This is a genomic window from Kordiimonas aestuarii (genome assembly GCF_025574465.1).
Lineage (GTDB): Bacteria > Pseudomonadota > Alphaproteobacteria > Sphingomonadales > Kordiimonadaceae > Kordiimonas > Kordiimonas aestuarii.
In genome coordinates, this window is the sequence record NZ_JAOBPP010000021.1 from 570,762 (window position 1) to 628,145 (window position 57,384).

General features: G+C 57.7%; 55 protein-coding genes and 1 pseudogene (2 of these 56 running past the window's edge). 34 read left to right on the forward strand and 22 right to left on the reverse strand.

Annotated elements, in window-relative coordinates:
- The 4 genes in view from metZ to OEU85_RS15270 are tightly spaced (at most 50 nt apart) and all read left to right on the forward strand, a layout consistent with a single transcriptional unit that may run on beyond the window.
- Positions 1-540, forward strand: the 3' end of a protein-coding gene (gene metZ, locus OEU85_RS15255) for an O-succinylhomoserine sulfhydrylase (protein WP_262692372.1). 669 nt of this gene lie to the left of the window's left edge; only the last 540 of its 1,209 coding nucleotides appear in the window; its start codon lies beyond the left edge, outside the window; it ends in the stop codon at positions 538-540.
- Positions 541-581: 41 nt separating this feature from the next.
- A complete protein-coding gene (gene apaG, locus OEU85_RS15260) occupies positions 582-1,007 on the forward strand; it encodes a Co2+/Mg2+ efflux protein ApaG (RefSeq protein ID WP_262692373.1) in 426 nt (141 codons plus the stop codon).
- Between the two features lie 10 nt (positions 1,008-1,017).
- On the forward strand, positions 1,018-2,466 hold the full coding sequence (locus OEU85_RS15265) for a TrkH family potassium uptake protein (protein ID WP_262692374.1): 1,449 nt from the start codon (positions 1,018-1,020) through the stop codon (positions 2,464-2,466).
- Between the two features lie 50 nt (positions 2,467-2,516).
- Positions 2,517-3,320, forward strand: coding sequence for a tetratricopeptide repeat protein (locus OEU85_RS15270; RefSeq protein ID WP_262692375.1), 804 nt, complete (start codon positions 2,517-2,519; stop codon positions 3,318-3,320).
- Positions 3,321-3,373: 53 nt separating this feature from the next.
- Here OEU85_RS15270 and OEU85_RS15275 read toward each other — a convergent pair whose 3' ends face one another.
- A complete protein-coding gene (locus tag OEU85_RS15275; protein WP_262692376.1) occupies positions 3,374-3,787 on the reverse strand; it encodes a tellurite resistance TerB family protein in 414 nt (137 codons plus the stop codon).
- 200 nt (positions 3,788-3,987) lie between these two features.
- On the opposite strand from OEU85_RS15275, the gene OEU85_RS15280 reads away from it, so the two are divergent.
- Positions 3,988-5,172: a cupin domain-containing protein gene (locus OEU85_RS15280; protein WP_262692377.1), complete on the forward strand. Its 1,185-nt coding sequence runs from the start codon at positions 3,988-3,990 to the stop codon at positions 5,170-5,172.
- 78 nt (positions 5,173-5,250) lie between these two features.
- On the opposite strand, the gene OEU85_RS15285 is transcribed toward OEU85_RS15280, so the two are convergent.
- Complete coding sequence (locus OEU85_RS15285) at positions 5,251-8,013, reverse strand: ATP-dependent DNA helicase (protein ID WP_262692378.1); 2,763 nt, start codon at positions 8,011-8,013, stop codon at positions 5,251-5,253.
- Positions 8,014-8,155: 142 nt separating this feature from the next.
- Between OEU85_RS15285 and OEU85_RS15290 the strand changes: the two genes are divergently transcribed.
- Entirely contained in the window at positions 8,156-9,739 is a 1,584-nt protein-coding gene (locus OEU85_RS15290) for a lysine--tRNA ligase (protein WP_262692379.1), read from the forward strand.
- 91 nt (positions 9,740-9,830) lie between these two features.
- Here OEU85_RS15290 and OEU85_RS15295 read toward each other — a convergent pair whose 3' ends face one another.
- The 5 genes from OEU85_RS15295 to hrcA form a co-directional block, all read right to left on the reverse strand.
- Positions 9,831-10,022: a helix-turn-helix transcriptional regulator gene (locus tag OEU85_RS15295; RefSeq protein WP_262692380.1), complete on the reverse strand. Its 192-nt coding sequence runs from the start codon at positions 10,020-10,022 to the stop codon at positions 9,831-9,833.
- A complete protein-coding gene (locus OEU85_RS15300; RefSeq protein WP_262692381.1) occupies positions 10,019-10,402 on the reverse strand; it encodes a hypothetical protein in 384 nt (127 codons plus the stop codon). Before OEU85_RS15300 ends, OEU85_RS15295 begins: the two co-directional genes overlap by 4 nt.
- A 125-nt stretch (positions 10,403-10,527) precedes the next feature.
- Positions 10,528-11,490, reverse strand: coding sequence for a hypothetical protein (locus OEU85_RS15305; protein WP_262692382.1), 963 nt, complete (start codon positions 11,488-11,490; stop codon positions 10,528-10,530).
- 144 nt (positions 11,491-11,634) lie between these two features.
- A complete protein-coding gene (gene grpE, locus OEU85_RS15310; RefSeq protein WP_262692383.1) occupies positions 11,635-12,228 on the reverse strand; it encodes a nucleotide exchange factor GrpE in 594 nt (197 codons plus the stop codon).
- Between the two features lie 38 nt (positions 12,229-12,266).
- Positions 12,267-13,301: a heat-inducible transcriptional repressor HrcA gene (hrcA, locus tag OEU85_RS15315; protein ID WP_262692384.1), complete on the reverse strand. Its 1,035-nt coding sequence runs from the start codon at positions 13,299-13,301 to the stop codon at positions 12,267-12,269.
- 223 nt (positions 13,302-13,524) lie between these two features.
- Here hrcA and rph point away from each other — a divergent pair, with 223 nt between their 5' ends.
- From rph to OEU85_RS15335, 4 genes and pseudogenes are all read left to right on the forward strand, one after another.
- Positions 13,525-14,241, forward strand: coding sequence for a ribonuclease PH (gene rph / locus OEU85_RS15320; protein WP_262692385.1), 717 nt, complete (start codon positions 13,525-13,527; stop codon positions 14,239-14,241).
- 78 nt (positions 14,242-14,319) lie between these two features.
- A pseudogene (gene rdgB, locus OEU85_RS15325) lies at positions 14,320-14,847 on the forward strand (RdgB/HAM1 family non-canonical purine NTP pyrophosphatase); the annotation flags it as partial.
- Positions 14,825-16,027 (forward strand): radical SAM family heme chaperone HemW, encoded by a 1,203-nt coding sequence (hemW, locus tag OEU85_RS15330; RefSeq protein WP_262692386.1) that lies wholly within the window; start codon positions 14,825-14,827, stop codon positions 16,025-16,027. The pseudogene rdgB and the gene hemW, both read left to right, overlap by 23 nt.
- Positions 16,028-16,113: 86 nt before the next feature.
- Entirely contained in the window at positions 16,114-17,736 is a 1,623-nt protein-coding gene (locus OEU85_RS15335) for a hypothetical protein (protein WP_262692387.1), read from the forward strand.
- A gap of 14 nt (positions 17,737-17,750) precedes the next feature.
- Here OEU85_RS15335 and OEU85_RS15340 read toward each other — a convergent pair whose 3' ends face one another.
- On the reverse strand, positions 17,751-19,043 hold the full coding sequence (locus OEU85_RS15340) for a penicillin-binding protein activator (RefSeq protein WP_262692388.1): 1,293 nt from the start codon (positions 19,041-19,043) through the stop codon (positions 17,751-17,753).
- A 261-nt stretch (positions 19,044-19,304) separates the two neighbouring features.
- On the opposite strand from OEU85_RS15340, the gene rsmI reads away from it, so the two are divergent.
- From rsmI to gshB, 3 genes are read left to right on the forward strand one after another with little or no spacing between them, the layout of a single operon-like run.
- On the forward strand, positions 19,305-20,171 hold the full coding sequence (gene rsmI, locus OEU85_RS15345) for a 16S rRNA (cytidine(1402)-2'-O)-methyltransferase (RefSeq protein ID WP_262692389.1): 867 nt from the start codon (positions 19,305-19,307) through the stop codon (positions 20,169-20,171).
- Between the two features lie 3 nt (positions 20,172-20,174).
- On the forward strand, positions 20,175-20,549 hold the full coding sequence (locus OEU85_RS15350; RefSeq protein WP_394805435.1) for a YraN family protein: 375 nt from the start codon (positions 20,175-20,177) through the stop codon (positions 20,547-20,549).
- A 29-nt stretch (positions 20,550-20,578) separates the two neighbouring features.
- On the forward strand, positions 20,579-21,529 hold the full coding sequence (gshB, locus tag OEU85_RS15355) for a glutathione synthase (protein ID WP_262692391.1): 951 nt from the start codon (positions 20,579-20,581) through the stop codon (positions 21,527-21,529).
- Positions 21,530-21,605: 76 nt separating this feature from the next.
- Here the strand turns inward: gshB and OEU85_RS15360 are convergent, their stop codons facing one another.
- The 5 genes from OEU85_RS15360 to mnmE form a co-directional block, all read right to left on the reverse strand.
- Positions 21,606-22,520, reverse strand: coding sequence for a ParB/RepB/Spo0J family partition protein (locus OEU85_RS15360; RefSeq protein WP_262692392.1), 915 nt, complete (start codon positions 22,518-22,520; stop codon positions 21,606-21,608).
- A gap of 42 nt (positions 22,521-22,562) precedes the next feature.
- Positions 22,563-23,369, reverse strand: coding sequence for a ParA family protein (locus OEU85_RS15365; protein WP_262692393.1), 807 nt, complete (start codon positions 23,367-23,369; stop codon positions 22,563-22,565).
- Between the two features lie 50 nt (positions 23,370-23,419).
- Positions 23,420-24,040 (reverse strand): 16S rRNA (guanine(527)-N(7))-methyltransferase RsmG, encoded by a 621-nt coding sequence (rsmG, locus tag OEU85_RS15370; protein WP_262692394.1) that lies wholly within the window; start codon positions 24,038-24,040, stop codon positions 23,420-23,422.
- 8 nt (positions 24,041-24,048) lie between these two features.
- Positions 24,049-25,920, reverse strand: a complete 1,872-nt coding sequence (gene mnmG, locus OEU85_RS15375; protein ID WP_262692395.1) for a tRNA uridine-5-carboxymethylaminomethyl(34) synthesis enzyme MnmG — start codon at positions 25,918-25,920, stop codon at positions 24,049-24,051.
- Positions 25,921-26,073: 153 nt separating this feature from the next.
- Positions 26,074-27,435, reverse strand: coding sequence for a tRNA uridine-5-carboxymethylaminomethyl(34) synthesis GTPase MnmE (mnmE, locus tag OEU85_RS15380; protein ID WP_262692396.1), 1,362 nt, complete (start codon positions 27,433-27,435; stop codon positions 26,074-26,076).
- A gap of 82 nt (positions 27,436-27,517) precedes the next feature.
- Here mnmE and OEU85_RS15385 point away from each other — a divergent pair, with 82 nt between their 5' ends.
- From OEU85_RS15385 to OEU85_RS15405, 5 genes are all read left to right on the forward strand, one after another.
- Positions 27,518-28,009, forward strand: coding sequence for a methylated-DNA--[protein]-cysteine S-methyltransferase (locus tag OEU85_RS15385; RefSeq protein ID WP_262692397.1), 492 nt, complete (start codon positions 27,518-27,520; stop codon positions 28,007-28,009).
- Between the two features lie 46 nt (positions 28,010-28,055).
- Complete coding sequence (locus tag OEU85_RS15390; RefSeq protein WP_262692399.1) at positions 28,056-28,760, forward strand: dienelactone hydrolase family protein; 705 nt, start codon at positions 28,056-28,058, stop codon at positions 28,758-28,760.
- Between the two features lie 3 nt (positions 28,761-28,763).
- Positions 28,764-29,738: a quinone oxidoreductase family protein gene (locus OEU85_RS15395; protein ID WP_262692400.1), complete on the forward strand. Its 975-nt coding sequence runs from the start codon at positions 28,764-28,766 to the stop codon at positions 29,736-29,738.
- The gene (locus tag OEU85_RS15400) at positions 29,738-30,433 is read left to right on the forward strand and encodes an alpha/beta fold hydrolase (RefSeq protein ID WP_262692401.1); all 696 of its coding nucleotides are present in this window, start codon (positions 29,738-29,740) and stop codon (positions 30,431-30,433) included. The genes OEU85_RS15395 and OEU85_RS15400 overlap by 1 nt, the downstream gene beginning before the upstream one ends.
- 188 nt (positions 30,434-30,621) lie before the next feature.
- Positions 30,622-30,945: a catalase gene (locus tag OEU85_RS15405; RefSeq protein ID WP_262692402.1), complete on the forward strand. Its 324-nt coding sequence runs from the start codon at positions 30,622-30,624 to the stop codon at positions 30,943-30,945.
- Between the two features lie 16 nt (positions 30,946-30,961).
- Here the strand turns inward: OEU85_RS15405 and OEU85_RS15410 are convergent, their stop codons facing one another.
- From OEU85_RS15410 to hemE, 4 genes are all read right to left on the reverse strand, one after another.
- Entirely contained in the window at positions 30,962-31,513 is a 552-nt protein-coding gene (locus tag OEU85_RS15410) for a cysteine hydrolase family protein (RefSeq protein ID WP_262692403.1), read from the reverse strand.
- A gap of 78 nt (positions 31,514-31,591) precedes the next feature.
- Positions 31,592-32,848: a transcription termination factor Rho gene (rho, locus tag OEU85_RS15415; protein ID WP_262692404.1), complete on the reverse strand. Its 1,257-nt coding sequence runs from the start codon at positions 32,846-32,848 to the stop codon at positions 31,592-31,594.
- 227 nt (positions 32,849-33,075) lie between these two features.
- A complete protein-coding gene (locus OEU85_RS15420) occupies positions 33,076-33,519 on the reverse strand; it encodes a CopD family protein (protein WP_262692405.1) in 444 nt (147 codons plus the stop codon).
- Between the two features lie 65 nt (positions 33,520-33,584).
- Entirely contained in the window at positions 33,585-34,616 is a 1,032-nt protein-coding gene (hemE, locus tag OEU85_RS15425) for a uroporphyrinogen decarboxylase (protein ID WP_262692406.1), read from the reverse strand.
- Between the two features lie 443 nt (positions 34,617-35,059).
- Here hemE and OEU85_RS15430 point away from each other — a divergent pair, with 443 nt between their 5' ends.
- The 6 genes from OEU85_RS15430 (at position 35,060) to OEU85_RS15455 (ending at position 39,127) form a co-directional block, all read left to right on the forward strand.
- Positions 35,060-35,941, forward strand: coding sequence for a pyruvate, water dikinase regulatory protein (locus OEU85_RS15430; protein ID WP_394805436.1), 882 nt, complete (start codon positions 35,060-35,062; stop codon positions 35,939-35,941).
- Entirely contained in the window at positions 35,934-36,530 is a 597-nt protein-coding gene (locus tag OEU85_RS15435; protein ID WP_262692408.1) for a Maf family protein, read from the forward strand. Before OEU85_RS15430 ends, OEU85_RS15435 begins: the two co-directional genes overlap by 8 nt.
- Positions 36,527-37,369, forward strand: coding sequence for a shikimate dehydrogenase (locus tag OEU85_RS15440; protein ID WP_262692409.1), 843 nt, complete (start codon positions 36,527-36,529; stop codon positions 37,367-37,369). Before OEU85_RS15435 ends, OEU85_RS15440 begins: the two co-directional genes overlap by 4 nt.
- Positions 37,366-37,956 carry a dephospho-CoA kinase gene (coaE, locus tag OEU85_RS15445; RefSeq protein WP_262692410.1) on the forward strand — a complete coding sequence of 197 codons (591 nt, stop codon included), beginning with the start codon at positions 37,366-37,368 and terminating at the stop codon, positions 37,954-37,956. The genes OEU85_RS15440 and coaE overlap by 4 nt, the downstream gene beginning before the upstream one ends.
- A 5-nt stretch (positions 37,957-37,961) precedes the next feature.
- Positions 37,962-38,630 (forward strand): DNA polymerase III subunit epsilon, encoded by a 669-nt coding sequence (gene dnaQ, locus OEU85_RS15450; protein ID WP_394805437.1) that lies wholly within the window; start codon positions 37,962-37,964, stop codon positions 38,628-38,630.
- Between the two features lie 116 nt (positions 38,631-38,746).
- A complete protein-coding gene (locus OEU85_RS15455; RefSeq protein WP_394805438.1) occupies positions 38,747-39,127 on the forward strand; it encodes a VOC family protein in 381 nt (126 codons plus the stop codon).
- 91 nt (positions 39,128-39,218) lie between these two features.
- Here OEU85_RS15455 and lepB (OEU85_RS15460) read toward each other — a convergent pair whose 3' ends face one another.
- Together lepB (OEU85_RS15460) and lepB (OEU85_RS15465) are read right to left on the reverse strand one after the other, a co-directional pair.
- Positions 39,219-39,914 (reverse strand): signal peptidase I, encoded by a 696-nt coding sequence (gene lepB, locus OEU85_RS15460; RefSeq protein WP_262692413.1) that lies wholly within the window; start codon positions 39,912-39,914, stop codon positions 39,219-39,221.
- Between the two features lie 10 nt (positions 39,915-39,924).
- Positions 39,925-40,734 carry a signal peptidase I gene (gene lepB / locus OEU85_RS15465; RefSeq protein WP_262692414.1) on the reverse strand — a complete coding sequence of 270 codons (810 nt, stop codon included), beginning with the start codon at positions 40,732-40,734 and terminating at the stop codon, positions 39,925-39,927.
- 378 nt (positions 40,735-41,112) lie between these two features.
- Between lepB (OEU85_RS15465) and dnaK the strand changes: the two genes are divergently transcribed.
- A complete protein-coding gene (gene dnaK, locus OEU85_RS15470) occupies positions 41,113-43,044 on the forward strand; it encodes a molecular chaperone DnaK (RefSeq protein WP_262692415.1) in 1,932 nt (643 codons plus the stop codon).
- Between the two features lie 139 nt (positions 43,045-43,183).
- Positions 43,184-44,332, forward strand: coding sequence for a molecular chaperone DnaJ (gene dnaJ, locus OEU85_RS15475; protein ID WP_262692416.1), 1,149 nt, complete (start codon positions 43,184-43,186; stop codon positions 44,330-44,332).
- Between the two features lie 50 nt (positions 44,333-44,382).
- On the opposite strand, the gene OEU85_RS15480 is transcribed toward dnaJ, so the two are convergent.
- On the reverse strand, positions 44,383-44,988 hold the full coding sequence (locus OEU85_RS15480) for a TetR/AcrR family transcriptional regulator (RefSeq protein ID WP_262692417.1): 606 nt from the start codon (positions 44,986-44,988) through the stop codon (positions 44,383-44,385).
- A gap of 220 nt (positions 44,989-45,208) precedes the next feature.
- Between OEU85_RS15480 and OEU85_RS15485 the strand changes: the two genes are divergently transcribed.
- The 6 genes from OEU85_RS15485 to OEU85_RS15510 all read left to right on the forward strand — a co-directional run bounded on the left by OEU85_RS15485 (position 45,209) and on the right by OEU85_RS15510 (position 52,650).
- Entirely contained in the window at positions 45,209-46,444 is a 1,236-nt protein-coding gene (locus tag OEU85_RS15485; RefSeq protein WP_262692418.1) for a parallel beta-helix domain-containing protein, read from the forward strand.
- Between the two features lie 69 nt (positions 46,445-46,513).
- Complete coding sequence (locus OEU85_RS15490; RefSeq protein ID WP_262692419.1) at positions 46,514-47,563, forward strand: SO2930 family diheme c-type cytochrome; 1,050 nt, start codon at positions 46,514-46,516, stop codon at positions 47,561-47,563.
- Between the two features lie 131 nt (positions 47,564-47,694).
- Positions 47,695-50,436 (forward strand): TonB-dependent receptor, encoded by a 2,742-nt coding sequence (locus OEU85_RS15495; protein ID WP_262692420.1) that lies wholly within the window; start codon positions 47,695-47,697, stop codon positions 50,434-50,436.
- A 132-nt stretch (positions 50,437-50,568) separates the two neighbouring features.
- Positions 50,569-51,351 (forward strand): 4-hydroxy-tetrahydrodipicolinate reductase, encoded by a 783-nt coding sequence (dapB, locus tag OEU85_RS15500; RefSeq protein ID WP_394805439.1) that lies wholly within the window; start codon positions 50,569-50,571, stop codon positions 51,349-51,351.
- A 24-nt stretch (positions 51,352-51,375) separates the two neighbouring features.
- Positions 51,376-51,789, forward strand: coding sequence for a DUF350 domain-containing protein (locus OEU85_RS15505; RefSeq protein WP_262692422.1), 414 nt, complete (start codon positions 51,376-51,378; stop codon positions 51,787-51,789).
- Between the two features lie 12 nt (positions 51,790-51,801).
- Positions 51,802-52,650 (forward strand): S1 family peptidase, encoded by an 849-nt coding sequence (locus OEU85_RS15510; protein WP_262692423.1) that lies wholly within the window; start codon positions 51,802-51,804, stop codon positions 52,648-52,650.
- A 15-nt stretch (positions 52,651-52,665) separates the two neighbouring features.
- Here OEU85_RS15510 and OEU85_RS15515 read toward each other — a convergent pair whose 3' ends face one another.
- Both OEU85_RS15515 and OEU85_RS15520 read right to left on the reverse strand, forming a co-directional pair.
- On the reverse strand, positions 52,666-53,217 hold the full coding sequence (locus OEU85_RS15515; protein ID WP_262692425.1) for a DUF2244 domain-containing protein: 552 nt from the start codon (positions 53,215-53,217) through the stop codon (positions 52,666-52,668).
- A gap of 12 nt (positions 53,218-53,229) precedes the next feature.
- The gene (locus OEU85_RS15520) at positions 53,230-54,468 is read right to left on the reverse strand and encodes a UbiH/UbiF/VisC/COQ6 family ubiquinone biosynthesis hydroxylase (protein ID WP_262692426.1); all 1,239 of its coding nucleotides are present in this window, start codon (positions 54,466-54,468) and stop codon (positions 53,230-53,232) included.
- 244 nt (positions 54,469-54,712) lie between these two features.
- On the opposite strand from OEU85_RS15520, the gene OEU85_RS15525 reads away from it, so the two are divergent.
- Both OEU85_RS15525 and OEU85_RS15530 read left to right on the forward strand, forming a co-directional pair.
- Complete coding sequence (locus OEU85_RS15525; protein WP_262692427.1) at positions 54,713-57,145, forward strand: DNA translocase FtsK; 2,433 nt, start codon at positions 54,713-54,715, stop codon at positions 57,143-57,145.
- A gap of 70 nt (positions 57,146-57,215) precedes the next feature.
- A protein-coding gene (locus OEU85_RS15530) for a LolA family protein (protein WP_262692428.1) crosses the window boundary here: on the forward strand, positions 57,216-57,384 show its 5' portion. Its footprint extends 533 nt past the window's final position; the window shows 169 of its 702 coding nt (coding positions 1-169); it begins with the start codon at positions 57,216-57,218; the stop codon falls past the right edge of the window.

A 57,384-nucleotide genomic window follows, 5' to 3' on the forward strand; every position in this document is an offset into this window, starting at 1 on the left:
CGCTGCCTTGGTGGGGTCGTCTTGTGTTCAAAAGAGTTCGACGAGGAACATCTCTATCCCTATTACCGCCACACCGGCTGCGCCATGTCGCCGTTTACCGCGTGGGTTATGCTAAAAGGGCTTGAGACCCTGAGCATCCGTGTGCACGCCATGTGCGACAACGCGGAAAAAGTCGCGGCCGCCATCGCGGAACGGGTGACAGACACTCGCCATCCCGCCCTTGCACGCTTTGAACAGCAGACCCTTGCCCTCAGCCAGATGGACCGTGGGGGCACCATGGTGGTGTTTGAGCTGCCGGGCGGGCGCGAACAGGCGTTCAAGTTCATGAACTCGCTGCAGATTGCCGATATTTCCAACAACCTCGGTGACAGCCGCTCGATCGCCACGCACCCCTGGAGCACCACACACAAGGCACTTTCGGAAGAGAGCCGACTTGAGCTTGGCATCACCCCCGGCCTTATTCGTTTTTCAGTAGGGCTTGAGGATGGCGGCGATCTCGTTCAGGATGTGCTGCAGGCGCTTGATAAAGCCGGGGTGTAGGGCGCTGGCACACCAAGCACCGGGAGGCATGTGAAAGCAATATGGTTGACGACGACCTGATTGACGGGGTTCTGACCTTCGAGGAAACGACCGAGGGCATCCATATCGCTGTGCAGAGCTATTATCTGGCCGAGCAAAGCAAGCCGGAGGCCCAGCAATTTGTCTGGGCCTACCGCATCCGCATCACCAATGAAGCAGGGCAGCCTGTGCAACTGCTCAACCGGCACTGGATGATCACCGATGCCAATGGTGGTCTGCAGGAAGTCAAGGGCGTTGGCGTGATTGGTGAGCAACCGGTCATCCGGCCCGGCGACACTTATATCTATACAAGCGGCACGCCGCTTTCGACACCGAGCGGGTTTATGCGCGGCTCCTACGAGATGCAGCGTGACGACGGTGTGATGTTCAACGCCCAGGTGCCCGCCTTCTCCCTCGACAGCCCGCACGTTTCCCTGCACATCAACTGAGGACCCGTCGGTGATCGATCTCAGGCCGGTTCTCTTTACCCTTGGTTCGCTGATTGTCTTGTTGGCGGCGGGCATGATTTTACCGATGATCGTTGACCTGATTGCCGGTAATGCCGACTGGCAGACCTTCGCCATCGCCATGTTCCTCACCGCGCTGATTGGCGGCATGCTGATGCTGTCGACCCGTGGCAGCGGAGACAACATGAATCTGAGGCAGGCGTTTTTGCTGACGACCCTGGCGTGGGCTGTCCTGCCTGCCTTCGCGGCGCTGCCGATCTCTTTTTCGGAGCTCGACCTCAGCTTCACAGACGGTTATTTCGAGGCCATGAGCGGCCTGACGACCACCGGCTCCACGGTCATTACCGGGCTTGATTATGCACCGCCCGGCATTCTTCTGTGGCGCGGGCTGCTGCAATGGTTTGGCGGGATCGGGATCGTGGTGATGGCGGTTGCGGTTCTGCCCATGCTACAAGTGGGCGGCATGCAGGTTTTCAAGGTTGAAAGCTTTGAAACAGTTGAGAAAATCCTGCCGCGTGCCGCACAGATTTCTGGCCTTATCTCAGGTGTCTACGTCGCCTTCACTGCGCTTTGCATGTTCTTCTATATGCTGACGGGGATGGAGTCGTTTGATGCGCTCGTGAATGCCATGACGACCATTTCCACCGGAGGTTTCTCAAATTCGGACAGCTCCTTTGGCAAATATGACCATCTGGGTACAGATACGGTTTGCCTGATCTTTATGATTCTCGGTTCAATGCCGTTTATCCTGTTCCTGCAGGTCCTGCGCGGCCGACCTATTGCCCTGTGGCGCGACGAACAAACCCGTGGCTTCCTGCTGCTTGTGCTTACCCTGTGTATCAGTGTCACCTTGTGGCTGATGATCTTCAAGAATTTTACCCTTGAAGAAGGCTTCCGGTACGGCAGCTTCAACATCATTTCAGTGCTGACAGGCACAGGCTACGCTTCCACGGATTACGGCCAGTGGGGCGCGTTTTCCGTAACCTTGTTTTTTGTCGTCATGTTCATTGGCGGCTGTGCCGGCTCGACCAGTTGTGGGATCAAGATTTTCCGTTTTCAGGTTTTGCTCAAGTCCATGCGCAGCTGGATCGAACGCATGGTACAGCCAAACGGTGTTTTTATCGCCCGCTATAACGGTCGCCCGATACCCGATGACGTGCGTGCGTCGGTCATGAGCTTCATGACCATTTTCCTGTGCATCTTCCTGAGCCTGTCGTTTGCCATTGCCCTCACCGGGGAAGACTGGATCACGTCGCTGTCAAGCGCAGGCACGGCGCTCGCCAATGTTGGCCCCGGGCTTGGTGACAAGGTGGGCCCCGCCGGTAACTTCGGCGGCCTGACCGACGTTGCAAAATGGCTGATGTCCTTTGGCATGCTGATCGGCCGACTTGAACTGTTTTCTGTTCTGGTGCTTTTTTCACCGGGCTTCTGGCGTGCCTGACAAATATCCGTTAGGCTGCCGTTCATCTTGAACATGTTATTCAGGAGCTTATGAAAACCGCCGCCTTCTTGATGCTCATACTAACCAGCTGGCAACCTGCCGAGACGCCGGGGTGGCCTGATTTTGTCAATGGCGCTTTTTCAAAGGCTCGGGACGTTGCCGCAGCCAGCAACACCGTGGACGGATTGGCCCTGGCCTGCCGCAGCGGGCTTGTTATCGGTGGTTTCAAACAAGATGGTGAACAGTCTGTGCTGTCGCTTCACCGCGCCCTTGCGGATTGTGAAGCTGCCCTCAAGCTTGACCCACACAATGTCGTCGCCAGCGTGAGTTATGCCCTTGCGTTGGGCTATGAAGGCAAACGCCTGAAAAAAGCATCCTACATCAACGCTTCCCGTGAACAGCTTGAACATGCGCTTGAACAGACCCCGGGCGACCCACTGATTATGGCTGCGCTCGGCGGTTGGCATTCTGCGGTCAGTAACGCTGGCTTTCTCGCCCGCATCGCGCTTGGGGGAAGCCGCAAAGATGCGGAGCAATATTTCCGTCAGGCCATCGCCCTTGATGATCGGTCCATCGGCATCCGGTTCGAATATGTACGCTTTCTGGCGCGCGGCGACCGCGAAGAAAGAGCGCAGGCCCTCAAGCAATTGAAGATCGTGTTGTCGCTCAGCCCCGAGGATGCGGCGGAAAAGATCATGCAGACCCGGTTGTCGGAGCTTTTGAAACCGCTGGAGCAGGATGACAAGAGCGAAGCGCGCGATACGGTCTTTCGCACGTCAGCCTTCCGCGATATCCGCGACTGGAGCGACCTTGAACCCTATCAGCTCATGCCGCTTGTAGACCCGCATTCCTGAAAACAAAAAAGGGCGCCGCATGGCACCCTTTTCAACCCGGCGTTCAAGCCTGATCAGCCAAATGTCTTTTGCCGTGCGGCCGCGCCACGTTCAATCGCTGCCGCCGTCAGCCGGTCGATGTCCAGCACATGGCGGATCATCTCAAGAAGCCGCAGCTCCTCCTGCGTCAGGCTGCCGTCGGACGCCGCCACTTCACACGCCAGCGCGTACACAAGGTCGCTATGGCTTTCCGGGATAGCTTCCTCAACAAGCCCCATCACGGCGTCAAGGCCTTCTTCACTTTGCAGCAGCTCAATGCAGCTGCTGGTGTCAGAGCGCAGCTTTTCCACGTTGTAATTGCGGAACGCCGGCAGGTAGCCAACGATGCCGGTCATGCGGTTAAGCTCGGTGTCCGTCATTTCCTCGTCAGACGCGGAAACGGTGACAAGGGTGTAGATAAGCGCAGTTTCAGGACTGATTGTCGACATATTTTTTCCTCTCGTAACTCGGCCATCACGTTAGGGCCAAACGAGCTTTCCCTCAAGCGCTTTAGGCGAAAATGTAAGCATCGATACCTGCTGTATCGCTTGCAACGCGCAGACGGCATCGGCTATTGTCCGCGCGGGGAAACCGTACAGATGCCAGGCACCCCACGAAAGACGTGAGGACAGGATTTGAGGGCCGCGACATGATTTTGCAAGAAGCACAGGATATCCTCGCGCGCATGCTGGCCCCGCTCGATTATGACCGTTTTTTCGACGACCATGTCAGCCGCAAACCATTGGCGCTGCTCGGAGGCGCGTCGCCGGAACGGGCAAAGATCCTTGGGGAAGATCCCAGGAAAGTTATCCTGCGCGACTTTGAAAAATATGCCCCCACGCTGACCTGCCATATCCGCGACGCGAAAACCATGCCGCCACAGCCGCGCGCTGTGGAAAGCCCGGCGGCATTTGCCAGGCTTATTGGTGAGTATCACGAACGCGATTATACCGTCCGCATCCCGGAGGTCACAAACCTGGCGCCGGGGCTGGATAAATTCACCCGTGCGCTTGAGTTTGTTTTTGGCAACCCGGCTGGCACCGTTATCTTCTGGAGCGAAAGTGAGGCCGAAGCCCCCGTTCACCATGACGAGATTGATGTCATCGTCATCCAGCTTGTTGGCACCAAAACATGGTATATCTCGGAAAAGGCGCCGAGCCACCCCAACCGCTGGAAAAGCCTAGGCGAGACCGACCCGGAGCTGGGGCCCTACAAGACCTATGACGTGACGCCGGGCGACCTTCTCTATGTCCCGCGCGGCACGCCGCACACCGTCAAGTCCACCAGCGAATCCATCCATCTTGCCATCGGCTTTGTGCCGGTGACGGTGCGCGAGGCAATCTCGGCAGCGCTGGACCATCTGTCCGATCTCGATGCGCCCTTGCGCGCCAATATTGGCAAACGCGCCGACAGCCTTGCGACCGGCAAGGATGATGGCACGGTACTCAGACAGCTTTGGACCGGTGTTGAAAAACTGCAGCAGCGTTGCAAATCGCCCGAGTTTATCCGCGACGCGCTTATCCATCGTCATGCCCGCATGATTCTGGACCTGCCGAAACAGCCAAAAACCGGCACGGGCAAAGCCGTCAGCACCGAAAGTCGGGTCAAACACCACCCGCTGTCCATCGCGCGGCTGAGTGTTACCCCCGATATCCTTGATTTCCGCCACCCGGGCGAGCAGATCCTGGTGCACCTGAGCGTTGAGGAATGTATGCGGTTTATCAAGGATACGGCTGAATTCCGTGTCGGTGACATACCAGGTGACGTAGGCGACGATATTCGCATTGCGCTGGTGCAGCGGCTGTTGAACAGTGGTTTTCTCGAGCTGGCCTGATAGGCCACCAATTGGCCTGCCCCGCTCGCCCGCCCAACGTAGACCATCTGAGCAACCTGTCTGTTTACTTTAGGGTGTCTACTGTCCGGGCGGAAAAAACTCACACACGGTTTTCACCGCTTCCGCGAGACCTACCCGCGCCACGTCTACACCCTCGGGCATGGCGTCCAGCAGGCGCGTCGGCGTCTGGCCGTCCAGCATGATGAAAAGCCCTTTGTCGGTCGCGCGCCGCACAAGCCTGCCATAGGCTTGTGCCAGCTTGAGGCGGGTCAGCATCTCGTCATAATGCCGCCCGCCAAACGCCGCCCGGCGTGCCCGGTGCAAGAGCGTCGGCCGTGGCCAGGGCACCCGGTCGAAGACAATCAGGCGCAAGCTCTCACCCGGCACGTCCACCCCGTCCCTGACCGCATCGGTCCCCAAGAGGCAGGCGTGCGCTTCGTCACGGAAAATATCCACCAGCGTGGCGGTGTCCACCGGGTCCACATGCTGGGCGTAAAGTGGGATGTCCATGTCCTCGAGCGGGCCGACGATATGTTCATAGGTCACCCGCAGGCGGCTGATCGCGGTGAAAAGGCCCAGCGCGCCGCCGCCAGAAGCCAGAAACAGCGACCGGTAGGCCGCCGCCACCTGGGCCGCATCGTGTTTGTTCACGTCACCCACAATCAGTACTTTGGTATTGGCCTTATAGTCAAAGGGTGACGGTACCGAGAGCCGCTTGGGCGGGATAAGAAGGTGCTGCGCGCCGGTGCGCATATCCGCCGAGGACCAGTCGCCCTCGTCAGCAGCTTTATCGCGGAGTGTGGCTGAAGTGATAACCACGCCGTGTGCGTGGTCCAGCACCACATCGGCAAAGGGCTTGGTGGGATCGATGAAATGACGGCATAGCGCCATGTCACGGTCCCGCCCGTCAAACCGGTCCACCTCGAGCCATTCGACAAATTCGTCCGACAGCGGGCCGCCGAAGCCCTCGGCCATCGCGGCCCATGTGGCAACCATGTCCGCGCGTTGCTTGACAGACCGCGCACTGGCCTCAAGCCTGCCGCGGGCGCTGCTGTCCAGCACATCCGCGTCTTCATCAAGCCGCCTCAGGAGCGCGTTTGCCAGCGCCTGCATGGGCAGCGCGAGGCCCTTGAGCGCTTCCGCCAACGCATGTGCGGCCTCGGTCAGGCCCTCGATCGGATCATTGGTAGTGGCCTCAAGCGAATGCGGGCCGCGCGCATCGGAGCGCGCGAGCACCTGCGCGCGCACGAGCATCAGGAACGTCTCATACCGGGTCATCGCCGCCGCGCCCGTCACCCGGCCGAGCCAGTTATCGCTTGGCAGGATACGCGCGGCTTCCAGCACGTCGTCGAGAAGGCGCTTGGCGTCCATGTCATCGGTGATCAACTCGTCAACGCGGGATTTGAGGCCGCGCGCACGGGTCGAGCCTCCGCTCTCCTTGCCCCTGAGCCAGCGCCTGAGCTCCGCCCCCTCAAGGCCTGACAGGTGAACGGAAAAGGCGCTGTCCGCCGCTTCGAACACATGGTGGCCCTCATCAAACACAAGACGTTTGGGCAGGTCCGGATCACCGGCCCGCGTGGCCGCCTGTGCCACCACCAGCGCATGGTTGGCGACCACAAGGTCAGCGTGCTTGGCTTTGCGGGCGGTTTTCTCGACAAAACATTTTCGAAAGTGCGCGCAGGCGGAATAGAGACATTCACCGCGCCGGTCCGTCAGACCCGCGATGCGGCCAATACCAAAATGGCCCCCCAGCCAGCTGGGGAAATCGCCGCCGATCATGTCGCCGTCACGGGTGAACCGCGCCCAGCGCACCACGAGGCCGATCAAAAGCCTGTCGCGCTCGCCGCCCGGCCCGGCTTGCGCGCGCATCATTACCGCGCGCAGGGTTTCCTCGATGTTCAGGAGGCAAGCGTAATTCTCCCGCCCCTTCCTGATCACGGCGCGTTTTGCCTTGATGCGCGGGTCCGGGTAAAGCCGGGACAGTTCCTGATCCAACTGGCGTTGCAGGTTTTTGGTATAGGTCGACAGCCACACCGCGCCGTCGTTTTTTTCCGCCCACACGCTGGCGGGCGCGATATAACCAAGGGTTTTGCCGGTGCCGGTACCCGCTTCCAGAAGCTGCAGGTTAGGACCTTCCTCAAATTCACGCGGGCGGAAGGCATGGGTGGCGGCGCCTGCAAAACGCGCCTGTCCTTCCCGGCTTTCCGCGCCCTCACCTAAAAGTTGGCTTAACCGACTTTTTGCCTCATCGGCATCAACGGCATCATCGCCTGCGGGCGGCGGCGGGCCGCCATCTTCCCATTCACTGAGCGCGGACCAGACAGCAAGACCATCTTCCCGGCTGTGGTCGGCATAGCTTTCGATCGCGCGCAGCGCAAGCGGGCCCCACGGCCAACCGGCGCGCGCCATCATCATCGCAACCTTCGCGCCGCCCGCGCGGTAGCTGTAGGTCTGCGCTTCCATGTCGGCGATCAGGCGTTTGGCGATTTCGCGCACACACAGGCAACGGTCCTCATCCGACTCCAGCGCCATATCGATATGGAGCGCGTCCCGAAGCCCCTGAACCGTGGGCAAACAGAAGCGCGCGGGCCTGACAAATGCGTATAGCTCCAGCGCGTCGAAGGCACGGATGGCGCCCAGGCGCAAGCGCCGCGCAGCAATCACCCGGTTGACCAGAAGGTGGGGTGACTTGCTGATGCGCTCCGCCGCTTCGGCGAGGGAAAGCACCTCAAAAGCGCCGTCTTCCGTCAAAAACTGCACATGCCTGACCCCCACGACCACCACGGGCAGGCGGTCAAGGTCGACACTCTCGGCTTCAGCACTGACAACAAGATCTTCCATGGGGCGGGAGCATATCGCCAGTGTTTCACAAAAAACAGGTGAATATGTTGCGTATCGCCAAAAGCAGTATATCTTGACGGAACCGCGCGCAGAGCCTAGCTTCCGCGCGTTTTTTAACCACTAATTTCGAAGGTGACCGACGATGACCGGTAATATTGATCTAGCCCTCTCCAGCAAAGCTTGGCCTTTCCAGGAAGCAGAGAAGCTTGTCAAACGGTACAAATCGGGCGCGCCCGAGAAGGGCTATGTGCTCTTTGAAACCGGCTACGGGCCGTCAGGCCTGCCGCATATCGGCACCTTTGGTGAGGTTTCCCGCACTACCATGGTGATGCGTGCGTTCCGCGAAATCTCTGACATCCCGACAAAGCTGATCTGTTTCTCCGACGATATGGACGGTCTGCGCAAAGTACCAAGCAATGTACCGAACCAGGAACTACTGGCGAAAGCCATCGGCAAGCCGCTGACTGCGGTGCCGGACCCCTTTGGCACGCACGCCAGCTTTGGCGCGCACAATAACGCACGCCTGCAGGCCTTCCTTGACCAGTTTGGTTTCAAATATGAGTTCTATTCCGCGACGGAATGTTACAAGTCCGGCCGGTTTGACAAAACGCTCGTCAAAATCTGCAGGAACTACGACAAGATCATCAATGTGATCCTGCCCACGCTGGGCGAAGAACGCCGCCAGACCTATTCACCCTTCCTGCCGCTGAGCCCCGAGACAGGCGAAGTGCTGCAGGTGCCGGTGCGCATCGAGGACCCGGAAGCGGGCCTGATCTCGTTTGAGGATGTTTCCGGCAAGCGCACCGAGACCTTGGTGACCGGCGGTAAGGTGAAGTGCCAGTGGAAAGTGGACTGGGCGATGCGCTGGGACGCGCTGGACGTGGACTATGAGATGGCGGGTTCCGACCTCATCGAGAGCGTCAAGCTCTCAAGCATCATTCGCCGCATCCTCGGTGGCCAGCCGCCTGAGGGCTTCAACTATGAGCTGTTCCTTGACCAGGACGGGCAGAAAATCTCCAAATCCAAGGGCAATGGCCTGACGATTGAGGAGTGGCTGGCGTATGCAAGCCCCGAAAGCCTGTCCTTATATATGTTCCAGTCGCCCAAAAAAGCCAAACGCTTGTATTTTGATGTGATCCCCAAAGCCGTGGACGAATATCACACCTTTGTTGAAAAGTTCCACACGCAGGAGCAGTTGGACCGCTACAAAAATCCGGCATGGCACATCCACGGCGGTGACGTGCCGAAGGCTGATCTGCCGGTTTCTTTCGCGCTGCTCCTCAACCTTGTGTCGGCCGCCAACGCTGATGACCGTGAAACCCTGTGGGGCTTTGTCGGCCGCTACGCCGAAGGTGCGACAGCCGAGACATACCCGGCGCTTGACAAGCTGATGGGCTATGCGATCCGCTACTATGAGGATTTTGTAAAGCCGAACAAATCCTACCGGCTGGCAGGGCCACAGGAACGCGCGGCTTTCGAGAGCCTGAAACGTCGCCTTGAAGATCTTGACCCGAATGAAACCGACGCAGAGGTGATCATGACGGAGGTCTATTCTGCCGGGAAGGACGCACAGTTTGATAACCTGCGCGACTGGTTCTCGGCATGTTATGAAGTCTTGCTGGGCCAAAGCCAGGGGCCGCGCATGGGCGGGTTCATCGCGCTTTACGGCATCAAGGAGACCATCGCGCTCGTTGAAAAAGCCATCAAGGGCAAACCGGTCGCTTGAACCACTGCTTCACATGAAACATTTAAGGCCGCCTCAAATGGGCGGCCTTTTCTTTTATTTTTGCTGTCGTCACACAGGGCCTGCCCGCGCTTCACTCCGGCTGAAAAATCTCTTCAATCGTACAGCCAAACAGGGTGGCAAACTTGAAGGCGAGCGGCAGGCTTGGGTCATATTTTCCCGTCTCGATCGCGTTGATGGTCTGGCGGGAGACATCAAGCTGTTCCGCGAGCGTCGCCTGGGACCAGTCCCGCTCGGCACGCAATACTTTCAACCGGTTTTTCATTTGTATTTCCCCGCTGTCACCGCACGACCAATGCCCCAGGCACCCACCATCATTGGCAGGATGAAAACCGTGTCCAGCTTGGGGAAGCCAATGCCCTCAAGGAAGCCATAGGCAAAGGTACCAAAGGCCACGAGCAGGAAGGCAATCAGCACCGCTTCCATCGCCTGCTGGCGTTGCAACTCATCCCACGAGCGGCTGAAGATGAGGAGGGCCCTCAAAGCCATCAGGGTTGGCAACACCGGTACCAGCACCAGCAGCACTTTCAGCCACATGGCCACCTCGTTGTTACTTAGGAAATAGACCGAGCCCAGAAGAGTGATGGTATAGAGCACCATCGAAAGGCTGAAGTTTTTCATATAGGTTTTATCTGCTTGTTTCATCGCTATCGTCCTGTCTTGCTTACACGACATTATGTCAATGACACTTTACATAACCACTCAAACAACAAGTGTCAAGCATACTTGACTAAAAGTCATGCTGGCTTGCTATGAGTGGTAAAGGAAGGTTATTCGCCCTTCGCGGGACAGGTTGCAGCCGGGCCGCTATCGCGTCCCACAGGCTGAAAGGAAAAAGTGCCGTCGATAAAACGTACACGGGTCACGCCGGGTTCATAGTCGCCCGTGCCGTTGAGGCGCTGCATATTCGTCACCCCCAGATAGCCGTCTTGCACGCAATAGGGGTTGGTGTCTCCGTGGATCACCAGCACAGGTTTGCCGAACGCCGCGGCTTCTTCGCCCAAGGCCTCAAGGAACGGCCGGTAGGGGTCACATTTGCTGCGTATCGTCTGGTCGCAGACCGGCAGGCCGTCCCGTGTTTTGGTCGGGTCCGTGTGCATGGTCAGCACCAGCGAATCAGCATCCTTCGCGGCACCGAATGTTTCCGCGAGCCATGTCAGATTCGCGGCGTCCCGGGCATCCACTCGGGCAAAGTTCATCGGCTTGTCACCAATTTTGATTTCCTCACGCCCATTGCCGGTAGCGACAATATGGAAGGTGGCAAACATGGTGCCGCCAGCGGTCCAGCGCGCATTTTCAAGCTGGCCGCCCTGGCGGACGATCTGCCACTCTGGCTTGGCGCGTGGGTCATTCTCGGGGCGGGCTTCGGGGCGGAAATAAAGCGGCATGAGAATGGTATCAAGGACCTTCAGCTCATCATCGCCCTTGCGGTCACAGTCGGTCCAGTCATTATCGCCAGGGGTGAAAAAAAGCGGCGCATCAACAATGGCCTCAATCAGTTTTTTGTTGCCACCCAGTTCAGCGACCGTACAGCGCGTGCCGCCAGATTTGGTGTCACCATAAAAAATCGCAAAGGACGCGCCCTCAAGCGCCGGATGATGGGCAAGGGATTTCATCCTGCCAACCTGCTCGGCGTTATAGGGCATGTCACCAAAGGCAACAAAATCGACATCCGCCAGCGCAGGCAGGCTTAACCCTGCCAGCACCCCCCCCGCCAAAACAACCCTGTTCACGCGCCGTCCCCTTATTGCCAACCGCCTTGTTTATTACATGCACAGTGATGAAACAGATGGTCAAGCGCAACAAAAAAGCCCGGCTGAAGCCCGGGCTTTCAATGTTTGATGGGGGGTCATGGGGTTTTTATGTGGGCGGGAGGCCTAGACCTCTGTATCCACTTTCTGGATTTCGCCCTTGGCTACACCCACCATGGCGGGGCGCAGCAGACGATCCTTGATCACATACCCGGGGGCGACCACCTGCATCACGCTGCCGGGGGCCTGTTCGGTTGTTGGCACCTCAAACATCGCCTGATGGAATTTATGGTCAAACTTTTCGCCCACTTCCGGGGAGACCTTCTTGATGCCGTGACGCTCAAAAATGTTCAGAAGCTCGCGCTCTGTCATCTCGACCCCGTCAATGAAGCTCTTGAGGTCGTCGGCAACCTTCTCCGGCATGCTGTCAAGCGCACGGCGCAGATTGTCGGAAATGTTCAGCATGTCGCGGGCAAAGTTGGTGACGCCGTAAGCGCTGGCATCCGCCTTGTCCTTGTCGGCACGACGCCGCACGTTTTCCGTCTCGGCCACCGCACGCAGAAGCCGGTCGCGCAAGTCGGCAAGCTCGGCCTTCAGCGCGGCAACTTCCTCGTCACCACCCGTCAGTTCTTCAGGGACAAACTGCTCGGCGGAAAACTCTTCCGCCGCATCTGTTGTTTGCTCTTCTGCCTGTTCGTTCGTCTTGTTTTCCTGGCTCATGTTCTGTCCGTTACCCAAAAATAATTCTTGTTACGCCTTTAAAGAAGGCGACCCACAATGCGCGCGGTATAGTCAACCATCGGCACGATGCGGGCATAATTCAGTCTTGTCGGGCCGATCACACCGATCACGCCGACAATTTTGTTCGCGCCATTCATATAGGGAGAAACCACGAGAGAAGAACCCGAAAGCGAAAATAAATTGTTTTCCGCCCCGATGAACAGGCGCACTCCGCGCCCGTCTTTGGCGAGTTCCATCAGCTTGATCAAGTCTTTTTTGCGCTCAAGTTCATCAAAAAGCTGGCGGATTCGCTCAAGATCTTCTGCCGCCTGTACGCTTTCCAACAGGTTTGACTGCCCGGAAACGATCAGCGACGCGGGCGCGTCCCCCCCGGTCCAGACGGCGAGGCCATCTTCAACCACCTTGGATGTCAAGGCGTCGAGTTCCGCCTGTTTGGCTGAAAGTTCGGTGCGCACTGCGTCGCCAACCTCGTCAATCGTATGGCCCATCAGCCGGGTGTTGAGGTAGTTGCCTGCCTGAATAAGCGCAGAAGCAGGCAGGCCCTGCGGCACGTCAATGATACGGTTTTCCACGCTGCCGTCTTCGGACACCAGCACCACAAGCGCGCGGCCGGGGGCAATGGGCACAAATTCGATATGCCGAACCGCCACCTCGTTTTTTGGCACCATCACCACGGACGCGCAGCGCGAAAGCCCGGAAAGCGCACGTGTCGCCTCTGACAAAACATCCTCAAGCGCGCGACCAGTGGTGGCGCATTTGCCGCGGATCGCCTCACGCTCCGACTTGGTCAGGTTGCCAACCTCCATAAGGCCGTCGACAAAAAACCTGAGCCCAATGTCGGTCGGGATACGCCCCGCGGATGTGTGCGGCGCCGCCAGCAGGCCCGCATCTTCAAGGTCAGCCATCACGTTGCGGATGGTCGCGGGCGAAACGCTAAGCCCCGGAGTGCGGCTGATCGTGCGCGAGCCAACGGGATCGCCGGTTTCGAGATAGGTCTCGACAATCTGGCGGAAAATGGTTCTGGAGCGTTCGTTCAGGTCAGCAAGCGACATGGGTTACCCTTACATCTATGCACCAGAATGTAGGTACGCGCGGGCCTTCCGTCAATCGTTGACAGGCGGGTGCGAAGCTGTGGCACAAATACCGCGTTTTGTGCGAAATATGTGCGAGATGTGTGCGGCGCCACACCCCTGGCCTAAACGCAGCTTTGACCTCACCCGCCTCAGGGAGTAGAAGGGGCGAAACACCGACAGCAAACAGAATGAAGGATTGCCCATGCGACCGAGCGGCCGTGCCAGTGACGAAATGCGTACCATCGAGTTGACCCCCGGTTTTGCCAAACATGCCGAAGGCAGTTGTCTTGTAAAATTTGGCGACACGCATGTGCTGGTGACCGCAACGTTTGAGGACCAGACACCGCCGTGGCTGAGGAACACCGGGAAGGGCTGGGTAACGGCGGAATATGGCATGCTGCCACGCTCCACCCATGGCCGCATGCCGCGCGAAGCCGCCAAGGGCAAACAGTCCGGCCGCACGCAGGAAATCCAGCGCCTGATCGGCCGCGCCATGCGGGCCGTTGTTGACCTCACCAAGCTTGGCGAAAAACAAATTCGCATCGACTGTGATGTCATCCAGGCCGATGGCGGCACGCGCACGGCGTCCATCTCAGGCGCCTATGTGGCGTTGCACCAGTGTTTTGCCTGGATGATCAAGGAAGGTCACATTGAAGAGCTGCCCTTTACCGACAGCATCGCCGCCATTTCCTGCGGCATCTACAAAACCCAACCGGTGCTTGACCTTGACTATGACGAAGACAGCGCGGCCGAAACCGACGCCAATTTTGTGCTGACCGGCAAGGGCGGCATTGTGGAAATTCAAGGCACCGCGGAAGAAGAGCCGTTTTCCGAAGAAGAGTTCCTGCGCCTGTTGCGGCTTGCCCGCATCGGCTGTGACGAGATCAAAGCAGCGCAAACCAAAGCGCTTGGGAAATAAGCCATGGCCCGGCATTTTGATGGCAGCAAGCTGGTGATCGCCAGCCATAACAAAGGCAAGGTGCGCGAGATTGGCGACCTGTTGGAGCCTTTTGGCGTGGAGACCGTCTCCGCCGGGGACCTTGGCCTGCCAGAGCCCGTGGAAGACGGCCTGACCTTCATCGCCAATGCCGAGATCAAGGCGCTTGCGGCAGCCAAAGCCTCCGGCCTGCCCGCGCTGGCCGATGACAGCGGGCTTGAGGTCAAGGCGCTTGGCGGTGAACCGGGCATCTATAGCGCACGCTGGGCGGGACCAACAAAGGACTTCACCCTCGCCATGGCTGCGGTTGTCGACAAGCTGGGTGAGGCGGACGACAAGGCCGCCAATTTCACCTGCGCGCTGACCCTTGCATGGCCAGACGGCCATATGGAAAGTTTTGAAGGCAAGGTATTTGGCGAAATTACCTGGCCGATGCGCGGCAACAAGGGTTTTGGTTACGACCCCATTTTTGTGCCCGAAGGCTTCGACACAACCTTCGCCGAGATGGAACCCGCGGCCAAACACGCCATGAGCCACCGCGCAATTGCCTTCAAGCACCTGATTGATGCCTGCTTTGATAAAAACTGAAACGCCCACACTGCAGCCAAGCGACTACAAGGGGCCAGCAGCCATTTATGTGCACTGGCCCTTCTGCCTAAAAAAATGCCCTTACTGCGATTTCAACAGCCACGTGCGCGATGAGGTAAGCCACGACCGCTGGCGCGCGGCGCTGGTGCGCGAGATTGATACATTCGCCGCCCATTACCCCGGCCTTGAAGCCAGCTCCATCTTCTTTGGCGGCGGCACCCCAAGCCTGATGGAACCTGAGACGGTGGCTGCGGTCATCGAGCGCGTGCGCCGCCACTGGGGACAGTCGGACATTGAGATCACGCTTGAAGCTAACCCGTCTTCCGTTGAGGCCGCCCGTTTCCGCGACTACCGGGCTGCTGGCGTCAACCGCATCTCAGTGGGCATCCAGTCGCTCAATAACGACGTGCTCAAATTCCTTGGCCGCCTGCATTCGGCGGAAGAGGCACTGAAAGCCCTTAAAGTCGCGCAGGACAACTTTGAGCGCGTGTCTTTTGACCTCATCTACGCCCGGCCTGAACAATCACTTGAAGACTGGCGATTAGAGCTCGCTGAAGCGCTCAGCTTTGGCACCAGCCACCTGTCACTCTACCAGCTCACCATTGAGGAAGGCACCGCCTTCTATCACCAGTTCCACCGCGGCAAGTTCAAGCTGCCGGACGAGGATGAAGCTGCCGCGCTTTTTGAACTGACGCAGGACATAACCGAGGCCGCAGGCCTGCCAGCCTATGAGACGTCGAACCACGCAGCACCGGGGCAAGAAAGCCGCCATAACCTGAGCTACTGGCGTGGCGATTATTATGTTGGCATCGGCCCCGGCGCCCATGGCCGTATCCCGGCGCACACGCTCGGTGCGGCTTACGCCCACGCACAGATCAAACGGCCTGAGGACTGGCTGGCTGCGGTCGAAGCCTCCGGCCACAGCACGCGTGAGCTGGACCATGTGACCGCGGAGGACCGTATGCTCGAAGCGATCATGATGGGCCTGCGCCTGAAGGAAGGCATTGGCATAACGGACCTTGAGGCCCGCTTCGGCACGAAGGTTGCGGACACTGTAAACGCAGACGTTTGGCGAGGCCTTGTCACCAGCGGCCATATGGTTGATACACCCGAAAGGCTTCAGCTGACGCGGGAGGGCTGGCCGCTCCTCAACTTCATCCTTGGTAAACTGGTGGCTTGAAGGCGACGCAACAAAAACGCTTGCCACACCAATAAGTTATCTTCTAACCTTTGTTTATCCCGCAAATCGTTACGAAGAAATTCTCCATGCCTTTCAAGTTGCCCGCAGTATTCATTGCCCTTGTTTCCGTGCTTTTTTCCACCTCGGCGTTTGCCGCCTTCCAAATTCCGGAAATTTGCCGCGCAGCAACTGTCGACTTCGCAAAATATGACCGCAATCCGCTTGAATTACCCGCATGCGCGAAGGACAAGAGTTGTGGTAACAGCGACGCGGAAGCTATTGCCGACTGGTTCGACGCCGCGGCAAAGGAGGCGTCCGACCGTCTGTATTCCCTGCCGGACTATTATGCTGGCAATACACAGAACGAGCTTTGTACCCAGCTGATTGCGATCTATGGCCGGGTGGGCCAGTTCAAATTTATAGACCTGACAAAATTCACCCCGGCCCGGCAGCAGATGGTGGGCAAGGCCGTCAAATACATGGCGGAAACCACGGACCGCGGCTATGCCCGTATCGGCCTTGGCCGCGCGGAACGTGGTCGGGCCGCGAGGGCCGACCGCCCCCTTCTGGAGGCGCGCCGCAAAGAGGCCGCTGAGGCCAAGGCGCGGGTGAAAGCAGAGGATGCTGAAGCTAAAGCCAAAGCACAGGCAGAAACAAAGGCGAAGCTGGACGCTGAGATCGCTGCCTTCGAAGAAAAGGTCGCTGCGGCACTCTTTGATGGTATCGAAGTGGGTTTCACCGTCAGCAAGGGTACTGGCCGCACAATTTTCCGCCCCAAGCAGGGAGAAACCTTCACGGACGCGGTCATGTATGCGTTTGCCGTCTGGCATGAAGACAGTGCCGCCCGCGCCGTGGCTGCTGCCTTCAAACCGCCCGTCAAAGACGAGTTTGAAACCACGGCCCAGCACGCCGCGCGGGTCGCGGAAGCCAAAGCAGCGTATGACGCAGATCATAAAGGTGATGGTGCACCGGACTATGCGGCCCTTGATGACCATATCGCCGCATCAACTGGCGGCTTTGTTGCGCGAAACATTAGCTACAACGCGGACCGGCAGGTATTCACCGCGGAAATTGTGACCGGCAACGGGCTTGGCGTCGCACGTGTGGAGATTCCGGTCCCGCTTGCAGAAGCCCGCGCGGCAAAGCCTGCGCTTGAGGCGGCAGACGTCGTGCTCGCGTTCAGCATTGATGCGGCCGCGCAGACAGTCGCCCTCAAACGCGCGGCCTTTGTGAGCCTTGATAAAAAACAGCCCGCCAAGTCAGCTTTTCACCTAACCAACCTGTCAGGACAGGCTTTCGCGATGGCGAAAGACCGCGTCGCGAGCTGGCATCGGCTTTTTGAGGAGAAACGCTCAACAATCGCGACGCAGCGGGCCGCTGAAGAACAAGCCGAGCGCGCGCGTGTTGCCGACCTTTACCCCTACCGCGCGCGGTTCAGTTGCAACATTGGAGCGCTTTATGTGTGCCTTGGCCGCGACGGCGGCATCAACGTCAGAAGTGGCGCGGAAAGCAATTATTACAGCGCGCAGGACGTGGCGGGACGCGACTATCTCGATGTATTCCTGATGCACGATTTTGAAATTGGTGCTGAGACCAGCAGCCGTGCAGGCCTCCGCATGACGCTTGAGATCACCGACTATGTGAACGGCAAAACCCTCTACCGCGAAGAGGCCGCAAGCCCAAGCGGCGTGATCAGGGTCAGTGACTGAGCCACGGCGCCGGATCAGTAATCGCGGCGGTGTGACCTGAGGCTATAGCCGAAGCTCGGGAAAGCCGCGGGCGCTGCGTCCACGACAGCGAAGCCTTTCTGGTGCACCTCAAGGATCGCAAGCGTGCGCTCGTTGGTGCCGTCAGTCAGAAAGCGGAACAGGCCGTCGGTGCCGACAAAACCATAAGGGTTGGTCAGCCGCTCAGCCGAAAAACGGTATTCGGCCGGCACACCTACATCGCGCGCCAACGAGGCCACGAGCGCCATGGCGTCATAGGCGATGGTAGCCAGGCGCGGGGCATTCTCGCCATAGGTTGCCTTGTAGCGCGCCAGCAAGGCCGCAGGCTTTTCCGGCATGGGGGCGGCGAACCAGGCGTTCTGAAGCGGCGGTTCCCTAAGGATGCTCTCGTCGTTCCATAGACCCGTACCCAGAAGTTTCACCTTGTTGGGGTCAATTTCATAATAGGGCAGTAGCGGTGCAAGGGTGCGCAGAAGCTGGCCCCCCTCGGGTACAATCACCGCATCAAACGGCAAAGGTTCCAGTGCCTCTGCGGCTTCCAGCCGGTTGGCGACCTCATCGGTCATATCATCATTGAGGCTGCGCAGGTAACGCACTTCGTCACGGAGCGCTTTTTTCCGTTCTTCATACCTGCCAAGCCGCTTGACCGGCTCAAACACCTGATCCGGGTCTGGGGGGTAGCTTTCCATCGCCGCGATGCGCGATCCGGTGTCCGCCACGGCGTCACCGAAGGCCGCGCGCACGCGGTTGCCATACAGGCCTTCCGGCAACAGGGCAGCAAAACGCCGCAACCCGGTTTCCGCAGCATAATCAACCACGCGGTCAACCTCGCCCTCGGGGATGAACCCGATGATATAGCGCCCGGGCGCCGCAACACTCTGGTCGTTTGAGAAGCCGATCATCGGGATGCCAGCGCGCGCCAACACTGTGCCAGCGGCAGTGACGTTCTGGCCCAGAAGCGGGCCAAGCACGATGTCAGCCCCCGCTTCAACCGCGAGGCCTGCCACACGTTCACTTTCTGTATAGTCTGCCTTGGTATCAAACGGCAGCAACACAAGACGCGGGTCGTAGGCGTCAAACAGTGCCATGGTGGCGGCCCGCAACAGCGCCCGGCCGGTTTGTCCCTCATTGCCGCTCAGAGGCAACAGAATCGCGATGTGGATTTTTTGCGCGGCTTCCTCGGCGGTCATGCCGTCCTTGAGTGGCACCTGCGCCTTGTCGCCCAGATCAATCTGCGGCTCGGGTCGCTCGGACACCCGCGCGCTATCTCGCGTGCGGGGCTCTGGCACCGGGCGTTCCCCGCCGCCGCCACAGGCCGCAACAAAACACAGAAGGGCAATCGCCCCTAAAGCTTTGCATGGTTTGAAGAAGCGGCTTGCAAGCATATCCAACCTTGGTGTTATCTGGTGCCCTGCCCATAGCGGAAATTTCCGGGCGGAAAATTCATGCGGCAGGTGGGCTGACCCTAGTCTGAAATCGCATGGCTGTAAATCAGCACCACACATCCGCGCGATGCTTTTTAACCACGATCCAGAGTATGGGAAGAAAAAATGGCCGAATTCGGGTCTCAGCAGATTTTGAAACCGGGGCTTTATGTCGTGGCCACGCCGATCGGCAACCTTGGTGACCTCAGCCCGCGCGCCAAACATATCCTTGCCGAGGTGGACATGATCGCCTGCGAGGACACGCGGGTGACCGCCAGGCTGCTGACGGCAAACCTGATCAAAAAACCGCTGGTGCCCTATCATGAGCATAACGGGCCTGTCGCGCGGCCCAAGATCCTTGCCAAGCTGGCCTCCGGCGGCAAGGTGGCGCTGGTATCCGACGCCGGGACACCGCTGATCTCGGATCCCGGCTTCAAACTGGTGGCTGAAGCACAGGACGCCGGGCATTTGGTCTCCGCCGTGCCAGGGCCCTGCGCCGCCGTTATGGCCCTCTCACTCGCGGGCCTGCCGACCGACCGTTTCCTTTTCATGGGTTTCCCGCCGGGTAAATCCAAAGCACGGCAAAGCTGGTTCAAGGCCGAAGCCAAAACCCACGCCAGCCTTGTGTTTTACGAAAGCGCCAAACGGGTAGCCGATTGCCTTAAGGACGCTGCGGATGTTTTGGGTGCCCGCCAGGCCGCCATATGCCGGGAGTTGACAAAAAGATTTGAGGAAGTCAGGCGAGACAACTTATTAGCCCTTGCCGCACATTACAGTGAGGCGGACACCCCCAAGGGCGAGATTGTTGTCGTCATCGGCCCACCGGCTGAGCACTCACACGACGACGCCACCGCGCTTGACATGGAAGCCCTGCTCACCGCCGCCCTCAAGCATATGAGTGTGAAATCAGCGTCTGCCTTTGTGGCAGAGCTGACCGACGTGCCGAAGAAGACCATTTATGCCCGCGCGCTTGAGCTGACAAAAGGGCGCTAGGTGTTGAGCGGAGGGCGAAAAGCAGCGGAAAAGCGCGGGCGCAGGGCGGAAAGCCTTGCCGCTTTTTACCTGCGCCTTAAGGGCTACCGCATCCTTGACCAGCGCTGCAGGCTGAAGGTCGGCGAGCTTGATATCGTGGCAGAGAAAGGCGGCTGTGTTGTATTTGTGGAGGTAAAACGGCGTAAGACCAGAGCCGCCGCGCTTGAAGCAATCACACCAAAACAACGCGCACGCATCGAACGAGCTGCGCTTTTGTGGACCGCGAAACATAAAAAAGCGCAGCAATCCCTTCGCTTTGACGTGATCACCATTGCATGGCCCGCCTGGCCGACCCATATCAAGGACGCCTGGGCCGAAAATGTTCAAGCAACGCTTTAAAGAATTAAGTTTAACAGTGAGGGTTTTTCATGTCAAAACAATGGCTTAAGGTCGCTTTTCAAATGGACCCGATGCATGGCATCAACATCAAGGGCGACAGCAGCTTTGTGCTCGCGCTTGAGGCGCAGGCGCGGGGCCACAAGCTTTGGCATTATCTGCCCGAAGACCTCAGCTATAACGAGGGCAGGATTTCCGCCATCGCCCACCCGATGACAGTGCAGCGCGAGGACGGCGGGCGGCACTTCGCATTTGGCGCATCACAGCGCATCAACCTTGAGGACATGGACGTTGTGTGGATGCGGCAGGACCCACCGTTTGACATGGCCTATATCACTTCTACCCATCTTCTGGAGCTGGTGCATCCGGGAACGCTTGTCGTCAATGACCCGGCAGAGGTCAGGAATGCGCCTGAAAAGCTGTTTGTCACCAAGTTTCAAGACCTTATGCCGCCGACTCTCATTACTCGCCGCGCGGACGATGTGAAGGAATTCCGCGCCAAATACGGCGAGATTATCGTCAAACCGCTCTACGGCAACGGTGGTGCCGGTGTGTTCCACCTGCGGGAGGATGACAGCAACCTTTCAAGCCTTCTTGAACTGTTTTTCCTCTCGAACCGTGAACCGGTGATGGTACAGAAGTTCCTGCCTGAGGTACGCAAGGGCGACAAACGCATTATCCTGATCGACGGCGAGGTCGCCGGTGCCATCAACCGCGTGCCGGCCAAAGGCGAGGTACGCTCCAACATGGTGGTGGGCGGTCAGGCTGTGGCCTCCACCCTCACGGCACGCGAGGAAGAGATTTGCGCGCGGCTGAAGCCTGAACTCAAGGCGCGCGGGCTTATTTTTGTCGGTATCGATGTGATTGGCGACTGGCTGACAGAGATCAACGTCACCTCGCCAACCGGCCTGCAGGCCGTGAACCGTTTCGACGGCGTAAAACTTGAAGCGGATATCTGGGACGCTATCGAGTCCAAGCTTTAGCGCCTGGTGTGACTGGCCAAGAAAAAGCCACGCGCCAAAACTTGATCGTGGCTTTTTCTCTATATACTTTAATAGCTTAAAATCCGCAAACGCCAAGCTTTGAGCAAAGCTCATCAAGCTTTTCAAGCGTGTCATAGGCAATGGTCACCTTGCCACCCTCGCCTTCGTGATCAATCACCACCTTCATCCCGGTCGCGGCTGACAGGTCTTTTTCAAGCGCCACGGTATCAGCATCCTTTTTGCTTTTACCTGAGGCAGACGTACCGCCCGGCCGGGGCTCGCGGCGGGTGCGGCCCTTGGCTTCACCGGTGAGCGCTTCGGTCTGCCTCACGCTAAGCCCTTCATCCACAATGCGTTTTGCGATCGAAAGCGGGTCATTCGCGCCAATAAGCGCCCGCGCGTGACCCATGGAAATTTTGCCCTCATCCACCATGCCCTGCACTTTTTCCGGCAGGCTCAACAGGCGCAGGAGGTTGGTCACGTGGCTGCGGCTTTTGCCGACAACTTCAGCCGCAATTTCCTGCGTGTGGCCAAATTCCTCGATCAGCTTTTTATAGGCAATCGCTTCCTCAATCGCGCTCAGGTCCTGGCGCTGGATATTCTCGATGATGGCGATTTCAAGCACCTCACCGTCGGTAAGTTCCTTGACGACCACGGGCACTTCATGGATGCCTGCCTTCTGCGCCGCGCGCCACCGGCGCTCCCCGGCCACAATCTGGAACTTATTGGGCCCCAGTTCCCGCACGAGGATCGGCTGCAGCAGCCCCTTCTGTTTGATGCTGGTTGCCAGGTCGCTCAGCGCCTCTTCATCAAAATGATGACGAGGCTGGCCTACGTTGCGCTCAAGAAATTCGATCGGCAGCAGGCGACGGCCGGAACCCGGCCCACCCGGTGTGGCGATACCGTCATCTGTATCTTCAAAAACCGGACGATCATCCCCCAACAGGGCGGACAGCCCTTTCCCCAGACCTTTACGTGCAGCTTTACTCATAAAATTTAACCTAACACATTGTTTTTATATAAGTTTTATGCTTCAGGCAGCAACTTTTTTGTCGCGCCCCAAAAGCTCCCGCGCCAGCTTTATATACGCCTGGCTGCCCACGCAGCGGTGGTCATACAACAGCGCCGGTTTTCCGTGGCTTGGCGCTTCCGACACCCGCACATTGCGCGGGATAACGGTACGATAAACCTTGTCGCCGAGATAATCCCGCACATCTGATGCGACCTGTTCCGACAGGTTATTGCGCTTGTCGAACATAGTCAGCACCACACCATTGATAGTGAGGCGCGGATTCAGGCTGCCGCGCACCTGCTCAATGGTTTTAAGGAGAAGACTAAGCCCCTCAAGCGCAAAAAACTCACACTGGAGCGGCACCAGCACCGAATCAGCGGCAACAAGCGCGTTGATGGTCAATAGTGACAGGGATGGCGGGCAATCAATGAGGATATAATCATATTCCTGCCGCGCCACAGCTTTCTCAAGCGCATAGCGCAGGCGAAAATTACGGTGTGGCAATTCGGCAAGCTCAAGGTCCGCGCCGGAAAGGTCCACGGTTGACGCCACGATGGACAGGCCGGGCACTTCAGTATCAACAATCGCATCGCCAAGCGGGGCTGCGCCCAAAACCACATCATAAGAGGTGATTTCCCGGGCGCTGCGGTCAATACCAAACCCGGTGCTGGCGTTGCCTTGTGGGTCCAGATCAAGGATCAAAACGCGTTTTTTAACCGCAGCCATGGCTGTAGCGAGGTTGATCGCCGTGGTGGTTTTACCCACCCCGCCCTTTTGGTTGGCCACTGCTATGATATGCGCCCCCGCATTAGACATTTCCACCGGCATAGCCGTTACTCTCCCCTCTTGAGCCCGCGGAAGGCAGGCCCATGCAACCGTTACAGTCGTTCGAGCTTTGAAAGCCTCAGAATGACCCCGGCCGGGTCGGAAAGGCTTTTGTGCTTTGTCACTGCCATCTTCCAACAAGCCTGCGCTTCGGTCAATTCCTCATCCACGCCTTCCCCCTTCAGAAGCCACATTTCGGTGCTTTCTCCAAGGAACGGCGCCGCCCAGCCGATAAGCTGAAGCACACGTGCACAGGCGCGGGAGGTGACAATATCTACAGGAAACGGCTCTAGCGCTTCGATTCGCGCATTATGAATAGTGGCAGTCGCTGATGTTTCACGTGAAACCTGGTTCATGAACACGCACTTGCGGCCATTGGCCTCCACCATATGCGCGTGGCCTACACCCATCGCCGCAAGCACCAGCCCCGGAAAGCCGGCACCCGACCCGATATCCAGCATGGCGATCTGACGGCTGCCATAGGCTTCGCGCAGCAGAGGCACCAACTGTGCCGAATCAAGAAAATGGCGCTGCCACATGGCATCAAGGGTGGAGTTGGCGACCAGATTTTTGGCCTTTTGCCATTTAGCAAGCAAGCCTGCATAAATTTCCAGCTTATCCAGTGTTTCACGTGAAACATCGAGCGCGCGGGCAAGATCGTCGGATGTGTACATAAAACCTCTTACGCCGCGCGGCGTTTTTTCACATGCGCCAGCAGAAGCGTCAACGCCGCCGGTGTTACGCCTGCAATCCGCGCCGCCGCACCAAGGGTCGCCGGGCGGGCCTCGCCAAACTTCTGCCGCATCTCGTTTGAAAGCCCGACAACTGTGTTGAAGTCGAGATCATCGGGGATCTCAAGCGCTTCATCCTTGCGAAAAGCCGCGACATCCTGCGCCTGTCGCTCGAGGTATCCGGCATACATGGCGTCAATCTCAAGCTGACGAGTGATGTCTGCGTCAATCTCGCCAAGCTCCTCGGGCCACACATTTTTTAGTGTGGCGAAGTCGATCGTGGAGAAAGCGAGTAACGCTTCGCCATTCCGCCGCACGCCATCCTGATTGATGCGGATATCATATTTCGCGGCCTCGTTGGGGGTCAGCGACAATGCCTTAAGTGTTGCGTGACCAGCATCAAGCGCCGCCTTTTTCTTTGTGAAGGCTTCAGTACGCCCGAAACCAATCAAACCAATATCCATGCCCTTCTGCGTCAGGCGCTGGTCTGCGTTATCAGCGCGCAACAGAAGGCGATATTCCGCCCGGCTGGTAAACATGCGGTAAGGCTCCCGCGTGCCCTGCGTGACAAGGTCATCCAGCATCACGCCGATGTACGCGTCTGCGCGGTCGAGCACAAATGTCTCGCCGTCACCGCGCGCTGCCAGTGCCGCGTTCACCCCCGCCATCAGGCCTTGGGCGGCAGCTTCTTCATACCCCGTGGTGCCATTGATCTGCCCCGCGAGATAAAGCCCTGGTGCGCGCCGTGTCTCAAGGGTCACCTTCAGCTCGCGCGGGTCAACATAGTCATACTCGATGGCATAGCCATGACGGATGATACGTACATTCTCAAGTCCGGGAATCGAGCGGATCAGCGCGTCCTGAACATCCTCAGGCAGGCTGGTGGAAATGCCGTTTGGGTAGACAGTGGCGTCGTCCAGGCCCTCCGGCTCCAGAAAAATTTGGTGGCTTGTCTTATCGGCGAAGCGCACAATTTTGTCTTCGATCGACGGGCAATACCGCGGGCCCTTGCTTTCGATCTGGCCGGAGTACATAGGCGACCGGTGGAGGTTCTCCCTGATCACGTCATGCGTTCGGGCGCTGGTGCGCGTCATGTAGCAGCTGATTTGCGGTACGGTAATCTTGTTGGTGAGGAAAGAGAATGGGACCGGTGGTGTATCGCCCGGCTGTTCTTCGCACACCGACCAATCGATGGTTTTACCGTCAAGCCGCGCGGGCGTGCCGGTCTTCAGTCGCCCAAGTTCAAAGCCAATTTCCTCAAGCGTGTCCGAAAGGCCAAGCGCCGGTGCTTCATCCGCGCGGCCCGCCGGGATCTTTTTTTCACCAATATGGATAAGCCCCCGCAGGAAGGTGCCTGTTGTCAAAATCACAGCCCGGGCACTGATGTTTTTACCATCGGCTGTGACAATGCCATTGATGACAGGTTTGTCGCCACACCGGTCAAGCATTAGGTCTTCCACTGCGCCGCCCTCGATGGTGAGGTTTGCATAATCCCTGAGCGTTGCCTGCATGGCCTCGCGGTAAAGCTTGCGGTCGCTTTGGCAGCGCGGCCCCTGCACCGCCGGGCCCTTGCGCTGGTTAAGTAGACGGAACTGGATACCACTGGCGTCCGCCACCTTGCCCATCACCCCGTCAAGCGCGTCGATCTCGCGCACCAGATGCCCTTTGCCCAACCCGCCGATGGCAGGATTACAAGACATCTCGCCGATGGTTTCAGGCTTGTGGGTAATCAGCAGGGTGTGTGCCCCCATGCGCGCAGATGCTGCCGCCGCTTCACAACCAGCGTGACCGCCGCCAATTACAATGACATCAAAATCCGTCATATGCCTGTCCATCACCATTCATTGCATAGAAACACAAAAAGAGGCCCGTACGCGAGCCCCTGATTTCCGCAGTCTATAATAGAGAATGGTGTTTAAGTCAAAGTTAAGCGCAGGCCACGGTTTTGCGATGTTTCACGTGAAACATCGATCATGTTATTTCCCGATGCAGAAGTCCGAGAAAATCACATCAAGGATATCTTCCACGCCCACACGCCCGGTAATGCGACCAAGCGCGCGAGCGGCCATGCGTACATCTTCCGCCGCCAATACGGCATCAAAACCCGCGTTGCCGTCAAACCGCGTAAGATGGCCGACCGCGTCTTCGAGCGCTCGTCGGTGCCGCACCCGCGTGAGCGAGGGAGCCTCGCGCGGTGCCATCGCATCCTGCACATGCTGTTCCAGCCGCGCAAAAAGGTCATCAAGTCCATGGGATCTTTTGGCTGAGACATAAGCAACATCAACCACCTGCCTCGGCAACTTTTCATGTTTCACGTGAAACATGTCGGCGCGGTCTGTCTGGGTAATGACCAGCATGGCTTTTTCATCCAGCCATCTTTCCATTGAGGATGGCAGCACGGGCCAATCATCCGCGCGCACAAGCACAAGCCGCAGGTCCGCTTCTTCCGCGCGCTTGAGCGCACGGCGGATACCCTCCTGCTCAATCGCGCCTTGGCTCTCGCGTACCCCGGCGGTATCAATCAGCCGCACCGGGAAACCGCCAAGGTCAAGCTGGATTTCAATCACATCGCGGGTGGTGCCCTCTTCGTCTGACACAATGGCCACGTCCGATTTTGCCAGTATGTTCATCAAGGTGGATTTGCCGGCATTTGGCTCCCCCATTATGACGATGCGGTAGCCCTCGCGCAAAGCCTCACCTCGACGACCATCTACTAGATGTTGTGTTATTTCTGCGCATAAAGACGATATATTTGGTTTTACAGCGCCTGCAACACCCTCTGGCAGATCCTCGTCAGGGAAATCGATGTCCGCTTCAAGGTGGGCGAGATAACCAACAAGCCGAGACCGCCAATTTTCATATAGCTCCCGCAGCGCACCATCCATTTGCCGCAGCGCCTGTTCGCGCTGCGCGGCTGTTTGCGCATGGATCAAATCATTCAGCCCTTCGGCCTCCGTGAGGTCGAGCTTGCCATGCTCAAACGCACGGCGACTATATTCTCCCGCCTCTGCCGGGCGCAGCCCGTCAAGCCGGTCAAGCGCTTCGAGCACCCCTGCCACCACCGCGCGGCCACCGTGCAAATGCAGTTCCACCACGTCCTCGCCGGTGAACGATGCCGGGCCCTTGAAAGCCAGCACAAGGGCTTCGTCAAGCCGGGCACCACTCTCTGGGTCACGCAAAAGCCGGAGGGCCGCATACCGCACCGTGGGTATTTTTCTGCCCGTGAGCGCTTCCAGTGCCGCAAACGCATGAGCCCCCGACAACCGCACCACAGCAACACCGGCGGTACCTGCCCCGCTTGAGAGCGCAAAAATTGTATCGTCATGCAGGCTGGTCACGCTGGTATCCTCATGCCCATTGGGCTTATATGTAGGTCAAACATTTTACTCTGTTCTGCTTATCCATATCGCGAGGGCATCCATGTCGCAACTCTCCATGCATACACCGGTCATTGATATCACGATCACCGAGTTTGACGGTGCCATCGTTTCGCTCGACTGGGGTTGGAGTCCGTTTCAGGAACGCACGCCTTTGCTTGATGAAGCCAAACGCCAGCTGGACCTCTACTTTGATGGCGACCTGACGATATTTGACCTGCCGCTCGCTGCCATGGGAACCAAACATCAGGAGAAGGTCTGGGCTGCGATGCAGGCCATCCCATATGGTGAAACCCGCACCTATGGTGAGATGGCGCAAGAGATAGGCTCGGCCGCGCAAGCCGTGGGCACCGCCTGCGGCCGCAACCCGATCCCGATCCTGGTGCCGTGTCACCGCATAGTGGCATCGGCGGGCAAACTTGGTGGATATTCCGGTGACGGCGGGCTTTATACCAAACGCGCCCTACTTGTTCTTGAAGGCGCCATGAGTGTTGAAGAAGGCCAGGCGCTTGAAGCTTCCGGCGCGCTTGATTAAATTCTACCGTGCGAGCGGAACCCCCAAAGCCTCGAGGAGGGACAAGATGGCAGACTATATCGATATCAAGGCGACAGATGACAGCGGCAGCTTCAAAGCCTATGTCGCAACGCCTGACAATGGCAAAGGCCCGGTGGTTATTGCCCTGCAGGAAATTTTTGGCGTCAATGAAGGCATGCGGCAAATCTGTGACGACCTCGCCCGCGATGGGTATATCGCCATCTGCCCTGACCTCTTCTGGCGCATGAAACCCGGCGTGGATATCTCCGACAAGACAAAAGAAGAATGGGACGAGGCCTTCTATTATTTCCAGAATTTCAACCACGTAAAAGGCATGCAAGATATCGCCGCCACGGTTGAGGTTGCCCGTAACATCAAGGGTGGCAGCGGCAAGGTGGGTGCTGTGGGCTATTGCCTTGGTGGCCTGCTCGCCTTCAAGACGTCAGCCGAAACCGATGTGGATGCCGCGGTCTGTTATTATGGTGTTGGCATTGATACCAAGCTTGATGACAAGAACAAAATCACAACGCCGCTTTTGATGCATATTGCCGAGGAAGACGGCTTTGTTGACAAGGATGCCCAGGCACGGATCAGGGACGGCCTTTCGGACAACGGCAACATCACCATGCATTCCTATGCGGGTGTCGACCATGCCTTCGCCCGGCCTGACGGCGTGAACTGGAATGGCGAAGCGGCAACACTGGCCAATACCCGAACCGCCACATTCTTTGAAAAATACCTGAAAGGCTAAACCATGAGCCATGCGATCGTGATGCACAAAACCGGTGGGCCGGAAGTTCTTGAGTGGTCGTCGCGGTCGCGTGATGCCCCTGCAAAAGGTGAGGTGCGTATCCGCCACACCGCCATCGGGCTTAATTTCATCGACACCTATCACCGCACCGGGCTTTACCCCCTCCCGCTGCCAGCCACACCGGGGCTTGAGGCCGCCGGGGTGATTGAAGCCATGGGAAGCGGTGTCGAAGGCTTCAGCGTGGGCGACAGGGTTGCCTACCCTGCAGGCCCTGCGGGCGCCTATGCACAGGAACGCAATTTCCCCGCTGCCAGACTGGTGAAGTTGCCGGATGAGGTAAGCGATGAAGACGCAGCCGCCCTGATGCTCAAGGCCTGCACGGTTGAATATCTCATCTTCCGCACCTTCGCGGTCAAACCCGGTGACACAGTGCTGTTCCACGCGGCAGCGGGCGGCGTGGGGCTAATCGCCTGCCAGTGGCTGAAGGCGCTTGGTGTCACCACCATCGGCACGGTAGGCAGCGACGCGAAGGCAGATCTGGCCCGCGCGCACGGCTGCCAGCACACCATCAATTATACGCGCGAGGATTTTGTCGAACGGGTGCAGGAGATCACCGGCGGGGAAGGCGTACCTGTGGTTTATGACAGTGTTGGCAAAGATACCTTCAAAGGGTCGCTGGAGGTGCTCAGGCGCCGGGGTACGCTGGTGACATTCGGCAATGCCACCGGCCCCGTAGAGCCGTTTTCTCCCGGCCTTCTGGCACTCAAAGGCTCGCTTTTTGTGACCCGCCCCACGCTGATGGATTATGTCGCCACCCGCGATGAGCTGGAGCTTTGCACCACCCGCGTGTTTGACGCCATTGCCAACGGCCACATCAAAGCAGAGATCAATCAGCGGTATGCGCTCAAGGACGCTCAGGCCGCCCACACGGCGCTTGAGGCCCGGGCCACGACCGGGCAGACCATATTGCAGCCCTGATGCCTGACGCGCCTTTATACCTCATCCCCGGCACCATGTGTGACGCCCGACTATGGGCACCGGTGGCCGTGCATTTGCCAGAAGCCGAAATCCGCCACTGTGATTATGCCGGGTCCGAGACCATGGAAGCCATGCTGGATGCGCTCTTGGACCAGGCTCCCGCCGGGCCCTGCCACCTTGTCGGCTTCTCCCTGGGTGGCTACCTGGCAATGCTGATCGCTATAAAACATCCAACCCGGTTCAAAAGCCTCGTGGTCATCGCCACATCGCCCTATGGCTTATCTGACGGTGAAAAGGCCCTCAGGCAGCGCAACGCGGAAATGCTGACACGTCTCACTTACCGTGGCATGTCAAAAACGCGGCTGAAACAATTTGTGCACACCGATAACCTTGAAGATAAAACAATCACCGGCACCATCCTGCAGATGGAACGGGATATGGGGCAGCAGGAACTGATCCGCCAGTTGCTCGCCCCGATCAACCGGCCGGATATGACTGAGGAGTTGCGTGCGCTTGCTATACCGGTGCATTTTATCATGGCGGAAGACGACGCCATGGTGCCCTTTGAGGCCGTGGAAAAGTTCACCACCAGATCAGCAAATATCACCCTTCACAAAGTCACCGGCAGCGGCCACATGATGCCCTTCGAAGTGCCAGCGGAACTTGCCAAAATCATCGCAAATATTTGTGAATAAACAGCTTTTCCAACAACCGTCCCAAGCACCTTTATAAAACATTTATGGAAATATAACCACTACATGTTGTTAATCTTATATTAGATAACACAGTATATAGTCAGTCATAGTGTAGTTTTGCAATGCAGCCGAAAGCACCACTGGTTCCGGGTATATGGTGCCCTGCAACAGGTCTACGGAGACTGGATATGTATGGCGAATTTGACAATTATAGATTCCGTGATGCGCGCGATGCGCTGAAATCTGAAATATGGAGCAAGGCAGGCAGGATCGCCGGGCACGATCCTGACATCTACCGCCGTGACAGCTGCGGACGCACCATCCGCTTTATGGATCACGGCAAACTTGGCCAGTTTGGCTGGAAGATCGATACCATCCTGCCCCTGGCGCGCGGTGGCTCCACAGATAACTTCAACCTGCAGCCTCTGCACTGGGAAAACCATCAGATCAAACGGCAACACATCCTGTGGATGCCCGAGTTTGGCGTTTCAGACACCCAGCTTGCCTCTTAAGGCCGGGGTTGAGCCCCTATTCGGAGCTGACCAGAATTTCATCGGTGCTGGAAACATCAGCGTAATCCGCCACTAGATGCGCCAGCGTAAGCGCATGCACATCATTCGCTGGCCAGTTGATGCCGCGACCATCCATCACATCTGTTGCCGCCGTCGCATCGGAAACCACGGTCACAGCAAAACCAAGGCTTGACGCCATACGCGCCGTGGTATCCACCGAATGCTGGGTCAGGACACCGCAGATGATCACCTCATCAATCCCCAGCACACGCAGATGTTCCTCAAGGCCCGTATTCACAAAAGCATTATTGGTGTTTTTGCCAATGACCGTTTCACCCTCAAGCGGTGCCACTGCCTTCTTGAAGCGGTGGGATGGCAGGCCAGGCGCATAAGGTGAGCCTTCGCTGACACTGTCATGACGGATATGTACAAGAGGCCTATCGCTCTCTCGCCACCGGGCCAGCAGCCGCGCCATGTTGACCTCAGCGCCGGCATTGTTGCGCGGCCCCCACCGAGGGGCATCGATGGCATATTGCACGTCAATTATGATCAGCGCCGCGCCGGGCATCACATCATCCTTGCAAAGAAAAAGGGCTCGCAATCCTGCAAGCCCTTACCCTAATAAGTCTTTTGAAGTTTCGCAGCCCTAGTTGTTCATCTGGGAGAAGAAATCTTCGTTGTTTGGGGCGTCCTTGAGCTTTGAAAGCAGGAATTCCATCGCATCCACGGTACCCATTGGCGTGAGGATACGGCGGAGAACCCACATTTTCGACAGTGTACCGGCGTCAACCAGAAGTTCTTCCTTCCGCGTGCCGGACTTGAGAATATCAATCGCCGGGAACACACGTTTGTCAGCCACCTTGCGGTCAAGCACGATCTCGGAGTTACCCGTGCCTTTGAATTCCTCAAAGATCACTTCGTCCATACGGCTACCGGTCTCAATAAGCGCGGTTGCGATAATCGACAGGGAACCACCTTCCTCAATATTCCGTGCCGCACCAAAGAAGCGTTTCGGACGCTGCAATGCGTTGGCGTCTACACCACCGGTAAGAACCTTGCCCGATGACGGCACCACGGTATTGTAGGCGCGCGCGAGGCGGGTGATGCTGTCGAGCAGGATCACAACGTCCTTGCCATGCTCCACCAGACGTTTGGCTTTCTCGATCACCATTTCAGCAACCTGCACATGGCGGGAGGCCGGTTCGTCAAACGTGGAGGAAACCACTTCACCATGCACGCTGCGTTGCATGTCGGTCACTTCCTCTGGGCGTTCGTCGATCAGAAGCACGATGACATAACATTCCGGGTGGTTGGCGGAAATGCTTTTGGCGATGTTTTGCAGCAGAACGGTTTTACCGGTGCGGGGCGGGGCGACGATAAGCGCACGCTGGCCCTTACCGATGGGTGCCACAAGGTCAATCACCCGTGGTGACTTGTCCTTAACGGTCGGGTCATCGGGGTCAAGCTTCAGCTTGCTGTCCGGGTAAAGCGGCGTCAGGTTGTCGAAGTGAACCTTGTGTTTTGTTTTCTCCGGCTCATCGAAGTTGATAAGCGAGACTTTGAGCAGGGCAAAATAGCGTTCACCATCTTTTGGTCCGCGAATCTGTCCTTCCACCGTGTCGCCGGTCCGAAGCGCAAAACGCCGGATCTGGCTCGGGCTGACATAAATATCATCGGGGCCGGGCAGGTAATTCGCCTCAGGGCTACGCAGGAAGCCAAAACCGTCAGAAAGAATTTCGATGACGCCGCCGCCGGTAATTTCGATATCATCTTCGGCAAGCTGCTTGAGGATGGCAAACATCATATCCTGTTTGCGCATGCTCGATGCGTTTTCAACGCCTACTTCTTCAGCAAGCGACAACAAGTCCGCCGGGGTCTTGTTTTTGAGATCCTGTAAATGCATGGGATCGTCCATATTCTTGTTATTAAAGGAGATTTTCCAGATTATTGGGGCATCTTTTCTGCTTTATGCCCAAGTCTTTTGGAAATTGACTGCCGGTATACTCAACGCAAAATCCGGCAATTTCAGGGAAATTGAACTGGCACGCGACAGAGACGGCGCGCACCGACGGTTTTCAAGCTACCACGATCGCTTTGGGTGTCAAGATATTTGGTCCCGAAACTGGAATATCAAAAGGCCTTTGGTACCACCAGAAGCACAATGGCAAAAATAAAGATCGCCGGTACCTCATTGATACGGCGAAAGAAAGTGGCATCCTTACTGCGCTCGCCACGCTCAAATGCCTTGCGGTATTTTGATAGCATGCCGTGAAAACCCGAAAGCAGGAACACCAGCAGAAGCTTGGTATGTAGCCATCCGCCCGCATCAAGGCCGATGTTTACCACCAGCATGATCCCTAAAATCCAGGTAATGGTCATGGCGGGGTTGATGATGATGCGCATCAGGCGGCGTTCACGGTCAATCCACTTCTGGTCCTCGTCCGACCCCACTGCACACTCACAGTGATAGGCCAGGTAGCGCGGCAGCATGAACATGCCCGCCATCCAGAAAATGACAAAGACGATATGCAGCGCCTTGGTCCAGAGATAGAACTCGCCGAGATAGCCTTCCATAACATCCCCCGAAATTTTGCCCCGAAATTTTGCCTGTCAGGCACCTACACTAAGGACTTGATACCTTACCTGCGAAAAGTCTTAATGGTTTCTGCGAGAAGCGCAACATGCTCTGGCGGTGTTTCAGGGACAAAACCGTGGCCAAGGTTGAAAATATGGCTGCCATGCTTGAGGGTCTCAAGGATACGCAACGCTTCGTCTGTCATGGCTTTGCCGCCAGAGACCACCAGATGCGGGTCCATGTTCCCTTGTACACAAACTTTATTCTGCACATTCTCGCGGGCCCAGGCCAGGGGCACACCGGTATCAAGCGACACCGCACTTACACAGGTCTGGTCAACAAACGTGGGCAACATCGCACCGGCAAGCCGCGGGAAACCAATAATCGGAGTCTCGGCATGTTTGGCGCGGATTTTATCCACAATCGCGCGCGTGGGTTCGATCACCCAGGCTTCGAACATGGGTTCCGGGATCGCGGCTGACCAGCTGTCAAAAATCTGCACAGCATCCGCACCGGCATCGATTTGCGCAATCAGATACTCAGCCGTGGCGTCCACCAGCATATCAAGCAGTTTGCCAAATAGCTCAGGGTTGCCATAACCCATCTGGCGCGCGGCCGCATGGTCCTTGCTGCCGGCGCCCTGGATCATATAGGTGGCAACCGTCCAGGGCGCACCGGCAAACCCAAGCAAGGTCACCTCTGAAGGCAATTCAACCTTCAGCCTGCGCAAGGTCTCATACACATTGCCCACTTGGTTGTGGAACCCACCAAGAGACAAGCGGCTGAAACTTTTTTCGTCGTTTACCGGTGTCAGTTTTGGGCCAAAACCTTTCTCGAACCACACCTTCTGGCCAAGCCCGTCTGGCACCACAAGGATGTCTGCAAACAGGATGGCACCGTCCATGCCATATCGCCTGATTGGCTGCAGGGTTACTTCGGTTGCCTTATCCGGGTTGTAGCAGAAATCCATAAACGAAGGGGCAGTTGCCCGCACCTCGCGATATTCCGGCAAATAACGCCCGGCCTGCCGCATGAACCAGAAGGGTACACGGTCGGAGGGCTTTCCCTTGAGGGTATTGAGAAGAAGTTTTGCCATGAAAATATCCTGGAACGTTGGGCGTGGGTTTTAAGGCGATGCTCAGACTACTTACTACTAAATATCTATTTATATATAATAATAGTAGTTGTTGTTTATCCCTGTGAATCCTGTGGAAAACGATTTATCCACAAACTTGTGCACACACAAGTCATGTGCGGCTATGGGCAGTGGCAAATGTGTATAACAGGTCGAACTGTTAACCAAAATGGCACATTTGTGACCCTAAATACTCTGTGGACAACGGGGATAACATCAAAATATAGCGTTTTTTGTCATCTGTTTTCCCGATAATGCCAGCCTGTGTACAATAGTGACAGTTCACTGAACAAACACTTCACAAATTGGGGGTAAAGGCCTTAGGCTGGTTGTCAACCGCTTCATCAACAAGTTATCCACAGGCTATTCCCATGAGTCTTCCACCTATCCCGCCAGCCTCAAATATGCCTGACAATGTCTCGCCCGCGACGGCCATTGCGGAGCGCGAAGACGAATTTCACCTGCATCTCGTCTCTGACTCGACCGGTGAAACGCTGGAAGCCATTGTGCAGGCCGCGCTGGTGCAATTTGAAGGCGTGAACGTGAAAAAACATTACTGGCCGCTGGTGCGTTCCGCCATGCAGATGAGCCGGTTGATGGAAGATATCCGCGAGCAGCCAGGGTTGATTATGTATACGCTTGTCAATGTGCCCATCCGGGAAGCACTGGAACGCGAGGCCATGGAAGCCAGCCTGCCGGTGCTCTCGATCCTTGATCCGGTCATTAACCTGCTTGGATCCTATTTTGGCGTGCAGGCATCGCATAAGCCAGGCCGACAGCACAAGCTGGATGCCCATTATTTTGAACGTATTGACGCGCTTCAGTTCACCATGGCCCATGATGATGGCCAACTGACACAGGATATGCCGCAGGCTGATATCATTCTTGTGGGTGTGTCACGCTCGTCCAAAACACCCACCAGCATTTATCTTGCCAACAAGGGCTATAAAACCATCAACGTACCCTTCGTTCCTGGGTGTCCGATGCCGCGGGAACTGGATGAAATAAAAGGGAAATTTGTCATCGGTCTGACAACAAGTGCTGAGCGGCTGGTGGCTATACGCACCAACCGCCTCAGGTCGATCAATCAGGCCGAGGAGGGTGACTATACCGACATTTCCCACATCCAGGAGGAGATCAAGGAATGTCGCAAATATTGTACCCAGCGCGGTTGGCCGACCATTGACGTGACCCGCCGCTCGATCGAGGAAACCGCAGCCGCCATCATCAGCCGCTATAACGCATGGCTGGACAAGGAAATGGAAGGCTCCAAAAGCAATGGCTGAGCTTGTTCTGGCGTCCGGTAGCAAGACGCGGGCAGACATGTTGACAGCGGCAGGTGTGATGTTTGGCGTTGCCAAACCCATGGTGGATGAAGCTGCCATCAAAACCTCCCTTCTCTCGGACGGCGCCCCGGCGCGTGATATTGCCGATGCGCTGGCCGATATGAAGGCGCGCAGCGTTTCCATGATGACACCCGATAAACTGGTGCTTGGCGCCGATCAGGTTATTTTCAAGGATGGTACGCTCTTTTCCAAGGCACAGACACGCTCCGCCGCCACCGCCACCCTTAAGGCGCTGTCTGGCGGGACGCATGAACTGGTCTCCGCAGCGGTGGTATATGAAGATGGGCAGGCCGTTTGGCGTGCGGCGCAGTCGGTCAAACTGACCATGCGACCCCTGAGCGATGACTATATCAGCCATTATCTGGACGTCATTGGCGAAGCGGCCTTCTGGTCGGCTGGCGCATACCAGCTAGAAGGCGTGGGCGCACAGCTTTTCACCCATGTGGAGGGAGACTTTTTCACCGTGCTGGGGCTGCCACTCTTACCCGTGCTGGATTTTCTGCGCCGGCGTGAGGTGGTGCCGGTATGACGTCAGCCCCGTTCAAACGCGCCGCTGTAATTGGTTGGCCTATTGCACATTCCTTGTCGCCGGTGATCCATAACCACTGGATGCGGGTTTACGGTATTGAAGGCGAATATGAAAAAATCGCTGTTGAGCCAGAGACCCTGGCCGCCGCTATCGGGAACATGAAAGCCCGTGGATTCTCCGGCTTCAATATAACGGTGCCGCACAAGGAAGCTATCATCCCGTATCTCGACAAACTGGCTCCGCTGGCACGGCTGATGGGGGCAGTGAATACAGTCAAGTTTGAGGAGGATGGCACCACCACGGGGTTTAACACGGACGGCATCGGCTTGCTCGCAAACCTTGAAAAATCCCTGCCGTCATGGCCGAAGGACCGGCCAGCGCTGGTTATGGGCGCCGGCGGTGCAGCGCGCGCGGCGGCCCTTGGCCTTCTCAACGAAAATTTGCCGTTTTTAGTGATCACCAACCGCACGCGTGAAAAGGCGGAAGCTATTGCCCGGGATATTGGCCGGGGCCGCATGGTGGTTGTCGATTGGGCGGAGCGGCACGATGTGGCCAAAACAGCCGGCTTAATCGTCAATACCACGACCCTTGGCATGCACGGCAACCCACCGCTGGAGCTTGATCTCAGCATCTCAGCAAGGGATACGGTAGTGTATGATATTGTCTATCAACCACTTGTCACCCCGCTTCTGGACCATGCGCAGGCCTGTGGCCTGAGGACGGTGACCGGTCTTGGCATGCTGGTTTATCAGGCGGCAGCAGCGTTCAAGGTGTGGTTTGATATCATGCCTGAGTATGATGATGAACTGCGCGATCGGCTGGAGGCAGTGTTCAAATGAAAATCGTCGGGCTGACGGGGTCCATCGGTATGGGCAAATCGGAAACGGCCAGGATGTTCAGCCGCCTTGGCGTACCGGTGTTCGATGCCGATGCCGAAGTGCACAAGCTGCAGGCCAGGGACGGCGCGGCCATTCCGTTGATTGCGGCGGCCTTTCCCGGTGTGGTCAGTGACGGCGTGTTGGACCGGGGCAAGCTCGGTGCCCTTGTGTTTGCTGACCCGGAGGCCAAAAAACGGCTTGAGGCCATCATGCACCCCATGGTGGCTGAAGCGCGTATCAGTTTTTTTGCGGAAGCGGAGCAAGCCGGCGCGAAATTTGTGGTGCTGGATATCCCTTTGCTCTTTGAAACGCGCGGCGAAAAGGCTTGCGACAAGGTGGTGGTGGTGTCGGCGCCCGCAGAAATCCAGCGTGAACGTGTGCTCGCCCGCCCTGGTATGACGACCGAAAAGTTTGACCATATCCTCAGCCTGCAAGTGCCGGACCGTGACAAACGCGCCCGCGCCGATTATATCATCGAGACAGACAAGGGCCTTGAGCACGCTTTTGCGCAGGTTAAAAAAATTGTAACGGAGCTGGAGCAGCAATGACGAGTGTGCGCGAGCTGATTTTCGATACCGAGACCACGGGGTTCGACCCGCTGACGGGCGACCGGCTGATCGAAATCGGCCTTGTCGAGATGGTCGATAAATCACTTACTGGCCGTCACTACCACCAGTATGTCAACCCGGAGCGTGATGTGCCGGATTCGGCGGTGAAAATTCACGGCCTGACAACGGACTTCCTCAAGGACAAGCCTGTTTTTGCCGATATCGCAGACGAATTCCTCGAATTTGTTGGCGGAGACAGCGTGCTTGTCGCGCACAATGCTGAGTTTGATATGCGTTTCATCAACTGGGAACTGGAAAACGCGGTCAAGCCCATCATCCATGTGAAGCGCTTCGTTGATACGCTTGCCATCGCGCGGAACAAGTTTCCGGGGGCGGCCAACTCGCTGGATGCGCTTTGCAAACGCTTTGGTGTGTCGAACAGCCACCGTACACTGCACGGCGCGCTTCTCGATTCCGAGATCCTCGCGGATGTTTACATTGAACTTCTGGGCGGCAGGCAGGCCGGTCTTGACCTCGCGGTCGACAGTGGTGCAGGGCTTGTGGCGCGCGAGAAGAAAAAGCGCGAGAAGCGCAGCTTCCCTGTAAGCAATGATGAACTTGAGGCGCACAAAGCCTTTATGGAAAAGTTCGAAACTCCGATCTGGAACGCCTGAGCCTTCAGGCCGTTCAGCCCTCTTCAAAAAGAAACCGCCTTCGCCGTTGACCAAGCGGCGACAGGCGTTACTTCATGAGTAACATACAGCTTTACAAGGAAAGAGAAGGACCGGAAATGTTCAGTCATATCATGCTGGGGGCCAATGATGTCGCCCAGTCCAGAGAGTTTTACAACGCCCTGATGGAGACGCTTGGCCATCGCCCCGGTGTGATGGATGAAAAGGGCCGCTGCTTCTATTTTGAGAAAACCGGGGTTTTTTCGTTATCGAAACCCATTGATGGCGAACCCGCCTGCAGCGGCAACGGCAGCACAATCGGTTTTGTGGCCGACAGTCCGGAAATGGTGGACGCCTGGCATGCGGCAGGCGTGGCCCATGGCGGTAAGCCGATTGAAGACCCGCCCGGTGTGCGGGAAGGCGGTGGCCGCAAATTGTATCTGGCCTATCTGCGTGATCCGTCGGGCAACAAAATCTGCGCCCTGCACCGCATGGGCTAAAGCCCGGTGTACAGCAGCACCAGGCGGCATGGCTTGCAAAGTATCTCCGGGGCTGTACGGCCCCGGCGCGCCCCGGCAGTCGTCACGATGCCTATTCTATCTTCTTCAAAAGGCGGTCCTGCATGAAAACAGGTGAGCAATTACGGTCTTTTTCCTCGGCACAGCCCTGTGTGCTGAAGGTAATCACGACAGCTTTGCCAATAAACCAGTTCTCTTTAATGAAGCCCATTCGGCCAGGATCGCGACTGTCGGCAGAACCGTCGCGGTTATCGCCCATCATGAAATACTGGTCCGGTGGAACCTTATAAAGCGGTGTATTGTCTGCCGGGCCACGGTCTGTACGTTCATAAATTCTGTGTTTGACACCACCGGGCAACGTCTCTTCGTATTCTTTCACCCGCCGATCATAGCCCTGATAATCAGTATAGCTGATCTGATCAACGAGCATACGCTCCATCAGGGTGTCGTTAATATACAGACGCCCCATTTTCAACTGAACCGTATCACCTGGCAGGCCGATAATACGTTTAATGAAGGAGGCATTGTCCCGATGCGGCAATTTGAACACAACGACGTCGCCATGTTTTGGTGATTTGCCTTCGGCGGAAAAGTCGTAGGCGAACTGGTCAACGAGAAAGTGGTCCCCAACCTCCAGCGTCGGCAGGTTACTGCCCGAGGGGATATTGTAGTGTCGGTAGACGGAGAAAAAATAGATAAGCGCAATGCCAAAAACCAGACCAAGAGCGATCCAGAACCGGCTGCTTGTCAGCTTAGACGTCCCTGCCATGTGCTAATACTTATTCAATTAGCTTGAAAAAGCGGCCAAGCGGCACACCGGCGGGACAGGAAATATCCTTGCCCTGATCACAGTCATACAGGCTGAAGGTGGTTACGTCAGCCTGGCCCACCAGATAGGCATGTTTGACAAAGCCCATGTTGCCAAGCTCGCGACTGTCAGCAGAGCCGTCGCGGTTGTCGCCCATCATGAAATAATGGCCCTGCGGCACAACAAAAAGCGCGGTGGTATCGGACGGGCCGCGGTCGGTGCGTTCATAAATGCGGTGCTTGACGCCGTTAGGCAGCGTCTCTTCAAACTCTTTCACCCGGCGTTCATGGCCCTGATAGTCGGTATAGTTCACATCACGCACCAAGGTGCGGTCCACGAGATCGCCATTGATATAAAGCCGTCCGCCTTTCATCTGGACCGTGTCACCCGGGAGGCCGATCACACGTTTAATGAAGTCCTCATAGCCGCGGTGTGGCAGGGTGAAGACAACCACATCACCGCGCTCGGGCGCGTCGTCAAACAGGCGCTCCTCGGGGATGAACTCAGGGTCGAAATTGAACGAAAACCGATTATAGCCATACGAGAGTTTGGAGACGAAAATGCGGTCACCCACTTCCAGTGTGGGTTCCATGCTGCCACTTGGGATGTGGAAACTGCCCCAGCCGAAGGTGGTGAACACCAGATAAAAAAGTACGATGACGACGAGGTCCTTCAACAGGACAATAGCCTCGTTTTTTGCAGGTTTCTGGCTGTCCGTGCCTTTGTTGTCCGCCGTGTTTTCCGGCTTTACGTCGCCCGCCTTGTTGGCCTGATCGCTCATGCGTTCCCCGCCCTTTATTGCAATAATTCTTGTTGTTGTGATCTGTCTTACTTGACGGCGAGTTTAGCCACAAGGCGCGCATTTTCAATCTTTGTTTGTCTGGCGCGACCATTTGCAGCGGCCGGTGAGGAGGCGATACAACACACGCGCCACGGCAAGAGCTGGTGCCCGAAAGACTTTATGCCATGCCTATTCTTACAATTTTTATGGATCACCACCCTTGCGGCAGCTCTCTCGCAACCCTATATAGGCGCTGAAAGACGCTGGGAGCCGGAAGTTTTGGCGATCAGCGATTGAACCAAAAACATGAACCCAAAGAGGCTGTAAAAGGGTGCCGACAGGGCCCAAGCAGTCGGCTTGACGAAGGGAAAAGGTAATATGGGTAAAGTAATCGGTATCGATTTGGGTACGACAAACTCCTGCGTATCCATCATGGATGGCTCCAAGCCAAAAGTAATTGAAAACTCTGAAGGTGGGCGCACCACGCCGTCGATCGTCGGTTTTGCTGACGGTGGCGAGCGCCTCGTTGGTCAGGCTGCGAAACGTCAGGCCGTGACAAACGCGCAAGACACCCTCTTCGCCATCAAGCGCCTGATTGGCCGCACATTTGATGATCCGACCACACAAAAAGACAAGGACATGGTGCCTTATAACATTGTGAAGGCGGATAACGGCGACGCTTGGGTTGAAGCCAAGGGTGAAAAATATTCGCCAAGCCAGGTTTCCGCGATGATCCTGCAAAAAATGAAAGAAACCGCTGAAAGCTATCTCGGTGAAAATGTTGATCAGGCGGTGATTACCGTACCGGCTTACTTCAATGACGCGCAGCGCCAGGCCACCAAAGACGCCGGCAAGATCGCAGGCCTTGAAGTGCTGCGTATCATCAACGAGCCAACGGCTGCGGCCCTTGCTTACGGCCTTGAAAAAGAAGACGGCCATACCATCGCGGTCTTTGACCTTGGTGGTGGTACGTTTGACGTGTCCGTGCTGGAAATCGGTGACGGTGTGTTTGAAGTGAAATCGACGAACGGTGATACCTTCCTCGGCGGTGAAGACTTTGACATGCGCCTCGTGGATTACCTCGCGGCTGAGTTCAAAAAAGAAAACGGTATCGACCTCAAGGGCGACCGCATGGCGCTGCAGCGTCTGAAGGAAGCGGCAGAGAAAGCGAAGATCGAGCTTTCCTCCTCGACCCAGACCGAAGTGAACCTGCCGTTTATCACGGCTGATGCTTCAGGCCCCAAGCACCTCCAGATCAAGCTGACGCGTTCCAAGCTCGAAAGCCTGGTAGAAGACCTGATCAAGCGTACGCTTGAGCCTTGTAAAAAGGCGCTCAAGGACGCAGGCCTCGCCGCAGGCGAGATCGACGATGTTGTGCTCGTGGGTGGTCAGACCCGCATGCCGAAAATCCAGGAAGTGGTAAAAGAGTTCTTTGGTCGTGACCCGCACAAGGGTGTTAACCCGGACGAGGTTGTGGCCATGGGTGCCGCCATTCAGGCCGGTGTTCTGCAGGGTGACGTGAAAGACGTTCTGCTGCTGGATGTAACGCCGCTGTCGCTCGGTATCGAGACGCTGGGCGGTGTATTCACACGGTTGATTGAACGCAACACCACAATCCCGACCAAGAAGGCACAGGTCTTCTCCACGGCCGAAGACAACCAGGGTGCTGTTACCATCCGTGTCTTCCAGGGCGAGCGTGAAATGGCTGCGGACAACAAGCTCCTGGGTCAGTTTGATCTTGTGGGCATTCCGTCTGCACCGCGCGGCGTGCCGCAAATTGAAGTGGCCTTTGACATTGATGCCAACGGTATCGTGAACGTGTCCGCGAAAGACAAGGGCACAGGCAAAGAGCAGCAGATCCGCATTCAGGCATCTGGTGGTCTCTCCGACGCCGATATCGACCAGATGGTCAAGGACGCGGAAGCCAATGCCGATGCCGACAAGAAGCGCAAGGAGCTTGTGGAAGCCAAGAACCAGGCTGAAGCCCTTATCCACTCGGCCGAGAAAAACCTCGACGAGCATAAGGATAAAGTCTCCGACGCTGACAAAACGGCGATTGAAGCCGCTGTGACAGAGCTCAAGTCCGCGCTTGAAGGCGACGACGCTGACGCCATCAAGCAGAAGACCGAAGCGCTGGCGCAAGCCACCATGAAACTTGGCGAGCAGATCTACAAAGCTGGTCAGGAAGCCGGTGGCGACCCGGATGCTGCTGATGCAGCGCAAGCCGATGCTGCGGCCAAGGCGGCTGAAGACGGCGATGATGTCGTTGATGTGGACTTTGAAGAAGTCGACGAAAACGACAAGAAATAAGATGGCTGCCTGACGCCATATCAGAATGGGCGCCGCCTCCCACAATCGTGGCGGGCGGCGTCTGATTTTAGGCCCTGCTTTAGCCAACAAAAGCGCGGCTTATCTGGGTGGCAAGGCATAACAGCGCGGGGAGCCGCTTATGTCCAAACAAGATTATTACGAGCTACTCGGCGTTGCGAAGGACGCCGATGCGGCGACGCTCAAAAAGGCGTTTCGCAAACAAGCCATGCAGTATCACCCGGATAAAAACCCGGGCGACGCAGCGGCTGAGCAGAAATTCAAAGATATCGGTGAAGCCTATGACGTCCTGAAGGACCCGGAAAAACGCGCGGCTTATGACCGTTACGGTCACGCAGCGTTTGAGCACGGTATGGGCGGTGGTGGCCGTGGTGGTCATGGCGGCGCCGGGTTTGATTTCTCGGACGTGTTCGAAGAGTTTTTTGGCGACTTCATGGGCGGCGGCGGTGGCCGCAGACGCCGGGGTGGCGCTCAGGGCGGCGGCAGGGGTAACGACCTGCGCTTCAATATGGAAATCAGCCTTGAAGATGCCTATCGCGGCAAGGAAGACAAAATTCGTGTGCCAACGTCTGTGGGTTGTGATCCCTGCGGCGGGTCCGGTGCGGAGCCTGGCTCGCAGCCGGAGGTTTGCTCAACCTGTGGCGGCGCAGGCAAGGTGCGCGCAAGCCAGGGCTTTTTTATGGTGGAGCGTACCTGTCCCACCTGTCACGGCAATGGCAGCGTAATCACCAACCCGTGCAAATCGTGTGGTGGTGCCGGACGTGTGCGCAAGGAAAAGACCCTTCAGGTCAAGATCCCGCAAGGGGTAGAGGAAGGCACGCGCATTCGTCTTGCCGGTGAAGGCGAGGCGGGCACCCGTGGCGCGCCGCCCGGTGACCTTTATATTTTCCTTTCGATCAAACCGCACCCGCTGTTCAAGCGCGACGGTGACATGCTTTACTGTCAGGTGCCGATCCCGATGGCGACAGCCACTCTTGGCGGCGACATCGAAGTGCCGACGATCGAGGGCAAACGCGCGCGGATCAAAGTGCCGCAAGGCACACAAAGTGGCCGCCAGTTCCGCCTGCGCGGCAAGGGCATGCCGGAACTCAACGGGGGTTTTACCGGTGATATGATCATCGAAACGCTGGTTGAAACCCCGATGAACCTGACCAAACGCCAGCGCGAGCTGATGGAAGAATTTGCGGAAGAAAGCGGCGATGATGTCTCGCCGCGTTCCGAAGGCTTTTTCTCCAAGGTCAAGGAGCTTTGGGACGACCTGACGGAATAGCCGCGAAGATTTGCCAAAAAGACAAAAGCCGCCTTCTCCGGGCGGCTTTTTTATCCGGTGTAGGCAGAGAACAGGTTGGCGATCTCAAGGATCAGCGCTTCAGCCTTGTCTTCATCGTCTTCCTCAATCGCCTGATCGACCAGAATGGAGATTGTGGTCACCATGGTGCGCAGCATGGGTTCGCGGCGGCTCGCGGGCAGTTTGACGCCAGACACCTCAAGCGTGTTGATAACAAGGGCGGCGAGGCTGCTATCGAGTCCCGGGGTGACCTCCCACAGGGATCGCTGGCTGTTGGCCCAGCGCGTTAGTGCGCGAAAGGTGGGATGTTCGCGCGCGGCAAGCCAGAAAGTGCGGTTAAGGTTTTCAAGGGTTTCCCTGAAAGGCTGGCCCTTGGGGGTTTCCGCCAGCGTTTCCTTCACGCGTTCTTCCACCTCGTTATAGGCGGTGTCATAAAGATTGAAGAGGATATCATCCTTGTCTTCAAAGTACTGATAGACCGAGCCCACGGGAACCCCGGCCGACTTTGAAATGCTGGTGGTGGTGACCGCCGCGGGTCCTTCTTCCAGCAACACTCTTTCGGCGCCACGCAGGATGGCATCGCGCTTGGCTTTGGCGCGCGCCTGCGTGGGGATTTTTTTTGGCGGACGTGTTTTCACAGGTTTTTCTCAGTCTCACTGGCGTTTCTCGGGGCTTTGGTGTGACGCTCCGTCAGGATACATGCGTTCTTGTATGTAGCGGCAAAATAACACCCCGTCCAATCGCGATAAAATGAAAGTGTTTCACTTTTTCTTGACGAACACACTTTGAAGGCGCATGCTCCAAGCTGAGAATTAATGGTTTCCATTGCCATGGCGGGTGGAAACGGAGGGGGAAGAGATGAAGAAACGCTTACTGGCCCTTTGCGCCACCTTTTTTGTTGCCTTCAGTGTACCTGCTTTCGCGCAAGGTACGGTCATCAGCATCGAACCCGGTGACGGTGTGCAGGAAGCGCTGCAGGAAGCATTGATCCTGGCCGAACCGGGCAGTGTGATCGAGCTGGCCGCAGGCCGCTATGATTTCACCGGGCCGCTTTCCCTTGATATCGCCAACATCACCGTACGCGGCGCGGGCATGAATGAGACCGTGCTGTCGTTCACGAACCAGACAACCGGTTCCGAAGGGCTGTTGATCACAGCAGGCGGTGCCCGCATCGAAAGCCTTGCGGTGGAAGACACCCCGGGCGACGGCATCAAGGCCAAGGGTGTCGATACAGTGACCTTCAAGGATGTGCGGGTAGAATGGACCCGTGGTCCGCATGCCGAAAACGGTGCTTACGGCCTGTATCCGGTGGAAAGCAAAAACGTGCTGATTGACGGCTGTGTGGTCAAAGGCGCATCGGACGCGGGCATTTATGTGGGCCAAAGCCAGCAGATCATCGTACGCAACAGCCGGGCGGAACTGAACGTGGCGGGTATCGAGATCGAAAACAGCTATTTCGCCGATGTGTATGACAATGTCGCCACCCACAACACGGGCGGCATTCTGGTGTTCGACCTGCCGAACCTGCCGCAAATGGGTGGCCATAGCGTCAAGGTCTTCCGCAACACCGTTGTTGCCAACGATACGCCGAATTTTGCCCCTCCCGGCAATGTGGTGGCGACCGTGCCCATGGGGACCGGTATCATGATCATGGCCAACCGCGAGGTTGAGGTATTTGAGAATGACCTGTCCGACAACGCCAGCACCAATATCCTGCTGGTGGCCTACCCGCGCGACTATAATGACCCCACCTACAACCCGCTGCCGCGTGCGGTTTATGTGCATGACAACAAACATGGCCGCGCGGGCTTCGCGCCCGATAAGGCGGTAAAGGACATCATTGCGCCCATAACCGGTTTGCCGGTGCCCCAGGTGGTATGGGACGGTGCTGTGGACGGCTTCTGGTCGGCCTTCTTTGGTCCGGATGCGGAGGACGCGATCTATATCCGCGAGCCCATGGGTACCACGTTTGCCAACCTGCAGATGGTCAAGGATATGATCCTGCCATGGGGGGCTTCGCCTGATTTTGACATCGATGATTATGACGGGTCCGTCCCTTCCCGCGAGCCCGTCAGCCTGCCGCAAGACCAATAGGCGGCATCCAGCAGCAAGAAGAACCAGCGGCAAGAAAGTAAAGGAGCGCAGTCTTTGTTCAGACCAGTTTTGAGTAAGCTTTTTCTTGGCCTTCTCATGGGTGTTACTCTGGCGAGCGAACCAGCCAGCGCGGAGGTCAATGATGCTGCGCTCATGAGCGCGCGGCCCGCCAAACTGTTGTCTGAATACGGATTGTTCTCCGACGCGGCGCATCAGGCCCCGGCCGAAGGTGTGCTGCCCTACACCCTGATCAACCCGCTGTTTACCGACTATGCGCACAAGTTCCGCTTTGTGTATGTGCCAAAGGGCAGGAAGGCGCGGTATGACAACACGGAAGTGATGCGCTTCCCGGTCGGCACCGTGCTTGTCAAAACCTTCGCCTATCCCGCCGACTTTCGCGTACCGGAAGAAAATATCCAGATCATTGAAACCCGCCTTCTGATCCATCAGGAAAGGGGCTGGAACGCCTGGGCCTATGTCTGGGACGATGCGCAGGGCGATGCAGTACTGAAGGTGGCAGGCAAGACCCTGCCGGTGTCATGGATTGATGAGGCAGGGGCAGAACAATCAACCAATTATGTGGTGCCCAACAAAAACCAGTGCAAAGGCTGTCATACGTTTGACAAGGCGTTTACGCCCATCGGCCCGAAAGCGCGTAATTTGAACCGTGATTTTAAATATGCCTCCGGGAGCGCCAACCAGCTGGATCACTGGGCCAGCCTTGGCCTGCTGCAAGGTGCGCCGGCGTCCGCCGAGGCCCCAAAAGCGCCGGATGTAACAGACGCAGGCGCATCGCTTGATGGCCGCGCCCGCGCTTACCTTGATATTAACTGCGCGCATTGCCACCGGCTTGAAGGACCAGCCTCCACATCTGGTCTGTTCCTGACCGCCGGTGAGGACAATAAAACCACATGGGGTTACAAAAAACGCCCGGTCGCCGCGGGCCGTGGCTCGGGTGGTTTGGCTTATGACATCATGCCGGGCGAGCCGGATAATTCCATTCTGGTGTACCGGCTCAACTCGGTAGACCCCGGCGTGATGATGCCCGAGGTGGGCCGCACCATAGTGCACGACGAAGGTGTGGCCTTATTGAAAGAATGGATTGCCAGTATTGAGTAAAGCTTATTGAGTAGATGTAGCGTTTAAAGTGAAAAACAACGTGGCTGTCCTTGGTGGGAGGGCGGTTACGTGTGTTCAGGTCTAAATCAGCGCGGCCAGCCAGAGTGCCGCCAAATCGGGAGGGGAGCCCTATGAAGACCAATTATCTTAAAAGCGCGCTTATGTTTGGTGCGAGTGCGGCTGCACTCGGCCTCAGCGCCCACGTGTCTGCACAAGAAGTATCCGCACAGGATGAAACACCAGCCGCGCCTTTCACCCTGGAAGAGATCACTGTCACCGCGCAAAAACGCGAGCAGTCGGCGCAGGATGTGCCCATTACGCTGAACGCTTTTTCCGGCGACTTTCTCAACACCATCGCTGCCGAAGACCTGCGTGATATCACGACCTACACGCCGGGGCTCGAGATTGACGGTGTGACACAGCCACGCTTCCGCCTGCGTGGCGTGGAAACCAGCGACTTTGGTGTGGGGACCGACCCGGCGGTTGGCCTGTTTGTGGACGGGGTTTATGCCTCCCGCTCGGGCGCTGCGATTGTGTTCTTCAGCGACATCGAACGGGTTGAGGTGCTCAAGGGCCCGCAAGGCACGCTCTTTGGCCGCAACACGGCGGCGGGGGCCATTTCGGTCATTACCCGCAAGCCGGTGATGGATGAGACCGAAGCACAGGTGCGTCTGCGGTATGGCCGGTTTGACAAGCGCCAGTTTGACGGCATGATCAACCTGCCGCTGACCGACACCATCGCCATGCGCGCCAACTTCCTTGTCAACAAGCAGGACGGTTATATCAACGATGCTGTCACCGGCGACGACTATGGCCGTGAAGATAACGTCACCGGCCGTGTGCAGTTCCGCTGGGAACCAAACGACCGCACGGCAGTGAACCTCGCATACGAGTTTGACCACACCGAACAAGACGAAGACAAACCGGTAATCGGTATTGGCGACGGCCATTTGCGTGCACCGGTGGGTGCCGAAACAGTGGGTGACCTGCCGGGGCACGGTGATTTCCTCGCGGCTGTTGCACCGCTTTTTGGCTTGCCCATCACCAAGGACACACCGCTTGATGTTTTGTATGGCATCCCGCTTGCGAACGTCTATGCCGGGTTCGGGGCCTTTGGCTACACTCCCTCAAACCCGAATGCGGACTGGAATTTCTTCCGTGACGCCTCAAGCGCTGGCGGCGCAGACCCGTTCGGCCCCACCACAAGCGATGTGGCAAACGGCGAGGAAAACCGCGACCTTGATGGCATCACCCTCAATATTACCCATGATTTCGGCTGGGCGACACTGACATCCATCTCCGCGTTCAAGAAGTTCACCTCAAATAACCTTGAAGAGGAAGATGGCACCGCCGACCCTGACTTTTATTTCGACACCAACAACGTGGAAGAGAATGAACAATTCTATCAGGAACTGCGTCTGAACGGTGTCTCAGGTCCGCTGACCTGGACCACGGGCCTCAGCTATTATTGGGAGAACGCCAAACAGCGGTCCGAAACCCATGCGACGACGGATTCGATCGATACCGTGTTGTATAACCTCGGGCTCACCCCCGGCGTGCTGGCGGCAAGCTTTGATCCCTCGGACGGTATCAACGCGTGCGAAAGCCGTTTCCTTGATTCCCTTGGTGGTTTCATCTCGTTCAATAATACGCCGCTCAACTGTTTTGACCCGTCGCTTCCCGGTCTTTCGCTTGAAGACATCGCCAACCTGGGTCTGACGACCATGTCTGGCCGCACGTGGACGGAAACCATGTATGGCGAAGGCACCTTCAAGGCGTACGCGGCTTTTGCCGATGTCACCTATGCGATGACGGACCGCTTTAATGTGAATGCCGGGCTTCGTTACACCCGCGATGAGAAAAAATGGTCGTGGTTCAACGGCCTGAGGGAAATCTCCGGCAGCGCCCGGCTTGATATACCGGGCGTTGGCAACCTGGCGGACATCCAGCAACAGATCCTGACCGGCATCTTCCAGGCCTTCGTGGGCCCGACAGCGTCCGGCGATATTGTTTTTGATGTTGGTGGTCTGGAAGGCGTTACCTATACCCGCGACGAGAGCTGGGACAACCTCAGCCCGCGCATCGCGCTTGACTACCGCCTCAGCGATGACGCCATGGTCTATGCATCCTATGCCCGTGGCTACAAGGCCGGCGGGTTCAACAGCGTTGAGGTCAATAGCTATTTCGATAATGAAAAAGTCTGGAACATCGAAGCCGGGATCAAATCTCAGTGGTTTGCCAATCGGGTCCGCTTCAACGCGGCGGTATGGAAATACAAATATAACGACAAACAGTCGATCCGCCTTGTGGATGTAGACGACGGCAGCGTGCCGCGCTACGTGACACAAAATCAGGATGTCTCCGGCAAGGGGCTTGACCTTGAGCTTCTGTGGATGCCGGTTGTAGGCCTGCGTTTCTTCGCGAACGGCGGTTATCAGGATGTGACCTGCACGGAAAACTGTGGCGACAGTGCCATCGGGGACCCAACCGGCGTGCCGTCAACCCGCGTATCCTTTGGCGGTGATTATACCATGTCGCTGGGCGATAGCGTTGGTGCACTCACCTTCCATGCCGACCACAGCTACACAAGCGCCCGGCGCGAAAACGGCGAATGTATCGAGGATGGCACGTGCGGCACCGTGAGTTGGGGCAATGTAACGTGGCAGACGGGTGAGGCGAAAAACTATACGAACGCCCGTATCACCTGGTCAAACGCCGATGATGACCTCAGCATTTCGGTCTTTGCCCGCAATATCTTTGCCAACCGTTACCGTGGAGGTGCTGGTGGCCTCGCTGTCGATACCTTCGGCGCACCCATCAGTGATCTTGAGGAACCAAGCACCTGGGGCATCGACCTGACCGCGCGCTTCTAGGTCGGGGCACAAGTAAAGCTGGGTCACAAATAAAAATGATGAAGGCCGGGCATGTCCCGGCCTTTTCTTTTGCGCGGGTGCCTGTTAGCTAGGAAGAAAGTATTTTCAGGTGAGGCGGTTGAGATGGCAGCTATGGTGAAAATTGGCATTCTTGGCGCAATGGGCCGTATGGGCCGCGCGATCGCGGCGGAGGTGATCGAGGCAGAGGGCATGGAACTTGTCGCGGTCTGCGACCGGCCCGACCATGCGCAGATTGGCAAACTCTATCCGGGCTCGGGTGCGTCGCTTGTCTCGGGTGCGGCACAGGTTTTTGCCGAGGCTGATGTGGTAATTGATTTCACCCCTCCCGGCGCGACGGCTGATCATGCAAGGCTTGCCGCTGAACACGGCAAGGGCATTGTTGTGGGCACCACGGGACTCAGCGCGGAAGACGACGCCGCCCTGAACAGCGCGGCGGAAAAGGTCACGGTTATGCAGGCGGGGAACTATTCGTTAGGGGTGAACCTGCTGATGGCGCTGGTGCGTTCCGCGGCGGAGAAACTGGGGCCTGAGTGGGACATCGACATCCTTGAAATGCACCACCGGCACAAGGTGGATGCGCCGTCGGGTACCGCGCTGATGCTGGGGGAAGCGGCGGCGGATGGCCGCGGCAGCGACCTTTCGGACCTGCGCACCCCGGCGCGTGAAGGCATCACCGGTGAGCGCGAAGAGGGTACAATTGGGTTTGCTGCCCTCAGGGGTGGCAGCGTGATTGGTGAACATGAAGTCGTGTTTGCCAGCGCCAGCGAACGGCTGGTGCTGGCGCACAAAGCGGAAAACCGCAGTCTGTTCGCCAGTGGTGCCGTGCGCGCGGCAGGGTGGCTGGCGGCGCAAAAGCCCGGGCGCTATTCAATGAAAGACGTGCTGGGCCTTTAGGCGACGGCAAAAAGAGGCAAGATTATGGAAGAAGCACTGATGGCCCTGTGGGCGGGCCTGCCGATATTTATGGTGCACTCGCTGACAAGCCTTGTGCTGCTTGGTGTTGGCATCGCGGTTTACATGCGGTTCACCCGGCATGATGAAGTAGCCCTGATCCGCGAAGGCAACGTTGCGGCAGCGCTGTCGCTTGGCGGCGCCATTGTCGGGCTTGCGCTGCCCATCGCCTTTTCGCTCGCGGCGGCGGTGTCGCTTTGGGACCTCGTGATCTGGGGCATTGTTGCGTTCGTGCTGCAGATTGTTGCTTTCCGGTTTGTTGACCTCTTTCTCAAAGACCTTTCCCGCCGGATCGAGGGTGGGGAAATGGGTGCGGCGGTGCTTCTGGTCTCCTTCAAGCTGGCCACGGCCTTCATCAACGCGGCAGCCATCGCGGGCTAGGGGACGCCAGGCATGCGACGTGGCAGGGAAATCCTCCTTTATATCGTGATCATTGTTGCGGTGATCTTCCGCTACGCGGCGGATGGCGGCGATGGCCCGCGGCGGCCCGCGCCTGACCTGCCGCGTGTGGATGAAGCCCCCATTCTGGTGCCGGATGACAGCCCGCTTCCCGGCAATGACGGCCGTGGTGTCACCGTTGAACTGGACCGCGAGGTCAAAAGCGGTGTGGGCACGGCCTTTGCCGTGGACGGTGAGGGCACATTCATTACCGCGCGCCATGTGGTTGACGGTTGCGGCAAGGTTTACCTGGTGCGTGGCCCGCGCCAGCTTGAACCGGTTGTCTCAGCCGTCAGTGAAACCAGCCGGGATTTTGCGGTGTTGCGCGCCAGGGGCCTGAAGCCCGACTATGTGTCGCTGTCGCGCACAAGCCCAAAGCGCGGAGACGACGGTTATATGATGGGCTTCCCTCAGGGCAAGGCAGCGGATGTGCGCGCCACGGTGATTGGCACCACCGAGATGCGCTCGGTCGGTCGCTACAGCATGCGGGAGCCGGTGCTGGCATGGGTGGAACGCGAACGCAGGCCCACGTTTGGCGGGTCGTTGGGCGGTATATCCGGTGGGCCGGTGTTTGACGCGGAGGGCTATGTGGTGGGCACGGTGGTCGCTGGGGCGCCGCGCCGGGGCCGGGTTTACACCACGCATCCACGCGTGTTCGCCGATGCGGGTTTCCTGCGCGACATGAACCGGGGTGATGCAGGCCATGCCCTGAGGGGCGGCGTGACCCGGGATGATTTTGACGGCAAGGGCAAGGCACTCAGGGCCGGGCGCACGATCGCGCAGGTTTACTGCGAGGCAGGCTGACGGGAAAGTGCGGCCTCAGACGGTCTCGTCAACCGGGATACGGCGGCGCCAGCGGGTAAGGGCACTCTCAAGCGCGAGGGCAAACTCCCTGCGTTCATCAGGCAGCATGAAGTGCCCGAAGGACAGCCGTTCCCCATGTGACCGGAGCGACAATTCATTTTCACCGTCATCCAGTTTCCGCAGCCTCACCTGTACCCAATAGGGTTCAAAGCGCCATGTTTGCGCGCGGCCGTTCGGGTGCACGCGGGTGACCAGCAAATCCCGGTCTGTCAGTTGCACGGTCTCGAAACGCTGGGCCGCCCGGTAATTAAAATGAAACGCCAGCCACAGCGCCACAAGGTCGATGCCGACAAAAATAACCACCGGCCATGCGCCAATCATGATGAAGCGGATGGCGGCAAACAGGCAAAAGGCGGCAAGGATCATAATCATACGATTAAAGTTTTTACGCTTGAGCGAGCGGTGGACATAAAGCGTGGCGTTAAAATGCAGGCGCCGGGCTTTTGGCGCCTCGTCCAGCGATGCGCAATCCTCAACCGTATCCGTGTTGTGCGTCTTTGTTGCCATTGGCACAGTTTATCAGGAACGCAGGCTTTCGCCGCGTAACAGTTTCGGGAGCTCGCCAACAGTACCGCGCGCGTGGCTCATGAAAAAATTCTTGAGCGGGGTTACCTCGTTTACGGCAGCCATGCCAAGGTCACGCGCCAGCTTGACCGGGCCAATATCGTTGGAGAACAGGCGGTTGAAGCCATCGGTAATGGCATAAACGCTGGCGTTATCGGTAGTGCGCCACTGGCCGTAGCGATCAAGCACGCTGCGCGCCCCGATATCAAGCCCGACCTTGCGGGCTTCCACCAGCACATCGAGAAGCGCAGCCACATCCTTGAGGCCAAGATTGAGCCCCTGGCCCGAGATGGGGTGGATGCCGTGCGCGGCATCGCCCACCAGCGCCAGCCGGTCAGCCACATATTCCTGTGTATATTGCAGGCTCAGGGGATAGGCCCAGCGGCCACCGATGACCTTCACGTCACCCAGGAAATCCCCGATGCGGCGGCGCACTTCGCTTTCGAACGCACGGTCGCTCAGGGCCATGATGGTGTCTGTCAGGTGGCTTTTTTCCGTCCACACCAGCGATGAGCGGTTGCCGGTCAGGGGCAGGATGGCAAAAGGGCCGGAGGGCAGGAAACGCTCATGCGCGATGCCGCAGTGGCTGAATTCATGGCTGACAGAACACACGATGCCGTGCTGCTTGTAGTCGATGCGGCTGGTGGCTAGGTCGGCATGCTTGCGTACCACTGAATTGCGGCCATCAACCCCCAAAATCAGGCTGGAGCGGATAACCTGTCCACTTTCAAGCGTGACGGTTGCCTCGGCCGCGCTACGGTCAAGCGTGGCGACTTTTTCGGGCAGGTAAAGTGCAATACCTTCCATTTCCTCGATACGGGCGAACAGAGCAAGGCGGGTGTGGCGGTTCTCGACCATATGGCCCAGCGGGCCATCGCCCAGGGTTTCATTGTCAAAATGCAGATGCAGCAGCGACGGGCCGTCCGACACCCTGATCTCCAGGATCGGCTGGGCATAGGGTTCCATGTGCGGCCAGATGCCCAGCGCCTCAAAAAGCTGGCAGGAGGCATAGGCAAGCGCGCTGGCGCGGCCGTCATAGCTGGCCGCCGTCAGGTCGCGCACAGGCACCATGTCGATCACGGCGACCGAAAAACCGTGCTCCGCAAGGCCGATGGCTGCCGTCAGGCCGGCAAGGCCGCCGCCCACAATCGTCACGTCGTACCGCACATCGGGTGCTGGTTTTTTGCTCGCCATACGCCTGTCTCCTTGAGACATCATGTAGGCGCGGCAGGGGTAAAAAGTAAAGGGACCTGATGCCGCACAGGCCAAAAAGCCGAGCCCGGGGTGGGGCAAAAACGCTGCCATGAAATCGCCGCTCTTGTCCTAGACCCTTGTCACGCAGTAGAGTGCAGCGAACAGGACAAGAACATTGCCCTGGCCGCTATCTTTTTGGGGTGTGCCGGGCAGTTTGGGTAAAGCCCGAGGGAGCAGAAGATCAGTGTCGTCACGCAGGCAATCGGCCACGGGGGCAAAACCGACAAAATCAGCAAAAGACACGGCACCCTTGTTGCCGCCGGCTTTTGTGGTCTTTCTCAAAAGCACGGCATGGCGGTTTCTCGGCCTTGCGCTGATCGCCTTTGCTGTCAACCTTGTGCTGGCACTTGCCTCCTATAACCCGGCTGATCCCACGATCAATAACGAAGCCGCGCGCGACGCCACCAACTGGCTGGGCGCCTATGGTGCCAATGTCGCCGATGTGCTGATGCAGACCCTGGCGCTGGCGTCTTATCTGCTGCCGGTGCCCATTGCCCTATGGGGCATCAAGCTTCTCAGCCTTCGCTGGCTGCCCCATTTCTGGCTTAACCTCACCTTTGTGCCTGTCAGCCTGATCCTGGTTGCGATTGCGCTCAGCGTGATGGCGCCTGCGCCTGATTTTGTGGTGCAGGCGGGTTATGGCGGCGCGCTTGGCCAGCGGCTGTACCTGCTGCTTAATGAGCTTTTTTCCGGCGTGGCGGTGCCAAATTATGTTTATGGCATCGTGTTCGCGCTTATTGGCCTCCCTGCCTATGCTTTCACCCTCGCTTTCACGCGTGAGGAATGGCAGCGCATTGGCCGCGGTATCCTTTGGGGTATAACGAACTTCACCACCGGTGTGATGTGGCTTCTGCGCAAGACCGGTGCCGGTGTGGTGGCAACCTTTGCGGCCATCTTTCGCCGGGCGGATGCGAGCGAAGACTATATCGGTGACGACGAACCACCGTTTGACGTGGATAGCGCCCGCGAGCCCATGGCACCACGCAAGCCCAAGGTTAAAAAACCGGCGCCCGAGAAACGCGTGAAACCGCAGGCTAAACCGACGCGGGGCAAGCGCGAGACCAAGGAAGCACAAACTGTGCTTGACTTTGGCGACGCGGGCGGCTTTGGCCTACCAGCGCTGGAGCTGCTGGCCCCGCCACCACCGCCGGAGAAACTGGGCCGCATCAGCGAGGAATCGCTCGAACAAAACGCCCGCATGCTCGAAGGTGTGCTGGACGACTTTGGGGTGCAGGGGGATATCAACGACGTGCGCCCTGGCCCGGTGGTCACGCTTTACGAACTTGAACCCGCCCGCGGCACCAAATCGGCCAGGGTGATCGGTCTTGCAGACGATATCGCGCGGTCGATGAGTGCTATCTCCGCGCGGGTGGCGGTGGTGCCGGGTCGCAACGCCATCGGGATTGAGCTGCCGAACAGCGACCGGCAGACCGTGTTCCTGCGCGAACTGCTGGCCAGCAAGGATTATGAGGGCACCAAGGCGCGCCTGCCGGTGGTGCTGGGCAAGGATATTGGCGGTGCGCCGGTGGTGGCTGATCTGGCGTCGATGCCGCACCTGCTGGTCGCGGGTACCACGGGCTCCGGCAAGTCGGTGGGTATCAACACCATGATCCTGTCGCTTCTCTATCGCCACAGCCCCGAGACACTCAGGCTGATCATGGTGGACCCCAAGATGCTGGAACTGTCGGTGTATGACGGCATCCCGCATCTTTTGACCCCTGTAGTAACGGAACCCAAAAAGGCGGTGGTCGCGCTCAAATGGGCGGTGCGCGAAATGGAAGAGCGCTACCGCAATATGTCCAAGCTTGGGGTACGTAACCTGGCGGCGTTCAACAAACGCATCCATGAGGCGCGGGTAAAGGGTGAACGCCTGTCGCGCGAAGTGCAAACCGGCTTCGACAAGGAAACCGGTCAGCCGGTGATGGAACAGCAGGAGTTTGACTTCCAGCCGCTGCCATTCATTGTCATCGTGATTGATGAGATGGCCGACTTGATGCTGGTGGCGGGCAAGGACGTGGAGGCGACCGTACAGCGCCTGGCACAGATGGCGCGGGCGGCGGGCATTCACCTTGTCATGGCAACCCAGCGCCCCAGCGTGGATGTGATCACCGGCACCATCAAGGCGAACTTTCCCACGCGCATCAGCTTTCAGGTCACGAGCAAGATCGACAGCCGCACCATTTTGGGTGAACAGGGTGCGGAGCAGCTTCTGGGCATGGGGGACATGCTCTTTATGGCCGGGGGTGGCCGCATCACCCGCGTGCATGGGGCCTTTGTCTCCGACAATGAGGTCGAGAAAGTCGTTACTCATCTGCAAAAGCAGGGCGCGCCGGAATATCTCTCGGAAGTGACGGAAGAACCTGAAGAAGGTTTTGACAGCCCGTTCATCCCCGGTCCATCTGGGGGAGGCGATGATAACAGCCTCTATGACCAGGCGGTGAATATCGTGCTGCGTGACCGGAGAGCGTCGACAAGTTATATCCAGCGCCGCCTCAAGATCGGGTACAACAAGGCCGCCTCGCTGATTGAGGAAATGGAAGATCAGGGTGTGATCAGCGCACCAAACCACAAGGGCCAGCGCGAAGTGCTGGTGCCTGAACGAGAGGAAGACTTCTAGCGCGAAGAAGTCTTCAAGCGCGGAAGAAATTTATAGAGAGGGCACATGCCCTCCAGCGAAGGATAGGTTGATGCGGTTTCGCATGATGTTTTCAGTATTGCTCGCGTTTGCCGCTCCGGTAGCGGTGGCGCCGATTGCTGTCACGGCTCAAGAAGGTGAAGCGCCCCTGCCACCGGTCGAGGAAAAGGTATTGCCCGGCAACAATAACCTGCGCGCGCTTGGCCAGATTCAGGATTATA

Coding starts and splice junctions, on each gene's coding strand:
- apaG (WP_262692373.1), top strand. CDS start 582: ATGGTTGACGACGACCTGATTGACGGGGTTCTGACCTTCGAGGAAACG.
- OEU85_RS15270 (WP_262692375.1), top strand. CDS start 2,517: ATGAAAACCGCCGCCTTCTTGATGCTCATACTAACCAGCTGGCAACCT.
- OEU85_RS15275 (WP_262692376.1), bottom strand. CDS start 3,787: ATGTCGACAATCAGTCCTGAAACTGCGCTTATCTACACCCTTGTCACC.
- OEU85_RS15280 (WP_262692377.1), top strand. CDS start 3,988: ATGATTTTGCAAGAAGCACAGGATATCCTCGCGCGCATGCTGGCCCCG.
- OEU85_RS15285 (WP_262692378.1), bottom strand. CDS start 8,013: ATGGAAGATCTTGTTGTCAGTGCTGAAGCCGAGAGTGTCGACCTTGAC.
- OEU85_RS15290 (WP_262692379.1), top strand. CDS start 8,156: ATGACCGGTAATATTGATCTAGCCCTCTCCAGCAAAGCTTGGCCTTTC.
- OEU85_RS15295 (WP_262692380.1), bottom strand. CDS start 10,022: ATGAAAAACCGGTTGAAAGTATTGCGTGCCGAGCGGGACTGGTCCCAG.
- OEU85_RS15300 (WP_262692381.1), bottom strand. CDS start 10,402: ATGAAACAAGCAGATAAAACCTATATGAAAAACTTCAGCCTTTCGATG.
- grpE (WP_262692383.1), bottom strand. CDS start 12,228: ATGAGCCAGGAAAACAAGACGAACGAACAGGCAGAAGAGCAAACAACA.
- hrcA (WP_262692384.1), bottom strand. CDS start 13,301: ATGTCGCTTGCTGACCTGAACGAACGCTCCAGAACCATTTTCCGCCAG.
- rph (WP_262692385.1), top strand. CDS start 13,525: ATGCGACCGAGCGGCCGTGCCAGTGACGAAATGCGTACCATCGAGTTG.
- hemW (WP_262692386.1), top strand. CDS start 14,825: ATGCCTGCTTTGATAAAAACTGAAACGCCCACACTGCAGCCAAGCGAC.
- OEU85_RS15335 (WP_262692387.1), top strand. CDS start 16,114: ATGCCTTTCAAGTTGCCCGCAGTATTCATTGCCCTTGTTTCCGTGCTT.
- rsmI (WP_262692389.1), top strand. CDS start 19,305: ATGGCCGAATTCGGGTCTCAGCAGATTTTGAAACCGGGGCTTTATGTC.
- gshB (WP_262692391.1), top strand. CDS start 20,579: ATGTCAAAACAATGGCTTAAGGTCGCTTTTCAAATGGACCCGATGCAT.
- OEU85_RS15360 (WP_262692392.1), bottom strand. CDS start 22,520: ATGAGTAAAGCTGCACGTAAAGGTCTGGGGAAAGGGCTGTCCGCCCTG.
- OEU85_RS15365 (WP_262692393.1), bottom strand. CDS start 23,369: ATGCCGGTGGAAATGTCTAATGCGGGGGCGCATATCATAGCAGTGGCC.
- rsmG (WP_262692394.1), bottom strand. CDS start 24,040: ATGTACACATCCGACGATCTTGCCCGCGCGCTCGATGTTTCACGTGAA.
- mnmG (WP_262692395.1), bottom strand. CDS start 25,920: ATGACGGATTTTGATGTCATTGTAATTGGCGGCGGTCACGCTGGTTGT.
- OEU85_RS15385 (WP_262692397.1), top strand. CDS start 27,518: ATGTCGCAACTCTCCATGCATACACCGGTCATTGATATCACGATCACC.
- OEU85_RS15390 (WP_262692399.1), top strand. CDS start 28,056: ATGGCAGACTATATCGATATCAAGGCGACAGATGACAGCGGCAGCTTC.
- OEU85_RS15395 (WP_262692400.1), top strand. CDS start 28,764: ATGAGCCATGCGATCGTGATGCACAAAACCGGTGGGCCGGAAGTTCTT.
- OEU85_RS15400 (WP_262692401.1), top strand. CDS start 29,738: ATGCCTGACGCGCCTTTATACCTCATCCCCGGCACCATGTGTGACGCC.
- OEU85_RS15405 (WP_262692402.1), top strand. CDS start 30,622: ATGTATGGCGAATTTGACAATTATAGATTCCGTGATGCGCGCGATGCG.
- OEU85_RS15410 (WP_262692403.1), bottom strand. CDS start 31,513: ATGCCCGGCGCGGCGCTGATCATAATTGACGTGCAATATGCCATCGAT.
- rho (WP_262692404.1), bottom strand. CDS start 32,848: ATGCATTTACAGGATCTCAAAAACAAGACCCCGGCGGACTTGTTGTCG.
- OEU85_RS15420 (WP_262692405.1), bottom strand. CDS start 33,519: ATGGAAGGCTATCTCGGCGAGTTCTATCTCTGGACCAAGGCGCTGCAT.
- hemE (WP_262692406.1), bottom strand. CDS start 34,616: ATGGCAAAACTTCTTCTCAATACCCTCAAGGGAAAGCCCTCCGACCGT.
- OEU85_RS15430 (WP_394805436.1), top strand. CDS start 35,060: ATGCCTGACAATGTCTCGCCCGCGACGGCCATTGCGGAGCGCGAAGAC.
- OEU85_RS15435 (WP_262692408.1), top strand. CDS start 35,934: ATGGCTGAGCTTGTTCTGGCGTCCGGTAGCAAGACGCGGGCAGACATG.
- OEU85_RS15440 (WP_262692409.1), top strand. CDS start 36,527: ATGACGTCAGCCCCGTTCAAACGCGCCGCTGTAATTGGTTGGCCTATT.
- coaE (WP_262692410.1), top strand. CDS start 37,366: ATGAAAATCGTCGGGCTGACGGGGTCCATCGGTATGGGCAAATCGGAA.
- OEU85_RS15455 (WP_394805438.1), top strand. CDS start 38,747: ATGTTCAGTCATATCATGCTGGGGGCCAATGATGTCGCCCAGTCCAGA.
- lepB (WP_262692413.1), bottom strand. CDS start 39,914: ATGGCAGGGACGTCTAAGCTGACAAGCAGCCGGTTCTGGATCGCTCTT.
- lepB (WP_262692414.1), bottom strand. CDS start 40,734: ATGAGCGATCAGGCCAACAAGGCGGGCGACGTAAAGCCGGAAAACACG.
- dnaK (WP_262692415.1), top strand. CDS start 41,113: ATGGGTAAAGTAATCGGTATCGATTTGGGTACGACAAACTCCTGCGTA.
- dnaJ (WP_262692416.1), top strand. CDS start 43,184: ATGTCCAAACAAGATTATTACGAGCTACTCGGCGTTGCGAAGGACGCC.
- OEU85_RS15485 (WP_262692418.1), top strand. CDS start 45,209: ATGAAGAAACGCTTACTGGCCCTTTGCGCCACCTTTTTTGTTGCCTTC.
- OEU85_RS15495 (WP_262692420.1), top strand. CDS start 47,695: ATGAAGACCAATTATCTTAAAAGCGCGCTTATGTTTGGTGCGAGTGCG.
- dapB (WP_394805439.1), top strand. CDS start 50,569: ATGGTGAAAATTGGCATTCTTGGCGCAATGGGCCGTATGGGCCGCGCG.
- OEU85_RS15505 (WP_262692422.1), top strand. CDS start 51,376: ATGGAAGAAGCACTGATGGCCCTGTGGGCGGGCCTGCCGATATTTATG.
- OEU85_RS15510 (WP_262692423.1), top strand. CDS start 51,802: ATGCGACGTGGCAGGGAAATCCTCCTTTATATCGTGATCATTGTTGCG.
- OEU85_RS15515 (WP_262692425.1), bottom strand. CDS start 53,217: ATGGCAACAAAGACGCACAACACGGATACGGTTGAGGATTGCGCATCG.
- OEU85_RS15520 (WP_262692426.1), bottom strand. CDS start 54,468: ATGGCGAGCAAAAAACCAGCACCCGATGTGCGGTACGACGTGACGATT.